Source organism: Glycomyces sp. NPDC047010 (assembly GCF_040644205.1).
Taxonomy (GTDB): Bacteria; Actinomycetota; Actinomycetes; order Mycobacteriales; family Micromonosporaceae; genus Glycomyces.
The window spans coordinates 224702-279451 of record NZ_JBEYVY010000002.1 but is presented as its reverse complement, the minus strand read 5'-3'; the positions used below and the strand labels follow the sequence as shown (position 1 = coordinate 279451).

57 protein-coding genes, 1 tRNA gene and 1 pseudogene (2 of these 59 only partly in view) are annotated in these 54750 nt (G+C 70.9%); 35 read left to right on the top strand and 24 right to left on the bottom strand.

What is annotated here, in order from left to right; genetic code table 11:
- From AB0A65_RS04835 to AB0A65_RS04820, 4 genes are all read right to left on the bottom strand, one after another.
- Nucleotides 1-333, bottom strand: partial view of a 4-(cytidine 5'-diphospho)-2-C-methyl-D-erythritol kinase gene (locus AB0A65_RS04835; RefSeq protein WP_359946333.1) — the start only. The gene continues 600 nt to the left of window position 1, outside the view; the window shows 333 of its 933 coding nt (coding positions 1-333); it begins with the start codon at nt 331-333; the stop codon falls past the left edge of the window.
- A gap of 12 nt (nt 334-345) precedes the next feature.
- Nucleotides 346-1203, bottom strand: coding sequence for a 16S rRNA (adenine(1518)-N(6)/adenine(1519)-N(6))-dimethyltransferase RsmA (gene rsmA, locus AB0A65_RS04830; RefSeq protein ID WP_359946330.1), 858 nt, complete (start codon nt 1201-1203; stop codon nt 346-348).
- Complete coding sequence (locus AB0A65_RS04825; protein WP_359946327.1) at nt 1203-2834, bottom strand: peptide chain release factor 3; 1632 nt, start codon at nt 2832-2834, stop codon at nt 1203-1205. The genes rsmA and AB0A65_RS04825 overlap by 1 nt, the downstream gene beginning before the upstream one ends.
- 78 nt (nt 2835-2912) lie before the next feature.
- The gene (locus AB0A65_RS04820) at nt 2913-3368 is read right to left on the bottom strand and encodes a GatB/YqeY domain-containing protein (RefSeq protein WP_359946324.1); all 456 of its coding nucleotides are present in this window, start codon (nt 3366-3368) and stop codon (nt 2913-2915) included.
- Nucleotides 3369-3446: 78 nt separating this feature from the next.
- Between AB0A65_RS04820 and AB0A65_RS04815 the strand changes: the two genes are divergently transcribed.
- The 6 genes and pseudogenes from AB0A65_RS04815 to AB0A65_RS04790 all read left to right on the top strand — a co-directional run.
- On the top strand, nt 3447-4598 hold the full coding sequence (locus AB0A65_RS04815; RefSeq protein WP_359946321.1) for an RNA-guided endonuclease TnpB family protein: 1152 nt from the start codon (nt 3447-3449) through the stop codon (nt 4596-4598).
- 106 nt (nt 4599-4704) lie between these two features.
- Nucleotides 4705-5601 (top strand): metallophosphoesterase, encoded by an 897-nt coding sequence (locus tag AB0A65_RS04810; protein WP_359946318.1) that lies wholly within the window; start codon nt 4705-4707, stop codon nt 5599-5601.
- Between the two features lie 125 nt (nt 5602-5726).
- Nucleotides 5727-5803 (top strand) — tRNA-Pro (locus tag AB0A65_RS04805).
- A 221-nt stretch (nt 5804-6024) separates the two neighbouring features.
- Nucleotides 6025-6642 carry a hypothetical protein gene (locus AB0A65_RS04800; protein ID WP_359946316.1) on the top strand — a complete coding sequence of 206 codons (618 nt, stop codon included), beginning with the start codon at nt 6025-6027 and terminating at the stop codon, nt 6640-6642.
- 161 nt (nt 6643-6803) lie between these two features.
- Entirely contained in the window at nt 6804-7679 is an 876-nt protein-coding gene (locus AB0A65_RS04795; RefSeq protein ID WP_359947177.1) for an intradiol ring-cleavage dioxygenase, read from the top strand.
- 637 nt (nt 7680-8316) lie between these two features.
- Nucleotides 8317-8436: pseudogene (locus AB0A65_RS04790) on the top strand (excalibur calcium-binding domain-containing protein); the annotation flags it as partial.
- 15 nt (nt 8437-8451) lie between these two features.
- Here AB0A65_RS04790 and AB0A65_RS04785 read toward each other — a convergent pair.
- Both AB0A65_RS04785 and AB0A65_RS04780 read right to left on the bottom strand, forming a co-directional pair.
- Nucleotides 8452-9183: a cytochrome P450 gene (locus tag AB0A65_RS04785; protein ID WP_359947174.1), complete on the bottom strand. Its 732-nt coding sequence runs from the start codon at nt 9181-9183 to the stop codon at nt 8452-8454.
- A 243-nt stretch (nt 9184-9426) separates the two neighbouring features.
- On the bottom strand, nt 9427-9720 hold the full coding sequence (locus AB0A65_RS04780; protein ID WP_359946313.1) for a hypothetical protein: 294 nt from the start codon (nt 9718-9720) through the stop codon (nt 9427-9429).
- A 309-nt stretch (nt 9721-10029) separates the two neighbouring features.
- Between AB0A65_RS04780 and AB0A65_RS04775 the strand changes: the two genes are divergently transcribed.
- Genes AB0A65_RS04775 through AB0A65_RS04765 form a run of 3 tightly spaced genes read left to right on the top strand, consistent with a single transcriptional unit; the run spans nt 10030 to nt 12739 of the window.
- Nucleotides 10030-11289: a sensor histidine kinase gene (locus tag AB0A65_RS04775; protein ID WP_359946310.1), complete on the top strand. Its 1260-nt coding sequence runs from the start codon at nt 10030-10032 to the stop codon at nt 11287-11289.
- Complete coding sequence (locus tag AB0A65_RS04770) at nt 11277-11936, top strand: response regulator transcription factor (protein WP_359946307.1); 660 nt, start codon at nt 11277-11279, stop codon at nt 11934-11936. The genes AB0A65_RS04775 and AB0A65_RS04770 overlap by 13 nt, the downstream gene beginning before the upstream one ends.
- Entirely contained in the window at nt 11933-12739 is an 807-nt protein-coding gene (locus AB0A65_RS04765) for a hypothetical protein (protein WP_359946304.1), read from the top strand. The genes AB0A65_RS04770 and AB0A65_RS04765 overlap by 4 nt, the downstream gene beginning before the upstream one ends.
- Nucleotides 12740-12878: 139 nt before the next feature.
- On the opposite strand, the gene AB0A65_RS04760 is transcribed toward AB0A65_RS04765, so the two are convergent.
- Nucleotides 12879-15926 carry a BTAD domain-containing putative transcriptional regulator gene (locus tag AB0A65_RS04760; protein WP_359946301.1) on the bottom strand — a complete coding sequence of 1016 codons (3048 nt, stop codon included), beginning with the start codon at nt 15924-15926 and terminating at the stop codon, nt 12879-12881.
- A 220-nt stretch (nt 15927-16146) separates the two neighbouring features.
- On the opposite strand from AB0A65_RS04760, the gene AB0A65_RS04755 reads away from it, so the two are divergent.
- From AB0A65_RS04755 to AB0A65_RS04740, 4 genes are all read left to right on the top strand, one after another.
- Nucleotides 16147-16845, top strand: a complete 699-nt coding sequence (locus tag AB0A65_RS04755; protein ID WP_359946298.1) for a hypothetical protein — start codon at nt 16147-16149, stop codon at nt 16843-16845.
- Nucleotides 16846-16966: 121 nt separating this feature from the next.
- Nucleotides 16967-17116: a hypothetical protein gene (locus tag AB0A65_RS04750; RefSeq protein WP_359946295.1), complete on the top strand. Its 150-nt coding sequence runs from the start codon at nt 16967-16969 to the stop codon at nt 17114-17116.
- Between the two features lie 63 nt (nt 17117-17179).
- On the top strand, nt 17180-17599 hold the full coding sequence (locus AB0A65_RS04745) for a MoaF N-terminal domain-containing protein (RefSeq protein WP_359946292.1): 420 nt from the start codon (nt 17180-17182) through the stop codon (nt 17597-17599).
- A gap of 49 nt (nt 17600-17648) precedes the next feature.
- A complete protein-coding gene (locus AB0A65_RS04740) occupies nt 17649-17987 on the top strand; it encodes a hypothetical protein (protein ID WP_359946289.1) in 339 nt (112 codons plus the stop codon).
- Between the two features lie 14 nt (nt 17988-18001).
- On the opposite strand, the gene AB0A65_RS04735 is transcribed toward AB0A65_RS04740, so the two are convergent.
- Nucleotides 18002-18832, bottom strand: a complete 831-nt coding sequence (locus AB0A65_RS04735; RefSeq protein ID WP_359946286.1) for a hypothetical protein — start codon at nt 18830-18832, stop codon at nt 18002-18004.
- A gap of 142 nt (nt 18833-18974) precedes the next feature.
- Nucleotides 18975-19637, bottom strand: coding sequence for a pentapeptide repeat-containing protein (locus tag AB0A65_RS04730; protein ID WP_359946283.1), 663 nt, complete (start codon nt 19635-19637; stop codon nt 18975-18977).
- Between the two features lie 216 nt (nt 19638-19853).
- On the opposite strand from AB0A65_RS04730, the gene AB0A65_RS04725 reads away from it, so the two are divergent.
- Nucleotides 19854-23939: an NACHT and WD repeat domain-containing protein gene (locus tag AB0A65_RS04725; protein ID WP_359946280.1), complete on the top strand. Its 4086-nt coding sequence runs from the start codon at nt 19854-19856 to the stop codon at nt 23937-23939.
- A 507-nt stretch (nt 23940-24446) separates the two neighbouring features.
- Here the strand turns inward: AB0A65_RS04725 and AB0A65_RS04720 are convergent.
- Together AB0A65_RS04720 and AB0A65_RS04715 are read right to left on the bottom strand one after the other, a co-directional pair.
- Nucleotides 24447-24698 (bottom strand): DUF397 domain-containing protein, encoded by a 252-nt coding sequence (locus AB0A65_RS04720; protein WP_359946277.1) that lies wholly within the window; start codon nt 24696-24698, stop codon nt 24447-24449.
- On the bottom strand, nt 24661-25500 hold the full coding sequence (locus tag AB0A65_RS04715) for a Scr1 family TA system antitoxin-like transcriptional regulator (RefSeq protein ID WP_359946274.1): 840 nt from the start codon (nt 25498-25500) through the stop codon (nt 24661-24663). Before AB0A65_RS04715 ends, AB0A65_RS04720 begins: the two co-directional genes overlap by 38 nt.
- Before the next feature lie 359 nt (nt 25501-25859).
- Between AB0A65_RS04715 and AB0A65_RS04710 the strand changes: the two genes are divergently transcribed.
- The gene (locus AB0A65_RS04710) at nt 25860-26009 is read left to right on the top strand and encodes a hypothetical protein (protein WP_359946271.1); all 150 of its coding nucleotides are present in this window, start codon (nt 25860-25862) and stop codon (nt 26007-26009) included.
- Nucleotides 25999-26289 (top strand): hypothetical protein, encoded by a 291-nt coding sequence (locus AB0A65_RS04705; protein ID WP_359946268.1) that lies wholly within the window; start codon nt 25999-26001, stop codon nt 26287-26289. The genes AB0A65_RS04710 and AB0A65_RS04705 overlap by 11 nt, the downstream gene beginning before the upstream one ends.
- Nucleotides 26290-26442: 153 nt before the next feature.
- Here AB0A65_RS04705 and AB0A65_RS04700 read toward each other — a convergent pair whose 3' ends face one another.
- Nucleotides 26443-27198 carry a hypothetical protein gene (locus AB0A65_RS04700; protein WP_359946266.1) on the bottom strand — a complete coding sequence of 252 codons (756 nt, stop codon included), beginning with the start codon at nt 27196-27198 and terminating at the stop codon, nt 26443-26445.
- Between the two features lie 161 nt (nt 27199-27359).
- Nucleotides 27360-28265, bottom strand: coding sequence for a transglycosylase SLT domain-containing protein (locus AB0A65_RS04695; protein ID WP_359946263.1), 906 nt, complete (start codon nt 28263-28265; stop codon nt 27360-27362).
- Between the two features lie 158 nt (nt 28266-28423).
- On the opposite strand from AB0A65_RS04695, the gene AB0A65_RS04690 reads away from it, so the two are divergent.
- Together AB0A65_RS04690 and AB0A65_RS04685 are read left to right on the top strand one after the other, a co-directional pair.
- Entirely contained in the window at nt 28424-29383 is a 960-nt protein-coding gene (locus AB0A65_RS04690) for a DUF1731 domain-containing protein (RefSeq protein WP_359946260.1), read from the top strand.
- A gap of 78 nt (nt 29384-29461) precedes the next feature.
- Nucleotides 29462-29950: a VOC family protein gene (locus AB0A65_RS04685; RefSeq protein ID WP_359946257.1), complete on the top strand. Its 489-nt coding sequence runs from the start codon at nt 29462-29464 to the stop codon at nt 29948-29950.
- Nucleotides 29951-29975: 25 nt separating this feature from the next.
- Here the strand turns inward: AB0A65_RS04685 and AB0A65_RS04680 are convergent, their stop codons facing one another.
- From AB0A65_RS04680 to AB0A65_RS04670, 3 genes are all read right to left on the bottom strand, one after another.
- Nucleotides 29976-30647: a YoaK family protein gene (locus tag AB0A65_RS04680; protein WP_359946254.1), complete on the bottom strand. Its 672-nt coding sequence runs from the start codon at nt 30645-30647 to the stop codon at nt 29976-29978.
- On the bottom strand, nt 30647-32020 hold the full coding sequence (locus tag AB0A65_RS04675) for a choice-of-anchor A family protein (protein ID WP_359946251.1): 1374 nt from the start codon (nt 32018-32020) through the stop codon (nt 30647-30649). Before AB0A65_RS04675 ends, AB0A65_RS04680 begins: the two co-directional genes overlap by 1 nt.
- Nucleotides 32021-32132: 112 nt before the next feature.
- Nucleotides 32133-32939, bottom strand: coding sequence for a TetR family transcriptional regulator (locus tag AB0A65_RS04670; protein ID WP_359946248.1), 807 nt, complete (start codon nt 32937-32939; stop codon nt 32133-32135).
- Between the two features lie 74 nt (nt 32940-33013).
- Here AB0A65_RS04670 and AB0A65_RS04665 point away from each other — a divergent pair, with 74 nt between their 5' ends.
- Together AB0A65_RS04665 and AB0A65_RS04660 are read left to right on the top strand one after the other, a co-directional pair.
- Nucleotides 33014-34237, top strand: a complete 1224-nt coding sequence (locus AB0A65_RS04665) for an MFS transporter (RefSeq protein WP_359946245.1) — start codon at nt 33014-33016, stop codon at nt 34235-34237.
- Between the two features lie 28 nt (nt 34238-34265).
- Nucleotides 34266-34658 carry a carboxymuconolactone decarboxylase family protein gene (locus AB0A65_RS04660; protein ID WP_359946242.1) on the top strand — a complete coding sequence of 131 codons (393 nt, stop codon included), beginning with the start codon at nt 34266-34268 and terminating at the stop codon, nt 34656-34658.
- A gap of 73 nt (nt 34659-34731) precedes the next feature.
- Here AB0A65_RS04660 and AB0A65_RS04655 read toward each other — a convergent pair whose 3' ends face one another.
- Nucleotides 34732-35247, bottom strand: coding sequence for a hypothetical protein (locus tag AB0A65_RS04655; protein WP_359946239.1), 516 nt, complete (start codon nt 35245-35247; stop codon nt 34732-34734).
- 86 nt (nt 35248-35333) lie between these two features.
- On the opposite strand from AB0A65_RS04655, the gene AB0A65_RS04650 reads away from it, so the two are divergent.
- Entirely contained in the window at nt 35334-36833 is a 1500-nt protein-coding gene (locus AB0A65_RS04650) for a hypothetical protein (RefSeq protein WP_359946236.1), read from the top strand.
- Here AB0A65_RS04650 and AB0A65_RS04645 read toward each other — a convergent pair.
- Nucleotides 36830-37987: a DUF5925 domain-containing protein gene (locus AB0A65_RS04645; protein ID WP_359946233.1), complete on the bottom strand. Its 1158-nt coding sequence runs from the start codon at nt 37985-37987 to the stop codon at nt 36830-36832. The genes AB0A65_RS04650 and AB0A65_RS04645 overlap by 4 nt on opposite strands.
- A 196-nt stretch (nt 37988-38183) precedes the next feature.
- Between AB0A65_RS04645 and AB0A65_RS04640 the strand changes: the two genes are divergently transcribed.
- The 4 genes from AB0A65_RS04640 (at nt 38184) to AB0A65_RS04625 (ending at nt 43245) form a co-directional block, all read left to right on the top strand.
- On the top strand, nt 38184-40241 hold the full coding sequence (locus tag AB0A65_RS04640) for a cytochrome c oxidase assembly protein (protein ID WP_359946230.1): 2058 nt from the start codon (nt 38184-38186) through the stop codon (nt 40239-40241).
- 102 nt (nt 40242-40343) lie between these two features.
- Nucleotides 40344-41507, top strand: a complete 1164-nt coding sequence (locus AB0A65_RS04635) for an aminotransferase class I/II-fold pyridoxal phosphate-dependent enzyme (protein WP_359946227.1) — start codon at nt 40344-40346, stop codon at nt 41505-41507.
- A gap of 103 nt (nt 41508-41610) precedes the next feature.
- A complete protein-coding gene (locus AB0A65_RS04630; protein ID WP_359946224.1) occupies nt 41611-42402 on the top strand; it encodes a class I SAM-dependent methyltransferase in 792 nt (263 codons plus the stop codon).
- Between the two features lie 78 nt (nt 42403-42480).
- The gene (locus tag AB0A65_RS04625; protein ID WP_359946222.1) at nt 42481-43245 is read left to right on the top strand and encodes an SDR family oxidoreductase; all 765 of its coding nucleotides are present in this window, start codon (nt 42481-42483) and stop codon (nt 43243-43245) included.
- A 34-nt stretch (nt 43246-43279) separates the two neighbouring features.
- Here the strand turns inward: AB0A65_RS04625 and AB0A65_RS04620 are convergent, their stop codons facing one another.
- From AB0A65_RS04620 to AB0A65_RS04610, 3 genes are read right to left on the bottom strand one after another with little or no spacing between them, the layout of a single operon-like run.
- Nucleotides 43280-44170: a biotin-dependent carboxyltransferase family protein gene (locus tag AB0A65_RS04620; protein WP_359946220.1), complete on the bottom strand. Its 891-nt coding sequence runs from the start codon at nt 44168-44170 to the stop codon at nt 43280-43282.
- Nucleotides 44167-44814, bottom strand: a complete 648-nt coding sequence (locus AB0A65_RS04615) for an allophanate hydrolase subunit 1 (RefSeq protein ID WP_359946217.1) — start codon at nt 44812-44814, stop codon at nt 44167-44169. The genes AB0A65_RS04620 and AB0A65_RS04615 overlap by 4 nt, the downstream gene beginning before the upstream one ends.
- A complete protein-coding gene (locus tag AB0A65_RS04610) occupies nt 44811-45554 on the bottom strand; it encodes a 5-oxoprolinase subunit PxpA (RefSeq protein WP_359946214.1) in 744 nt (247 codons plus the stop codon). Before AB0A65_RS04610 ends, AB0A65_RS04615 begins: the two co-directional genes overlap by 4 nt.
- Before the next feature lie 274 nt (nt 45555-45828).
- Between AB0A65_RS04610 and AB0A65_RS04605 the strand changes: the two genes are divergently transcribed.
- The 6 genes from AB0A65_RS04605 (at nt 45829) to AB0A65_RS04580 (ending at nt 49277) form a co-directional block, all read left to right on the top strand.
- Nucleotides 45829-46800 (top strand): glycosyl hydrolase, encoded by a 972-nt coding sequence (locus AB0A65_RS04605; RefSeq protein WP_359946211.1) that lies wholly within the window; start codon nt 45829-45831, stop codon nt 46798-46800.
- Between the two features lie 164 nt (nt 46801-46964).
- On the top strand, nt 46965-47366 hold the full coding sequence (locus tag AB0A65_RS04600; RefSeq protein WP_359946208.1) for a YbaB/EbfC family nucleoid-associated protein: 402 nt from the start codon (nt 46965-46967) through the stop codon (nt 47364-47366).
- A gap of 1 nt (nt 47367) precedes the next feature.
- Nucleotides 47368-47694: a hypothetical protein gene (locus AB0A65_RS04595; RefSeq protein ID WP_359946205.1), complete on the top strand. Its 327-nt coding sequence runs from the start codon at nt 47368-47370 to the stop codon at nt 47692-47694.
- A 152-nt stretch (nt 47695-47846) separates the two neighbouring features.
- Entirely contained in the window at nt 47847-48341 is a 495-nt protein-coding gene (locus AB0A65_RS04590; RefSeq protein WP_359946202.1) for a hypothetical protein, read from the top strand.
- Nucleotides 48334-48840, top strand: coding sequence for a hypothetical protein (locus tag AB0A65_RS04585; RefSeq protein WP_359946199.1), 507 nt, complete (start codon nt 48334-48336; stop codon nt 48838-48840). The genes AB0A65_RS04590 and AB0A65_RS04585 overlap by 8 nt, the downstream gene beginning before the upstream one ends.
- 14 nt (nt 48841-48854) lie before the next feature.
- Nucleotides 48855-49277 carry a hypothetical protein gene (locus AB0A65_RS04580; protein WP_359946196.1) on the top strand — a complete coding sequence of 141 codons (423 nt, stop codon included), beginning with the start codon at nt 48855-48857 and terminating at the stop codon, nt 49275-49277.
- Nucleotides 49278-49346: 69 nt separating this feature from the next.
- Here AB0A65_RS04580 and AB0A65_RS04575 read toward each other — a convergent pair whose 3' ends face one another.
- A complete protein-coding gene (locus AB0A65_RS04575; protein WP_359946193.1) occupies nt 49347-49790 on the bottom strand; it encodes a DUF1707 domain-containing protein in 444 nt (147 codons plus the stop codon).
- Nucleotides 49791-49944: 154 nt separating this feature from the next.
- Here AB0A65_RS04575 and AB0A65_RS04570 point away from each other — a divergent pair, with 154 nt between their 5' ends.
- Nucleotides 49945-51030, top strand: coding sequence for an NADH-quinone oxidoreductase subunit D (locus AB0A65_RS04570; RefSeq protein ID WP_359947171.1), 1086 nt, complete (start codon nt 49945-49947; stop codon nt 51028-51030).
- A gap of 4 nt (nt 51031-51034) precedes the next feature.
- Here AB0A65_RS04570 and AB0A65_RS04565 read toward each other — a convergent pair whose 3' ends face one another.
- Nucleotides 51035-51682: a hypothetical protein gene (locus AB0A65_RS04565; RefSeq protein WP_359946190.1), complete on the bottom strand. Its 648-nt coding sequence runs from the start codon at nt 51680-51682 to the stop codon at nt 51035-51037.
- Between the two features lie 91 nt (nt 51683-51773).
- On the opposite strand from AB0A65_RS04565, the gene AB0A65_RS04560 reads away from it, so the two are divergent.
- The 3 genes from AB0A65_RS04560 (at nt 51774) to AB0A65_RS04550 (ending at nt 54229) form a co-directional block, all read left to right on the top strand.
- Nucleotides 51774-52655, top strand: a complete 882-nt coding sequence (locus AB0A65_RS04560) for a sigma-70 family RNA polymerase sigma factor (protein WP_359946187.1) — start codon at nt 51774-51776, stop codon at nt 52653-52655.
- Between the two features lie 78 nt (nt 52656-52733).
- Entirely contained in the window at nt 52734-53183 is a 450-nt protein-coding gene (locus tag AB0A65_RS04555; RefSeq protein ID WP_359947168.1) for a carboxymuconolactone decarboxylase family protein, read from the top strand.
- A 125-nt stretch (nt 53184-53308) separates the two neighbouring features.
- Nucleotides 53309-54229, top strand: a complete 921-nt coding sequence (locus tag AB0A65_RS04550; protein WP_359946184.1) for a phosphotransferase — start codon at nt 53309-53311, stop codon at nt 54227-54229.
- A gap of 58 nt (nt 54230-54287) precedes the next feature.
- Here the strand turns inward: AB0A65_RS04550 and AB0A65_RS04545 are convergent, their stop codons facing one another.
- Nucleotides 54288-54750: the 3' portion of an AfsR/SARP family transcriptional regulator gene (locus AB0A65_RS04545; protein WP_359946181.1), read on the bottom strand. The gene runs 290 nt beyond the window's last position; the window shows 463 of its 753 coding nt (coding positions 291-753); its start codon lies beyond the right edge, outside the window; the stop codon is at nt 54288-54290.

Genomic DNA, 54750 nt, shown 5'->3' with positions numbered 1-54750 from the left:
CCCGGCGACGGGGATGCGCTTGTTCAAGTGCAGCTTGACGTCCGGTTCGATCCCGGCGTACAGGGCGATGAGCTTCGCGGCCTTGTACGCGAGGTTCCCCTCGTCCGTGGGCAGCTCCCCGGCGCCCTCGCCGGAGATCGTGATCTCGATGCCCGGCTCGCCGCGCAGCTCCGCGGTCACGGTGTCGTGCAGCGAGATCGCCTGATACACCGTGGACAGCGCGTGGTAGCCGTCGGCGCGGGCGTCGCCCACGCCCAGGTGCGGGTTGATCTTGGCGGGGACGTCGACGGAAACGCCGACCGGCGGTGCGGCCGGCGCGGTCTGTCCGGTCATACAGGGGCCTCCTCAGGTCCGACTGGTCCCGCCCAGCGCCTCCTTGGCGTCGGCGAGGGCGATGAACTCCGCTATGTCCAACGATTCACCCCGCCTGGTGGGTTCGATCCCGGACCGCTCCAGCACCGCGTCCACGTCCTCGCCCGCCCACGTCTTCAACGACTGGCGCAGCATCTTGCGCCGCTGCCCGAACGCGGCGTCCACGGCCCCGAACACCTCGACGCGGTTCGCGTCGGGGCTCTGGATGCGCTCGAACGCCACGAGCGCGCTCGCGACGTTGGGCACCGGCCAGAACACGTTCGCAGAGACCGAGCCGGCGCGCTTCGCCTTGGCGTACCAGGCCATCTTCACGCTCGGGGACCCGTAGATCTTCGACCCGGGCGAGGCGGTGAGCCGGTCGCCGACCTCCGCCTGGACCATGACGAGGCCCTTGCGCAAGGTAGGGAAGTGCTCCAGGGCGTGGAGCACGACGGGCACGGCCACGTTGTACGGCAGGTTCGCGACCAGCGCCGTCGGCGGCTCGGGCAGCTGCGCGGGGTCGATGCGGGCGGCGTCGGTCTCGACGACGACGAGCCGCTGGTGCTCCTCGGGCGCCCGGTGCGCCACCGTGGTGGGCAGCGCGAGCGCCAGCTTCGGGTCGATCTCGACGGCGATCACCTTGCGGGCGATCTCGATGAGCGCCAGGGTGAGCGAGCCCAGGCCCGGGCCGACCTCCATGACGACGTCCTCGGCGTCGAGCTTCGCGGCGGCGGCGATGCGGCGCACCGTGTTCGCGTCCACGACGAAGTTCTGGCCCCACTTCTTGGTGGGGGTGATGCCGAGGCCGCGCGAGAGGGTGCGGATGTCGCCCGAGGTGAGCAGGCGCGCCATCAGCCCTGGCCCCCGGCCAGCAGCGGCTCCAGTTTGATGCCCGGGTAGTCGTTCTGGATGGTCTGGATGCGGTACTTGTTCGGCAGCGCCACGAGGAACGCGCCGTCACGGGGCCGCGAGAACACCTCGACGCCCGGGGCGGTGCGCAGCCGGGCCGCGCCTTCGGCGTCGGTGAGCCGCGCGAGCTGGTACGGCAGGTTGCTGATCGTCGCGGGGACGTCGAACTCGGCCTGGAGCCGGGCCGTGGTCACCTCGAACTGGAGGGGCCCGACGGCGGCGAGCACGGGCGTGGCCTCGCCGCGCCGCTCGGAGTACAGGACCTGCACGACCCCTTCGGCGTCGAGCTGCGCGATGCCGCGCCGGAACCGCTTGGCCTTCGACGTGTCGTGCATCTGGAGCGCCCCGAAGTGCTCGGGCGCGAACGCCGGCAGCGGCGGGTACTCGACGGCCTTGCCCTGGTAGATCGTGTCGCCCACCGAGAGGCCGGTGGCGTTGACGAGGCCCACGATGTCGCCGGGCCACGCCTCGTCCACGGTGTCGCGCGCCGACCCGAACAGGGTCTGCGCGTACTTCGTGGACATGGTGCGCCCGCCCTGCGCCTGCACCACCTGCATGCCGCGCTCGAACCGGCCCGAGCAGACGCGGATGAACGCGAGCTGGTCGCGGTGCGAGGCGTTCATGTTCGCCTGCGACTTGAACACGAACCCGGAGAACCCGGTCTCCAGCTCGCGCGGCTCGCCCTTCGCGTCGTCGCGCGAGAACGGCGAGGGCGCGATGTCCACGAGCAGGTCGAGGAGCTGCCCGACCCCGAAGTGGACGAGCGCGGCGCCGAACAGCGTCGGCGTGGTCTGCCCGGCCTCGAACGTCTTCTGGTCGAAGTCCGCCTCGACCTCGCTCAGCAGCTCCGACTCCTCCTGGGCGCGTTCGTAGTCGGCCCCGAACTGCGCGGCCGCCTCGGCGGCGCCGAGCTGCTCGGCGATCGCCGACCGCTCCCCGCCCGGGGACCGCTCGTACCGGACCATGCCCGGGACCTGCGGCCCGACCTCGCGGCGGCCGTCCCGCCACTCGCCGAACCCGATCCGCTCGATGACGCCGCGGAACTCGCCGCCGACGCCCACGGGCCACGTCACGGGCGTGGGCTTGATGCCGATGCGCGTCTCGATCTCCTCGATGAGTTCGAGCGCGTCCTTCGCGGGCCGGTCCCACTTGTTGACGAACGTGATCACGGGGATGCGCCGCGCCCGGCACACCTCGAACAGCTTCAGCGTCTGCGGCTCCAGGCCCTTCGCGGCGTCCAGGAGCATCACCGCGGCGTCGACGGCGGTGAGCACGCGGTAGGTGTCCTCGGAGAAGTCGGCGTGGCCGGGGGTGTCGAGGAGGTTGACGACGCAGTCGCGGTACTCGAACTGGAGGGCCGCCGAGGTGATGGAGATGCCGCGGTCCTGCTCCATGGACATCCAGTCGGACACCACGCCCTTGCGGTCGCCCTTGCCGTGGACGGCGCCCGCGGTCGAGATGGCGCGGCCGTGCAGCGCCAGGGCCTCGGTGATCGTCGACTTGCCGGCGTCGGGGTGGGAGATCACCGCGAACGTGCGGCGGCGCGCGGCCTCCGCCGAGATGTGGCTGGACATGGATTCCTCAAGGTGTTGAAAAGTGCTTCGGGCCCGACCCTCAACGATAGCCGTGCGCAGCGACACGGCCCGGCCGCGTCACTGCGCGAGCGCGTCCTTGACGATGCCCGCGACGAGCTTCCCGTCGGCCCGCCCGGCGGTCTTCGGGCCGATCGCCTTCATGACCTTGCCCATGTCCTTCGGCCCCGAGAACCCGCCCTCGGCGATCGCGGCCCGCACCAGTTCAGTGACTTCCGCCTCAGTGAGCTCCGTCGGCAGGTACCGCTTGATGACGGCCTCCTCGGCGAGCTCGTTCGCCGCGGACTCCTCCCGGCCGCCCTCACGGAACGCATCGGCCGCCTCGCGCCGCTGCTTCGCCTGCTTGACCAGCACTTTCACGACTTCCGCATCGTCGAGTTCGCGCTTGCTCTTCCCGGCGACCTCTTCGTTCCGAATTGCCGTGATGATCATGCGGAGCGTGCCCAGTGTCACCTTGTCCTTGGCCTTGAGGGCGGCTCGCATATCCGTTTCCAACTGGGTCTTTAGCTCGCTCATCTGCACTCCTTCGTGGGCGCCTTCGGACGCAAACCATCCTTATGCGGATCTTACATTCTTCTCCGTATCATGTGAGATATGACAGTGGCGGTGAGGCATCGGGCGTACCGGTACCGGTGCTACCCGTCTCCGTCGCAGGCCGAGAACCTGATCCGGACGTTCGGTTGCGTCCGTCTGGTGTACAACAAGGCCCTCGACGCACGCACCAAGGCTTGGTACCGGCGCAGGGAGCGCATCAGCTACGCCGAGACCTCGGCGCTGCTGACTAAATGGAAGCGCCGCAGCGACCTCGCGTTCCTCAACGAGGTCTCCTCGGTCCCGATGCAGCAGGCGCTCCGGCATCTGCAGAAGGGCTTCGCGCACTTCTTCGAGGGTCGGACCGGCTATCCGCGCTTCAAGCAGAAAAGGGTCCTGGCCGGATCGGCCGAGTACACCAGGTCGGCGTTCACGTTCCGATCCGGCGAGCTGAGACTCGCCAAGCAGGACTCGCCGCTGCGGATCAAGTGGTCCAGGCACCTTCCCGCCGCCGCAGACCCGTCGATGGCGACCGTGTCCCGTGACCGCGCGGGCCGCTGGTTCGTCTCCCTCCTCGTCGAAGAGGACATCGCGGAACTTCCGAAGCAGTCCGGGGAGATCGGTGTCGACGCCGGGATCACCAGCCTGTTCACGTTCTCTACCGGCGAACACGTCACCAACCCGCGGCATGAGCGCCGCGGCCGGGAGAGGGTCAGGCAGCGCCAGCGGGACCTGTCCCGCAAGCAGCAGGGCTCGGCGAACTACCGCAAGGCCCAGGTCCGTCTGGCCCGTGCCCACGCGCGCGTGTCGGATCGGCGGCATGATTTTCTGCACAAGCTCACCACTCGACTCGTTCGCGAGAACCAAACGATCGTGATCGAGGATCTGAGCGTGCGCGGGATGCTGTCGAACCACACCCTCGCCCGCGCGATCTCCGACGCCTCTTGGAGCACGTTTCGCCGCATGCTCGGGTACAAGGCCGACTGGTATGGCCGCGAACTGGTCGTGGTCGACCGGTTCCTTCCGTCCTCCAAGACCTGCTCCGAGTGCGGGACCATGCGGCAGACCATGCCGCTCAACGTGCGGACCTTCAAGTGCCCGAACCAGCGGTGCGGGCACGCCGAGGACCGCGACGTGAACGCGGCCAAGAACATTCTGGCGGCCGGGCTGGCCGTTGCAGCCTGCGGAGACGGTGTAAGACCAAAGCGCTCCTAGCGCCGCGGCGACCGTCGATGAAACAGGAAACACCCTCCAGTGATGGGCGGGTGCCTTCTCCAAGGGAGGGGGTGCGAGCCAAATCTCGACAATCTACCGTTGGGGTATGAAGATCAGCCGTGGACTTGCCGCAGCAGCCGGGATCGGGGTCGGCGCGGGGGCGCTGGCGCTCGCCTACGCGTCGCTATACGAACGCGTCCAGTACACGCTCAGGCACTTCGCGGTGCCCGCGCTTCCCGAAGGTGCCGAGCCTATCCGGGTCCTGCACATCTCCGACCTCCACATGACGCCCGGCCAGGTGCGCAAGGCCCACTGGGTCGCGTCCCTGTCGGCGCTCGACCCGGACCTGGTGCTCCTCACCGGCGACAACCTGTCGCACCCGGACGCGGTCGACCTGGTCGCCAAGACCCTCCGGCCGCTGTTCAAGGCGCCGGGCGCGTTCGTGTTCGGCTCGAACGACTACTACGCGCCGGTGTTCAAGAACCCGCTCCAGTACTTCAACCGCAACCACGAGCACCGGTACGGCGAGCCGCTGCCCACCGAGGAGCTGCGGAAGATCCTCGTCGACGGCGGGTGGCTCGACCTGAACAACGCCGCCGCCGACAAGGTCGTCTCAGGCATGAACGTCCACTTCGCGGGCGTCGACGACCCGCACTTCGACCTCGACGACTACGAGCTGGTGGCCGGGCCCGTCCCCTCCAGCGCCGACCTCTCGATCGGCCTCACCCACTCGCCCGAGCCGCGCGTCCTCGACTCCTTCGAGGCCGACGGCTACGACTTCGTCGCCGCGGGCCACACCCACGGCGGACAGGTCTGCGTGCCCGGCTACGGCGCGCTCGTCACCAACTGCGGCATCGACCGCGAGCGCGTGAAGGGCCTGCACCCGTGGGAGGACATGTGGCTCCACGTCTCGGCGGGCCTGGGCACCAGCCCGTACGCGCCCGTGCGCTTCGCGTGCGCCCCGGAGGCCAGCCTCCTGACGTTCGTCCCGAAGGTCTTCTAGCCGCGGCGCCGGGGCCCGGATGTGACCGGGCCCCGCGCCCCCGACCCCGTTCGACGCCCCTCCCCGGGTTCGGGTAGCATTTCCAAACGACGCATCCGCCCAGCGTGTGCGCCAAAACAGAACATCGGGTTGTGGCGCAGCTTGGTAGCGCACCTCGTTCGGGACGAGGGGGTCGCAGGTTCAAATCCTGTCAACCCGACCATCTGATCTCTCCGGAGATCGGAAACAGGTCGAACCTTTGCTGGTTCGGCCTGTTTCGCTGTGCGGGTCCGGCGGGTCGGCCGGGGCGGGCGGACCGTTTGTGGATACCCGAGAAAAATCGGGGGCGTCGCGGACCGGTCGCGGTGATCCGTTGTAGGAGCGCTACAACCGGGGCGCGATTTCGGTAGCGGGGTGCTTGCGCATGGTCGCGACACTGGCCTCATGAACACGACATCGCAGACCACCGCCGCAAAGGGCATCGCGCCCCCCGTCCTCTGGGGGCTCGCCCCGTTCGCATGGCTCTTCCTCCTCCTGGGCTGGCTCGCCCTGGACGGGGACCTGTCCGGCCCGGTGCAGACCGCGCTCGGCGTCGCGGTCCTGTCCCTGCCCGCGCCCTGGCTGCTGTGGGCCGCATGGCGGATGCCGCGCCCGAGCGCGAAGACCTACTTCGTCGAAGGAAGCGCCCTGGTCGCGATGCTGCTCTCGCTCTTCGTCACCGCCGTGCACTACCTCGCCACCGGCGACCCGACCGAGACGGCATCACCGGGCTTCACCGCTGCGTTCGCCGCCGCCGCGGTAGTGCTCGCCGCGGCCGCCTGGCCGCTGCCGGGCCGCCGCCTCGCCTACGGCCTGCCCGCCCTGGGCTGCGCGGCCTTCGCGATCAGCGTGCAGATACCGCAATGGCGGACCGGCGCACACCCGGCATCGTCGATCGCCATCGCGGACGAAGTGCTGCTGTACGCCCTCACGGCGTCGATCGCCCTGGGCGTCCTCCTCCAGACCGCCTGGTGGCTGCTGCACCGCACCCGGGCGGGCCGCGGCGTCGGGCGGCCGCAGTAGATGCGTGAACGCTCATTACATTGATTGATATCAATGAATATTGAGGTTCCTTTGAGCTTGCTCTGAGCTGATCCGGACGTTCATTTCGGGATACTCCCTGACAGCTCACTCGAAAGGAGCAAAAGGTGAGAACTCCCAAGCAGGCGAACGGGAACGCGCCGATGTACGAAGGCCGCCCCTACGCCCAACCCGACGAACCGCTCGTCGACCAGGGCCTCCAGTTCGACATCGGCACGCTGCTCAGCAGGCGCGGCATCCTCCTCGGCGGCGCGGGCCTCGCCGCGGGCGGACTCGCGGCCTACGGCGCGCTCGGCACCGCCGGGGCCGCCGACCTCGATGCGCAGGCGCTCAGCGAGATCCCCGAGGAGACCGCCGGGCCCTACCCCGGCGACGGCACCAACGGGCCCGACGTCCTGGAGCAGTCCGGCGTCGTCCGCAGCGACATCCGGTCGAGCTTCGGCACCGGGTCCGCCACCGCGCCCGGCGTCCTGATGCACCTCGAACTCGAAGTCATCGACATGGCGAACGGCAACGCGCCCTTCACCGGCGCCGCCGTGTACGTCTGGCACTGCGACCGGGCCGGCGGGTACTCCATGTACTCCTCGGGCCTGACCGGCCAGAACTACCTCCGCGGCGTCCAGATCGCCGACGACGACGGCTACGTGCGCTTCACCAGCATCTTCCCCGGCTGCTACACCGGGCGCTGGCCGCACGTCCACTTCGAGGTCTACCCGGACGAGTCCTCGATCATCAACGCCGCGAACAAGATCGCCACTTCCCAGGTGGCGCTGCCGGAGGACGTCTGCGACACGGTCTATGCGCAGAGCGGCTACGAGGCGTCGGCGACCGCGCTCTCGAGGGTATCCCTGGAGTCCGACATGGTCTTCTCCGACGACGGCGCCGTCAGCCAGCTCGCGACCATCTCCGGCTCCGTGGGCTCGGGCATCACCGCCTACCTCGCCGTCGGCGTCGACACGACCACCGCCGCAGGCGGCGGCGGTGGCGGCACCCCGGGCGGCCCCGGAGGAGGCCGCTGACCGAGGCGGGAACCACGACCGGGCCGGGAGCGCACCACTCCCGGCCCGGTTCGCTGCCCTCCCCGTTCACACGAACGAGGGAGTCCTTACGGCTGGTAGCCACTCGACCGCACAGCGGATTCTGTTGAAGCGTCAACAGGCATAGCGTGTTCCTACCCCGGCGCACCCTCCGATCCCCTGGGAGGCAGCAGCTCCTACGCCCTCGCGCGATCGGCTCGGCGGCGCTCTGATCGGGTTCGAGGCCGGGACCGTTGACGGGTATCGCGGCCGGGGTGCCCATCGGCCGGGATGCGTTGTGGGCGGACGACCTCGTCAGGTCGGCCGCCCACGTGCTCCGCGGAGCGGTGTTATCGGCGGGGACCCGGCGCGGGCGGCTTCCCGCGCGGGCTTTGGTATGGCGACGTTCGCGAATCCCCTATGTCGCCGCCATCCCGCCGATAGCGGATGACGTTTTTGCTATCTACTACAACAGGTGGGGTGTCGGACTGTCGAACACGAAGAAGCTACTTGTGGATAACTCTGTGAAACCGCAGGTAGATGCCGATCTGCGGATCGGGTGGGCTGGGGCGGTATAGGCGCAGTCCGCGCCACCAGCGGCGACTCCGGCGGTGGCAGCGACGACGACGACGATTCCGAGAGCGTCTACTACGAGAACTGCGACGCCGCCCGCGCCGCGGGCGCCGCGCCCGTCCACCGCGGCGATCCGGGGTACGGGTCGCACCTCGACCGGGACGGCGACGGCGTCGGCTGCGAGTGAAGGGAAGAGGAGACGTCACCCGGCCGAGGCGACGCTGATGCGGAGGCGCCTCGGCTGGGTGACCGAGCCCCAGCGGCGGGCGGGGAGGCCCGAGGAGCCGGTGGTCCTCCGGTCGGCGAGGAGGTCGGCGGCGGACTCCAGGACGGCGTTCGCGAGGCGGTCGCCGGTGCAGCGGCGCGGGCCCGCGCCGTAAGGCAGGTACGCGTGGGGGTCGTGGACCTCCGCGGCGAGCCACCGCGCCGGGTCGAAGCGGCCCGGGTCCGCGCGCCACCAGCGCGGATCGGTATGGAGCAGCAGGGGGCTGAGGTAGACCGATGTGCCCGCCGGGACGATGACGTCGCCGAAGGCCGCGTCGTCGGCGAGGGTGCGGCTGGTGAGGGTGACGGCGGGGTAGACCCGCAGGACCTCCTTGACGACTGCCCCGGTCCAGTCCTCGCGGGCGATGCCGTCCGGGCGGGCGGTGTCGTGCGCCGCGTGCGCCGCGAGCAGCCACGCGAGGCCGGTGCCGCCGACCCGGTAGAGGTTGCCGAGGTTGATCGAGATCGACTGCGCCGCTTCGAGGTCGGTGAACGCCAAGGCGTCGTCCTCGCGGGCGTCCACGAGGAGGTCGAGCAGGTCGGCGGGCGGGTCGTCGGGGCCGCGGGAGGCCCGGCGCGTCCGCGCGTGGGCGGTGAGCGCCTCGATCCACGCGGTGTTGGCGTGCAGGCGGCGGCGCGTGCGGATCGAGACGGCGTAGGGAAGCGTCATGGCGGCCGATCCGGCCCGCTGGAGGTGTCTCGCGGAGGCGAGGAACGCCTCCCGAAGCGGGCCGCGGAGGTCGTGGACGAGCACGCTCCCGGCGGCGTCGAGCGCGGCGGTCTGGCAGTGCTCCAGGCCGATCGGCTCCCCGGCGTCCATGAACGCCTGGAGGTGCCGCCGCATGAGGGGGGCGGTCCGCTCGGCGATGCCGCGGCCGAGGCGGTGCCATTGGGCGGTGCGGCGTGCGGACATTCAGGTGTCGGGGTCGTCGTGGAGGAGCGAGCGGCGGCCGCTGCGGCGGTCGGGGGCCGCGAGTTCGACGCGGGTCTCCCTGCCGGTGCGGGTCAGCGCCCAGTTGACCCACTCGGGGCGGGCGACCGCGACCCGGCCGCGCGCGAAGGCGAACACGTCCCCGTACTCGCCGCGCAGCCGCGAGAGGCAGGCGACGGGGTCGCGGTCGAAGTCGTCGGGGGGCAGGCCCAGGGGCCGCGGCGCCGGCCCTGGGGGGCGATGTTCGGCGCTACGGCCCCTGGAGTCGACGATCACGTCGTGTAGTGCTCCTTGTAGGAGTTGGTGCTGACCGATCCGCCCGTGGCGAACGCGAAGATCGCCTTGATGAAACTCGCCATGCCACCTCCAAACATGTCGTGCGGCGCGGGGCCGCTGCCGTGTTGCGAGTCAAGTTCACCAAAGAGGACTCCCACTATCCAGGCAGTGCACCGGCGGGACTGCGGCAAGAATGCGAACGGGGGCGTCTGCGCGACCGACCGCCGGTGAGGGGTAGAGGAAACTTCACCACGGAGTCGGGCGCCTGCGGCAATGGCGGGAGCTGCGGATCTGCCTAGGGTTCTAGGTATGGACATCGCAATGCCGCAGGCGCTCCCGTGGCGCCGAGCGCCCCGCGTGATCGTACGGGGGCTGTGGGACGGCCGGACCTGGCTCGCCCTCGTACACCTGGTGACCGGGTCGGTGATCGGCACGCTCGGCGGGATCGTCATCGGCGTCCTGTTCGCCACCGCCGCAGCAGGTTTCGTCACTCTCATCGTTCCGGCGATCGCGCTCGCCGCGACCCTCCTCTTCAGCGCCGCGCTCACCGTGGTCCAGCGCGCCCGCCACACCGCCTACCTGGGGATGGTCTGGCCCAAGGACCAGTCGCCGCCCGTGACGTTCACGCCGCGCTCCCTCATCGGCGTGGTCGGCTCCGCCAAGACCTGGCGCCAGTTCTCGTACCACGTCATCGCGGGCGTGTACGGGTTCATCGCGGGCATGATCGCCTTGACCGCGTGGACGATCGCGCCGGCCATGATCGCCTCGCCGATCTTCGGCCTCGACTCGGGCCTTGAGGTCCGGCACTTCGGGATGTTCCTCGGCGGCGTGATCCTGCTGCTCGCGGCCCCGTGGATCACGCGCGGCCTGTCGGAGCTCGACGCGCTCTTCGCCCGCCAGCTCCTCGTGGGCACCACCCGCGCCCAGCAGCTCGAACAGCGCGTCACGAACCTGACGGAGAGCCGCCACTCCACAGTCGACGCCGCGGACGCCGAGCGCCGCCGCATCGAGCGGAACCTCCATGACGGTGCGCAGCAGCGCCTCACGTCCCTCGCCATGAACCTCGGCATCGCCCGCGCCACCCTCACGGACCTCCCCGAGGACGGCAAGCGCGCGCTCGCCGACGCCCACGAGGAGGCCAAGCAGGTCCTCACCGACCTGCGCGACCTGGTGCGCGGCCTGCACCCCGCGGTCCTGGAGGACCGGGGCCTGGACGCCGCGCTGTCGGCGGTCGCCGCGAGGTCCCCGATCCCGGTGCGGCTCAAGGTGGACATGGAGCGGCGCGTGGCACGCGACGTGGAGGCCGTGGCGTACTTCGTGATCTCCGAGGCGCTCACCAACACCGCCCGCCACTCGGGCGCCGAGCACGCCGCCGTCGAGGTGACCCTCGAAGGGGACGTCCTGCGGCTCAAAGTGGTCGACGACGGCCGCGGCGGCGCCGACGCCGAGAACGGCACCGGCCTCAGGGGACTGTCCGATCGCGTCAAGTCGATCGACGGGACGTTCAAGCTGACCAGCCCGCTCGGCGGGCCCACCACCATCGAAGCGGAGCTGCCATGCGCGTCGTGATCGCCGAAGACTCGGTCCTCCTCCGGGAGGGCCTCGCCAGGCTCATGGAGATCGGCGGGATCGAGGTCATCGACACCGTCGGGGACGCCGAGATGCTGCTCCGCTCGGTCGAGCGCGACTGCCCCGACCTGGTCGTGGTCGACGTGCGGATGCCGCCCGACCAGAGCGACGAGGGCGTGCGGGCCGCGCTGGTCCTGCGCCGCCGCTACCCGGACCTGGCGGTGCTCATGCTCTCCCAGTACGTGGAGGAGCGGTACGCGGTCGAGCTGCTCACCGGGCAGATGCGCGGCATCGGCTACCTGCTGAAGGACCGTGTGGCGGACGTCGAGGAGTTCCTGGACTCGCTGCGCCGGGTCGCCGACGGCGGCACCGCGCTCGACCCGGAGGTGATCTCGCAGCTGCTGGTCCGCCGCGAGGGCGACGAGCTCGACAGGTTGACGCCGCGCGAGCGGGAAGTGCTGTCGCACATGGCGGAAGGCCGCTCGAACGCCGGGATCGCGGGGGTCCTGTTCCTCTCCGAGGGGGCCGTCAGCAAGCACATCAACTCGATCTTCTCGAAGCTCGGGCTCCCGCCCACCGACAGCGGCAACCGCCGCGTGCTCGCCATTCTCAAGTTCCTGCAAGGCAACACGAAGGACCGGTCATGATCGACACCCCGACCAAGCCCGCCACCGGCTCGCCCGGCAACCCCGACCAGCCCGCCTACCCTGCCCGCAAGGTGTGGTGGATCGTCGGCGGCTCCATCACCGGCGCCGCCCTCGTCACCGGGTTCGCCATCTTCGGCGCCTGGTCCTGGGTCGTCTCCGCGGAGGACGAGAACGACTCGCGCACAGAGCAGTTCGACCAGGCGGTGAGCGCCGTCGACGTCACCACCGACGTCGGGGACGTGCAGCTCGACGCCGCCGACGGCACCGTCCTCGACTTCCGCCTGGACGCCGCCTGGCGCGGCGACGAGCCCGACGCGACCGAGGAGTGGAGCGGCACCAAGCTCCTCGTCCGCGGCGAGTGCACGGACGGCAACGTCCTCGGCCTCGACGTCGACCAGTGCCAGACGAACTACACGCTCGCCCTGCCCGCGGGCACCGACGCCACGGCCGAGACCGGCGTGGGCGACATCCGCCTGGACGGCCTCGACGGCGACATCGACGTGGTCGCGGGCGTCGGCTCGATCGACGGCGCCGACCTGCGGTCCACCGGGGTCACCGTGTCGAACGGCGTCGGCGACGTGGACCTGGAGTTCGACGAGGTCCTCGGCGACATCACCGTCGACGCGGGCGCCGGGGACGTGACCATCACCGTGCCCGACGACGGCACCACCTTCGACGTCCAGATCGACGGCGGCGTCGGCGACCGCGACATCCGCGTCGCGACCGACCCGAGCGTCGAGGCCGACTACGTCATCAACGTGACCAGCGGCGTCGGCACTGTCACCGTGAAATACGGGGTCTGAACCGGCCCGGAGGGAAGCGATGGCGCGGACTGCGTCCCGCACCTCGCACATCATTGACCCGCAGAGGAAACCAGGACGGCCCCGCGCACTGCGCGGGGCCGTCCCGTTGCTGCCGAGCGGCGCACTCGCGCCGCGTCCGCTAGTCCTCGGCGCCGGTCAGCTCCGCGACGGCGTCGTCCCGCCCGAGGGCCGCGCCCTGGTCGTACGCCTCACGGAACGCCTTGTCGCCCAGCGCCTCACGCGCCCGCACCTCGGTGCGCAGCACCGCGTCGTAGCCGCGACCGTCGTCGATGCCCAGGAGCGCGCGGCCCAAGCCGAGCATCCGGGCCGCCCGGGCCGCGTCGTCCTCGGTGAGCGCGATGGCGGCGGCGACGCGGCAGGCCATCGCCAGGTCCGCGACGGCGGCGCCCTCGACCTGCGAGCGCGGCAGTCTCGCGATCGCGTGCGGCGACGGCGCGTCCTGAAGCAGCGCAATGAGGTCGTTCATGGAGGCGCTCATGACGCGCATCCGCTCGCCGAGGCTCGGGGCCCCGTCGAGGGCGCGTTCGGCGGCGGGGAGTTCGGCGACGGCCTCGTCGTACCGGCCCTCGGCGACGAGCACCGGGAGGCGGAACCACCGCACGTACGCCTGGCTGAGCGGTTCGCGGGCGGCGTCGGCGAGGGCGGTGGCGCGGCCGATGGACTCCCAGGCGCGCGCGATCTCGCCGTTGCGGGCGAGGCAGTAGGCGAGTTCGGCGTACGCCTCGCTCGCGTCGCCGCGGGTGCCGAGCTCGTCGAGGAGGCGCGCGGCCTCCACAAGGGCCAGTTCGGCGCCGGCCATGTCGCCCTGCCAGCCGAGGCGTTCGCCCTTGACGCGCAAGGCGGAGGCGAGGCCCCAGCGCTCGCCGAGTTCGGCGAAGATCGCCTCGGAGCGGTCGATGGGCGCGGCGCCTTCGAGGCCCGCGACGACGCTGCCGGTGGCGGCGGCGATGAGCAGGGCGGTGGCGAGTTCCCAGCCGTGGAGGTTGCGGCCCTCGATCTCGGGTGCGTCGGGGAGGTAGGCGCTGCCCATGTGCACGAGGAACCGTCCCGGTGCGTTTTCGGGGAGGTCGGCGCCGAGTTCGACGCCCTTGCGCACGGCCTCTTCGCCTGCGGCGTAACCGCCGGTCTCGACGGCGGCGATGCCCTCGATGACGTAGGCGGCGGGCCGGAGCGGCTCGGGGATGTCGGCGGGGACGGCCAGCACGAGGTCGGCCCAGGTGCGGAACTCGGTGTGGCTGCCGAGGAGGTGCCAGTACCAGAACATGGCGGCGACCATGCGCACGCCGGTCTCGATGTCGGCGGTCGCGGAGGCGCGGCCGATGACGGTGACGAGGTTGCCGTGCTCGGCGGTCATGCGCGCCATGGCGTCGAGTTGCGCGGCGGTGCGCAATTCGCCGTCGGAGCGCTCGACCAGTTCGAGGCAGTACTCGGCCATCTCGTCCGCGATGCGCTCGGCGTCGCCGCTCTCCTCCAGGCGCGCAACGGCGTAGGAGCGGATCGTCTCCAGCATCCGGTACCGCTCGCCGTCGCGGTCCACGAGGGACTTCTCGACGAGCCCGGCGAGCGCGTCGAGGTCGTCGACCCGTTCGAGGGCGACTCCGGCGGGGTAGACGCACAGGCGTATGGCAAGGGCGCGTTCGGGATCGGAGAGGAGGTCCCAGCTCCAGGCGATGACGGCGCTGAGGGTGCGGTGCCTGGCGGGCGCGGTCCGGTCGGAGCCGGCGAGGAGCGCGAACCGGTCGTCCAGTCTGGACGCGATCTGGGCGGCGTCGAGTGCCCTCATGCGGGCGGCGGCGAGTTCGACGGCGAGCGGGAGGCCGTCGAGGCGGCGGCAGATCTCCACGACCGCTTCGATGTTGGCGGCGTCGAGTTTGAAGTCGGGCCTGACGGCCGCGGCCCGCTCGACGAACAGCCGCACGGCCGGGCTCGACGCGGGGTCCTCAGTGGAGAGCGGTAGCGGCGGGATGGGGAACAGCCGCTCCCCGCCGATCGCGACCGCTTCGCGGCTGGTGGCGAGGATGCGCAGCCCCGGGCATGCGCCGAGGAGGCGCGAGGCGAGGTCGGCGACGGCGTCGAGCTGGTGTTCGCAGTTGTCGAGGACGATCAGGGCGTCCTGCCCGCCGAAGTACTCCTCCAGGCGCGAGGCGGCGTCGTGCGCGGACGGCTCCAGCAGGCCGGCCTCGCGGGCGCCGATGGCGCGGAGCACGGCGGGGGCGACGTCGTTCCCGTCGGTGGTCGAGGCGAGCTCCACGAGCCACACCCCGTCGGGCGCACCGCCTTTCGCGGCGATCGTCGCGGCGGTCTCGACCGCGAGGCGGGTCTTCCCGGCGCCGCCGGGCCCGGTGACGGTGACGAGGCGGGCGCCCGCGACGGCGTCGGCGAGGGCGGCGAGGTCGTCTTCGCGTCCGACGAAGCTCGTGAGCAGCGACTTCAGGTTGGAGCGCCGCGCGGGCTTCTGCACGGGCGCGGAGGACTGGCGCAGGATCTGGAGGTGCAGTTCGGCGAGTTCGGAGGAGGGGTCGGCGCCGAGTTCGTCGGCGAGGCGCTCGCGGGTCTGCTCGAACACGTCGAGGGCCTCGGCGGGGCGGCCGGTCGCGTAGAGGGCGCGCATGTGGAGGGCCTGCCAGCGCTCGTCGAGGGCGTGGGCGGCGGCGAGGGGTTCGAGTTCGGCGAGGACGTCGGTGCCGGTGGCGATTTCGAGGGCGAGGCGCTCGCGGGTGGTCTCGGTGCGGAGGCGTTCGAGTCTGACGGCCTCGTTCTGGGCGAATCGGTAGTCGAGGAGGTCGGCGAGGGCGGGGCCGCGCCAGAGCCCTTCGGCCTCCTTGAGCGCGTTGAGGTCGCCGCTGCGCCTGCCGGTCTCGGCGAGGCGCTCGAAGCGGACGAGGTCGACGTCCCCGGGTTCGACGTCGAGCTTGTACCCGGCGGCGCCGCGCACGACCTTGTCGGCGCCGATGGCGCGGCGCACGCGTGAGACGAGGGCCTGGAGGGCGTTGGCGGAGGTCGCGTCGTCTTCCCAGATCGCGTCGATGAGAGTGTCGGCGGAGACCTCCCGCCCGGCCTCGAACGCGAGCCGCGCGACGAGCGCGCGGAGCCGCGCCCCGGCGAGGTCGAGGGGCTGGTCCTTGTCGTCGCGGAGGTCGAAAGGACCGAGAAGGAGTACGCGCATACGGGTAGTGTGCCTTGCCCGCCTTGTCGCTGCCGGAGTCGGCCCGGGCCGTCTTGACGTTCTCTTGACGCCCCGGCCCGTGAACGCCATCACATATCACCCGTTCGTGTACTGCGGGTCGGAAAACTGTCGGACCCCGTCCATAGCTTCGAGTGAGCAAGTGAATACAGTGCCGGACCTCCGGGTCCGACGCGACAGACGATCGGACGGTGCGATGACCATGACGACCTCATCCAGCAGCCCCCAGATCCACACGACCCTCGACACCGACCCGCCGGCGCCCGCGACGGCGTCGCCCGGCCGCGAGGCGCTCGCGCAGGCGCTCCAGTTCGAGACGATCCCCATCGACCTCCTCCGCGAGCACTTCACGAGATGGCTGGTCGAGACCCTCGCCCAATCGGGCATCCAACCGGCCGACCTGGTCCCACTGCCGCCGCGCCCGCCCGAGCCGGCCTCGGCGTCGCGGCCGGAACCGGCGGGTCCCGCGGCGGTCACGGCCGAGGTCGCGGCGACCGGGTCGGACGAGACGCCGGAAGCGCCGGTGAGTCGGCCGCAGTACGTGCGTATGGGCGACAAGTCGGTCTGGCTGACCAAGCCGATGCTCCGCTCCCGCGGCTGGACCGAGGCGGCGATCCGCGACTTCCTCCCGAAACCCGAAGCGCTGAAACCGAACCCGCGGTTCGCGGTCTCGGGGGCGCCGATGCCGGTCTGGCGGCCCGCCACGGTCGCCAAGGCCGAGTCCGACCCGAAATGGCGGGCCTGGCTCGAACGCTCCCTCAACCGCAGGCAGACCACCCTCGCCGACCTGGCCGACACCCCCGACCTGGAGTTCCGCACCCGCATCGAACTCGCCGACCAGGCCATCAAGGAGAGCCTGACCCCACCGACCCTCCTCGAATCCCTGGAGCCCGCCATGTGACCGACCCCGCCGCTGTCCGGGACGGTCCGGGACAGGCGGCGCTGCATCGGAGCTACGGCGGGCCGCGTTCAGGTGGGTAGAGGGCGCTGATTGCAGCGCTCCCGATCGGAACGGAGAACTCATGGCCAAGCGAATCGCCGCCGTGATCGTCGGCCTTGCCGCCGCCGCGGTGCTCACCCTCGCGGCCGCCGCTCCCGCGGCGGCCGGGAACACCTGGCCGGGCGCCGGGCAGCACGGATACGCCACCAACCAAGACAGCCTTTGCTGCTGACACCGCCGAACGGCAGGAGGCCCTCCGTTCCGGCGGGGGGCCTTCCGCCGTAGCGGGGCGCGATTGGAGGGAGGGGAATCGGGAAACCGGGGATGGAAGGGCGGGCCGGATCTTAGGTTGGAGGTCGGTTCGCAGGGGATCGACAGGGGGATTGCAATGAGTGATTTCGCGTTCGCGGGCAAGACGTTCGTGGTCCGGCTCGACAACGGGGTCGTGCTGCACAACATCTATGCGGCAGAGGGCAACCGGCTCCAGTACGCGGAGATCGACGGCGCCTCCGAGAGCGCCTCGGGGACCGTGGACCTGCACGTAGCGGAGGTCTCGCCCAAGGTCTACCTGCTCGGATGGAACGAGGTCACCGGCACCGCGGTCACCCACGTCATGAACTTCCACGACCGCACGGTCACCGGCTTCTGGTCCTTCGACCAGGACGGCGGCCGCACCGGCGAGGTCCACTCCGGGACCTTCGAGGAACTGGATTGAAAGCGGCTGCAAGTGGGAGGATGAGCGGGCCCGAACCGAGGAGGACGCCATGAACGTCAACGTGGACCGGTCGAGCGTCGCGATGGGTGACGACGTCTACCCTCACGCCGAGACCGTCGACCTGCCTGAGGGGAGCACCCTCGCCGAGGCCGTCGCCTACTTCCGCCAGCGCAGGTACCTCCCGCTCATCATCGGCGGGCGCGCCACCTGGCTCCTCGAAGTCAACGGCAGGCCCGCGGCCGTGGTCGCGGAGCAGTGGGCCGAGCCGAAGTTCGCCGTCGACCCGTCCGACACCCTCGGCTCCTTCGGCGAGCCGCTCTCCCTCATGTTCAAGTACCGCGCCCAGATCGACCCCGACGACCTCTACGACACCCTCCCCGGGGACTGAACGGCCCGCGCGGTTCACCAGTCGATCAGCCCGCCCGGCAATACCGTTTCGACCGCGTCGAAGTCGACGAGTATGAGCGCGGCCGAGGTCCACAGGAGGAAGCTGGAGGTTTTCATGTGCCCGGACGCCCACCACATGCCCTTGACCAGCACACGGACCACGATGAGCACTCCTGCCACGAGCAGCGACGCGCCGATGTCGAACTGCGGTTCGGGCGTCTTGAACGTGTACGAGAGGCAGAGTCCGATCAGCGGCGCCAGTACCCGCGCGCCGACGTCCTCGTCGATCCCCTGGTTGAAGACGAAGACGCCGAGGGGCACGAGGACGAGCAGCGCCAGGAAGAGCTTCGCGACCAGGCCGCTCGGGTAGCCCAAGGTGAACGCGATCTGCGGGACGACGAACCCCAGGACCAGCATGATCAGCGTGTCGGCGAATCCGACCACCGAGGTCACCTCGTTCGCGACGACGGCGGCCGCCACCAGCGCTATCGCGGTGTGCAGTGGGTTCAGGGCGAGTTCGGGGAAGCGCGAGGCGAAGACCGCCCGGCCGATCATGGCCAGGAGGATGAGCATCGGCACCACCGCCGAGGCGAGTTCGAGCAGCGGGTACGGGGGCTTGAACCGGTGGCCCGCCCACCAGGTCAGGGCCCAAGCGGCGACGGCCAGCACGAACACCGTCGACACCGGGTACTGGTCCTGCCAGTTCCCCGTGACCCAGAGGCCGCCCATGAACAGCGCGGGAACCGCGGCCTCCAGTGCAATGTGGAGCAGTCCTACACGAGGCGGGTCCGCATCGGTCTGATCGGGCTCGCCGTCGGGCTCGGGGGTTTCCGGGTCGTCTTCCACCAGCGGCTCCAAAGCAGGACGTGCGGAGGGGGCACCCCATGGTGGCGCCGCGAGCCCGGGACCGGTCCCGGGTCCGGATCGTGGAAATCGGGCGCGTGGTCCGCCGAGTGGGCCGAGACCAAAGAGCGCCTGGAGGCGCGGGTCAGGCGAGTTTGAAGCCCGCCGCCGTCGCGAGTTCTCCGGCGATCTCCACGGCCTGGTCGGCGGTGATGAGGGCGCCCTTGAGACTCATCAGGCCCGTGATCCTGCCGAGGTCGGAGCGGCGGAGGTCGCAGCCTTTGGCGTTGGCGACGCGGGAGAAGTCGGCGCCAGGGAACACGCAGTCGATGAACACCGCTCTGGAGAGGTCGCCGAGGAACGTCGCGTTCGTGAACCGGCAGCGCTCGAACACCACCGGGCCCTTCGCAGTGCCGATGGAGATGCCCGCGAAGTCCGCCCGCGAGTCGGCGACGTAGAGGTCCTGCACGAGCGCGAACTGGGCCTGCCAGCCCACGAGCTGGCTCTCGATGATCTCGACCCGGCGGGCGGTCGCCTGCTCCCAGCGGGCGTTGGAGAGGACCGCGTGGTCGACGGCCACGTCGACCACCTCGAACGGCGAGAGCACCGCCCCGGACAGGTCGCTGTTCCTGATCACCGAGCTCTCCAGGCTCCCGTCGCCGTGCGCGCCGGTCCAGTCCGCGCCCTCGATCAGCCGCTCGCTCCACTCGAAGTCGTAGTCGGGCCCTTCATCGAGCGGCCGCAACCGCTCGGCCTCGACCAGCGGCTTGCGCATCACCAGCTCGTCGTCGAACTTCCTGAACTTCACCCGGCGCCTCCTCGATTGACCCCGGCAGGCTACGCCATCCCACCGACATTTCCGCCCCGACGACGCCTGCCGAAGTGACCCCGCCGCCAATCGCCGGGCCACCCCGGACTCCCGGTATCCGCTATGGTCGGCCACATGTCTTCATCCACCCCCGATGAAAACGCCCAAAACAATCATGATGAGAACGCCCCGGACCGAGCCGCCTTCCTCGCTTCAATGCGCGAAGGCGTCCGGGATTCGATGGCCCGCCTGCGCGCCTCCCTGGGCAAGGCCGCCCGCCCGACCCTGACCGCGCTGATCTGCGCCGGCGCCTGCGCGCCCGTGATCGCCGCGGCAGCAGGGGCCGGTCTCACCCTCACCGCCGCCCTCGGGCTGCTGGGCTCCGTGGGCGGCAACGCCATCAGCGAGTTCATCGCCGACCGCCTCGCCCGGCTCAAGGGCCGGGACGCTTCCGCCGCGGAGGCCGCGCTGGCCGAGGCGTTCAGCGAAGCGCTGCAATCGGACTCGGCCGACACAGCTGAGGTGCGGCGAGCCCTGACGGCCCTGCTGGAGCAGACCGGCGCCTTCACCATCGTGATCCGGGAGGCGGCCAGGGACGACGACAGCGAGCTCCTCGAAGCCGTGCGCTCCGAGTTCGAGCACCTCGCCGGGCTGAGCGAGGAGAACCACCGGCTGCTCCTGGAGCAGGGCGCCCGCATCCTGGAGCTGTGCCGCGACCAGGCCGCGAGCCTCAGCCTCCAGACCACGGTCCGCGACACCGCCCAGGAGACCCTGGGCGTGCTCGTCCAGCTGTTCCAGTTCGTGCAGTACGTCGCCGCGACCCCGGGCGCCGAGCACGGCACGACCCACTGGGACGGCAACCCATACCTTGGGCTGCAACCGTTCACGACCAGCGATGCCCCCATATTCTTCGGCCGCACGGTCACCCTCGCCCAGCTCGTGGCCGCCGCCGAAGCCTTCGTGCCCGGCGGCTCCATGATCGTCACGGGCCCATCGGGTGTCGGCAAGTCCTCGCTGCTGCGGGCGGGATTCGCGCCCGCGGTCGAACACGGCCTCTTCCACGAGGACCCGAGGCAGGGCCCCTGGCGCACGGTGCTCCTCGAACGCCCCGGCGAACGGCCCATCACCGCGCTCGCCACAGAATTCGCCAAGCACGGCGGCCCCGACTCGAAGACCACAGAGCGGTCCCTCCGCGACGACCCCGAGGACGCCGCCGCCCGGGTCGAGGAGCGCCGCAACGGACCTGACGGCGCACGCCCCGAGCGCCTGCTCATCCTCATCGACCAGGCCGAAGAACTCTTCACCCTCGCGAACGAGAAGGAGCGTAATCTGTTCCTGCGGGCCCTTGAGTCGATCGCGAGGAGCCCCAACGCGTTCACGGTCCTCGGCATCCGCAGCGACCACATCGACGACTGCATGGCGGTCCCCTCGCTCCGCGAGGCCGCCCAGCACCGCCTGTTCAGGGTCGGGCCCATGACCCGCGACCAGATGCGCCAGGCCATCACCCTCCCCGCGGCCGCCGCCGGAGTCCGCATCGAGGAGCGGGTGGTCGCCACCCTGCTCGAAGACCTCTTCGGTGCCAAGGACACCCCGAGGTCACCGGGCGCGGCACTCCCGCTCATGTCCCAGACCATGCTGCTGCTCTGGAACGAGGGCCGCCAGGACCGCCACCTCACCGAAGCCGAGTACCTCGCCATCGGCGGCGTCCACCGCGCGGTCACCACCGCAGCGGAGGCGGTCTACAACGGTCTCGACGAATCCGAACGCATCACCTCCCGGCACCTCTTCCGTCGCCTGGTCGGCGCCGAATCGGCGGATCGGCTCGTCCGCACCGAAGTCGCGGCCGACTCCCTCACGGATGCGGAGCGAGCGGTCGCCACCCACTTCCTCGACGCCCGCCTGCTGGTCGCAGACGCCGCAACCGTACAGATAGCCCACGACATTCTCCTGGAGCAGTGGGAACGCCTCCAGAAGTGGATGGAACCCGACCTCACCGCCCGCATCCTCCTCACCCGCCTCGAAGCCGCCGCGGACCAGCGGAAGCAGGGCGCCGGCGACCTCTACTCGGCGGCGAGCCTCGCCGCGATCACGACAGACGGCGAACCGCGCTGGGAGACATTGGGACTCGCGCCGACGGAAGACGCCACGGAGTTCCTCCAGCAGTCGCGGGCCAACGCCCGACGCGCCGACCGAGACCGCCGCATCCGCCTCGCAACCCTGTCAGCGCTCACCATCATCGCCATGCTCATCGGCCTCTACACGATCTACCAGAACGGCGAACTCACCGACCAGCGCAACAGCGCCGTCTCCCAACGCCTCGCCGCCGAGAGCATCGCCCTCCTCGGCACCGACGGCGAACAGGCCCGCCTCCTCGCCGCAGCCGCATGGAACCTCAGCGAGACCGACGAGGCATACGAGGCCCTCATCCGCTCCGCGAACGATCCTTCGACGCGACTCACTACCACCGAGACCCTCGACACCATCAGCGACCTCGCCACCAGCCCCGACGGCGCCTACGCGGCGAGCACCGGGGCGAGCGGCCGGGTCACCCTGTGGCGTACCGAGGGCTGGGCCGAACTCGAAACCCTCGCAACCGACGGCTATTTCGGCACCTACACAACGGGGCTCGAATTCAGCCGCGATGGCGCCCTGCTCGCCTCCCTCACCGATTCCGGTGTCACGGTCTGGGATGTCGCGAGCATGGAGGCGGTGGCCCGACTCGACACGACCGGCCGCGGCAGCCTCTCCTTGAGCCCCGACGCGACCACCCTCGCGATCGCAAACGACGCGACCGTCGAAATCTGGGACGTGGCAACGGAATCGCAGACCGCCGAGTACCCGGTCCCCGAGTACGCCACCACGATCGAGTTCTCCCCCGACGGCGCGACGCTGCTCATCAGCGACCTGGAGGGCGGGTTCACCGAATGGAACCCGGCCACCGGTGAGACCGCCGAGCAGGAGGCGCCCGTGGGGGATTCGCTCCAGACGATCTGGGCCAGCACCGAGGAGCCGGGACGCATGCTCGCCTGCGGCTCGGGCTGCTACGAGCAAGGCCCGCAGGGCGAATGGACCGCGCTCGATTTCGGCACCTGGGACTCCAAGTTCGCGATCGCCACCGACGGGAGCATGATCGCCAGCTACGACATCGGCACCCTCCGGATCTGGGACGCCGAAACCGACACCTGGGCCGCGATCCTGCTTCCCGACACCATTGTCAGCCGCCTGGAGCTGTTCAAGGGCGGCACGGCCGTCGCGGCGGCCACCGCCGAAGGCATCCAGACCTGGGACATCTCCAGCGTGGCGACGATGAGGGCGCTGAACGAGGAGGCGACCAGCATCGCGGTCGCCGCCGACGCCGCGCGTGTCGCCGTGGTGGGGAACACCGGCTTCTCGGTGTACGCGGTCCCGGACGCCCCGCTGACCTCCATCGTCGGCGAGGGCCTCTACCTGTACTCCGCAGCCATCAGCCACGACGGCAATGTCGCCGGAGGGTCCGGCGTACTGGACGACGAGGCGAGCCTCTACCTGTGGGATGCGGACACCGGCGAGCCGTTGGCGCCCTTGCCCTCCGATGGCGGGTTCATCGAGCAAGTGGCGTTCAGCCCCGAAGAGGACCAGGTGGCGTTGGTGGTCGACCCCGACAACTGGGCGGTGACCCCGGAGGACGAGATCTGGATCTGGGACTTCGCCGCGAACGAGGTCATCGCCCGCGTCGACGGGCCCGCCGATTCGCCCATCACCTCACTGGCGTACAGCCCGGACGGCGAGCACCTGGTCACCACCGATGGAGACGGGATGGTGCGGTTCAGGAACAGTGGCGACGCCCGCGAGACCGACGCGATCGAACCCATCTCCACCGGCGACAGAAGCCTGTACAACCTCACCTACAGCCAGGACGGGCGGTACCTCGCTCTGGACGGGCTCGCGGATGTTCGGTTGTGGGACTTGGAGACCGGCGAAATGCAGTCCACTGAGGCGACATCGACCGGAGGCATGCTCTTCACGCCCGACAGCAGGTTCCTCCTCGTCACCGACAGCGAGAACACCAACGTCTGGGACATCGAGCGGGGCCAACTGGTCTCGGAGGTCTTCCTGGACGAGGATGTGCAACTCGGCGGCTTCCTCCCCGACACCTGGACCCTGGCGGGCGCGAGCGGGACATGGCTGGTGACGCCCGACATGTCCTTCCTGACCGATCCGTATGGGGCCGTTTGTGAGCGGACTGATCGGGACCTCACCCCCGAGGAGTGGGACGAGCACCTGTCGGAGTTCGATTTCGGTGAGGTCACGACCTGCCCCTGAGGCGGTCGGCGAGGCGGCGGATTGCGGCGGTGATTGGGCCTCGTTTGGTGGGGCGGGGGCGGTGGTGGGCTTCTGCGAGGGGTTTTGAGGCTTGGAGGAAGCGGTCCCAGGCGAGTTCGCGGAAGTGGGGGAAGGAGTCGGGGGCTTCGTAGCGGCGGTGGCGGCCGGTTCGGGTGTCGCGGCGGAAGGTGTTGGTGGGGTGCCAGGGCCAGGGGCCGGGGTCGAAGGCGTCGTAAGGGGCGGTGCGGAGGATGTACCCGGATGGGTGGGTTGTGAGCTGTGTCGGACGGTTTTTGGGTGCGGTCGGCTGCGGTATCGTCGAACACGACATGGAAGGCTCGCCTTTCGTTGTTGCAAGCCGCCCGGTGGTCAAAAGTTGGTAGCTAGAAGCCACTGGGCGGCGTTTTTTGTGGACGGAATAAAGAATGAACACCGCCCACGGGATTGTCAACCCCATGTGACGGTGTGTCGCGAAGTCTTATATGGATTTTGTTGGGGGCGGCCCTATCAGCGCGCGGCCCGCAGGAGGCTCTTGAAGTCCGAGACTGCGAGGTCGAAGACCGGGGACTCGTTGCCCAGCTTGGAATCCCGGATGTGCATGGCGTCTGAGTCGTTGCAGGCCATCAGTTCCACGCAGTTGGTGTTGTTGTCGCTGCCGCTGCGGGTGCTCTTCCGCCAGGCCCGACGAAGCTCGACGCAGTTGGAGTCGTTGCCCGGTCCGCTACGAGTGCTCTTCCGCCACGCCGTCACGTCGGCCATCAAGGTGCTCCTTCAGACTGATCGATTTCCCTAGGAGGATCTTCCAGAGACCATCGTAACGCTCGATTCGAAGGGCCTCCTCGATGCAGTAGCTGTCGTCCCACACCTCCGTGTACACGAACGCCGGGCCGCCGAACTCGGCATCGGCGGGTCGGTAGAGGTCGAATGCGGTGGCGCTTCTCGGATACAGGTCCGTGATGATCCTAATTTCCCAGTTCGGAAGAGAGTCGAGGTAGTCAAGCCGTTCAAGCTGCTCGCGCCGGTCGGCTTCGCTGAGGAATCGCAGATTTTGCAAAGCTTCAGCGCTGATGAGGATCACGATCTTCGGTCCGTCTTTTCGGGCGAGCAGGGCCTCGTACCGCTCGACCTTGAACTTCCACCCGCCGTCGAGTCGCTCGTCGCTGGACTGCTGTGACATCGCAACGATGTTGAAGTGGTAGGCGCGGGTCTGCACGATCCCTGGAAGCAGGTAAGGCTCCCACTTCCGGATCTCGCCCATGAACCTCTCGGCCATCTGGAGGCACAGGGCATTGAATCGTCGGTCCGACCGGAAGTTGCTCTGCGCTTCGTTGCGGGCGATGTCGATCATGTAGTCGCGCAACTCATCGCTGAGTTCGAGCAGGTCCGCGAGCGCGTAGCAGTCGCCGACCGAGGGGCAGGATTTGCCCTGCTCCATCTTCGCGATCGTTTGGTAGTTCTTGCCGAGGAAGTTCGCGACATCAGTCTGAGTCAGGCGCTTCGTCTTCCGCCCGAGCGAGACGACTCTGCCCGGGAACCACTTGGCGAGCTTGGACTCAGGCACGGCGGTGCCCCCTTCATGGGAGTGACGACCATTCGACGTCTCATGATGACACTCCGTTGTCGATCGGCAAACATCTGTCAGTTTTCGTCATTCAGGAATCGTCATTGTTCCGTCGTCATTCAGAACTCGGGAGGTGAAGCTACTGGTCAGGGGCTTGCTAGCGGCCTACATTCAGTGCATCGCGGGAATGGAGGATGGCGATGGACAGACCGAAGCCGGGCGAGTCGGGGCGAGGGGCGTTGGAGCGAGGGGGGTTCAGTGACGGGCGGAGCGAGTTCACGGTCCGGGCGTCGAGTTCCGTTGCGCCGGAATCGTTCCAGGTGTACGCGGGGGAGGGCCACGAGGACATCGTGTTGATCGTGTCCGGGCTGAACACGGGGCACCTGCATGCGACCTGGGGCGCGAAGTGGCGGGCCGCCACACCGGAGTGGAAGGTGTGGCTGGAGGACGCCGCGTTCAAGGTGTTCTACACCGGGCACGGGATCGGAGTGCGGTTCTGTGACGGCTGAGGAGGAGGGCGTCCACCCCGACGAGGACGGGTGGCTCGGCGACTTCACCAGGGGGCCAGCGGTGTTCGCGGTCTACCGGAAGATGAAGGGGGCGCATCCGCTGGCGCCGCCGGAGTACCGGATCGAATGCGACGACGGGGCTGGGCCGCGAGTGATCTGCCGGATCCTCGACGCGTCCGACCCGGTGCCGGAGTGGTACGGCGCCTGGGAGGGCGACGAGTGGTGCGAGTGGATCTTGCAGCGGGCCTTCGCGCTCATCAAGCGGCCCCGGAACCGGTAAAGGGCCGCTCGGCCCACAAGCAGCCCGCGGCTCGGGGGGAACCCCCAGGCTCCCCGGCCCGGGCATGAGAAGGGCCGGCCGATGCTTGGTGGAGCATCGGCCGGCCCGTTCGCTTTCCTACATCCTATTTCCTATAGGAAATAGGATCTCCGGTCAGAAGTCGGCCGGGGCGAGGATCGGGCTGCCGACCTTGCCCATCAGGTCGTTCGCCGGGTGGTTGCGCTCGCTGCCGAGGAAGAAACTGAAGATCGTCCGGCGCCACTCGTCGGGCGAGATGCGGTTGTCGTGGTCGGCGTCGAGGAACTCGAAAAGTCGGTGGCTCTCTATATAGTCGACCCCGTTCCAATTGCGGAGGAGGTGAACGAACTCGCCGGAGCTGATGAGGCCGTCGCCGTCCTCGTCGGCGATCGTGAAGTAGGCGTCGGCGATCGAGGCGAGCTTGGCGGCAGCCGAGATGCGGTCCGCGAGCATGTGCTCGGCGAGCGCATTGCGCAGCTCGCGACGGGTGACGCGGGCTTCGTCGTCCACCGCGGCCGGGGCGATGAACTCCGTCCACAGGCGCTGCGTGGCCTCGCGCAGTTCCAGGCCCATCGGGCTGTCCACCGGGACGCCGCGCGCACCGAGCACGCGGTCGGCGGCCTGGCGCAGGTTCTCCTCGGCGATGTAGTCGTTGCCGTCGATGTCGAGCGTGTCGAACCAGCGGTCGAACTTGTTCCGGCTCACGCTGCCCACGGGCGGGCGGCGGCGGCTCCTGACCGTGGCGACGATCGCGACCCCGGCCGCGATCGTGGTGGCGGCGATGGCGCCGGTGACCAGCGCCTTCGTGGCCCGGTTCGACTTGCGGGCCCTGCGGGCCCCGGCGTTCCGGTTGCGCGACTTCGTGCTCTGCGAGGTCGTGTTCCGCGGCATGGATTGCACCTTCCCGTTGGAGTTCCCTTACGCGTTCCCTGTCCAGGTCGGATCGTGCCATGGCGGGAGGGGCCGGGGACTGAAACGGCCGATCCGGCGGAGGCGGCCGGGTGCCGCGGAATCGTAGATCCTATAGGATGCACGATTCCGCCCGGGCGGACTCACTCCCAGGGGCGCAGTTCGAGCAGCGCGCGCACGGTCTCGATGTACTGGAGGTTCGTGTACCCGCCGCCGGAGTCGAGCGCGGACTCGACCGTCCCGAACCCGGCCTGGTACGCCGAGATGACCGTGTTGAGCAGGCAGGTCTCCTGATGGTCAGGGACGGCGTCGTCGCGGGAGCAGTCGTCGTCCAGCGAGTAGGCGCCGGGATCGGAGGCGCCGAAGTAGTTGACGGCGAAGTACTTCGCGAGCCACTGGATCTGGGCGCTGCCGAGCATCGCGTTGTCGGCGGTGTCCGTGCGGTCGAAGTCGGTCTCGAAGCGGGTGTTCACGAACTCCTCGGTCTCGGGCTGGATCTGCATGAGGCCGGTGCCGCCGTCACAGGCGACGATGTCGGACTGCCACCCGGACTCCATCCAGGCGATGGCCTTCACCAGGTCGGCGGAGAGGTCGACGCTGGAGCTCGTCCAGAACTGGGTGCCCGCGGCGTCGTCGAGGGCCGCTTCGACCTGCGACGCGGAGTCGGCGCCGCCGTCGAGGTAGGTGGTGCAGGCCGGGTGCTCGGAGGGCGGGACGGTCGGGAGGGCGTGCTCGGTGGTCTCGTCGGCCTCCGCGGCCTCCGTGCCGATCGGGGGGTCCGGTTCGGGCTCGGTGGTGGGGGCGGGTGCGGTCGTGCGGGGTTCCCATGCGGGCGTGGGGGAATCGGTGACGACGGCTTCGGTCGTGGTCGCCGCGACCGGTTCGCCCTCGGTGGAGGTGGGGATGAGGAGGAAGACGCCGACCGCCACGGCGCCGAGGAGCAGCACGAAGACGACCAGCCAGGTGCCCGCGGTGCCGTCGGGGTCCGGGCCCGGGTCGGGTTCGAGGTCGAGGCCGATTTCCTCGGGTTCAGGGGAGGGGTCGCTCATCGAGGGGGGTCCTATCTGTACTTGTCACCACTCAGTGCAGCGTACCGACCACGGGCGTGCGGCAGGGTACTCCGAACGGGACGATCACGCTAGCGCCAAGATCATAATTGAACGTGTTCAAGTATCAGGGTATCGTTGGTGGACAAGGAGGTACCCCCATGAAGATCGTCATCCCCGGAGGCACCGGCAACCTCGGCGCCGTCCTTGAACGCGGCCTCCTCGCGGCAGGCCACCGCATCACCGTCCTCACCCGGAACCCGATGCGGCCCAATCACCTCCACTGGGACGGGCGCACGCTCGGGCCCTGGGCGGACGCGATCGACGGCGCCGACGCCGTGATCAACCTCGCCGGACGCAGCGTCAGCTGCCGGTACACGCGGGAGCACCTCGACGAGATGGCCGCCTCGCGCGTCGACTCCACTCGGATCGTGGGGCAGGCGATCGCGGCCGCGGCGCGCCCGCCCGCGGTGTGGCTCCAGGCCGGGACCGCCACGATCTACGCCCACACCCAGGGGCGGCCCAACGACGAGGCGACCGGCGTCATCGGCGGCGGCGAGCCCGGCGCGCCCGCGTACTGGGCCGAGAGCATCGCGATCGCGCGGGCCTGGGAGGCGGCGCTCGACGAGGCGCCCACTCCTGCGACGCGGAAGGTCTCGATGCGGACGGCGATGGTGATGAGCCAGGAGCGCGGGTCGGCGTTCGACGTGCTGTCGCGGATGGTGCGGTGCGGGCTCGGCGGGCCCGTCGCGGGCGGGCGGCAGTTCGTGTCGTGGATCCACGAGGCCGACTTCGTGCGGGCCGTGGCGTTCCTGCTGGAGTGCCGGGACCTCGACGGGGCGGTGAACGTGTGCGCGCCGCATCCCCTGCGGCACAGGGACTTCATGAGGATTCTGCGGCGGGCCCGGGGCGTGCGGTTCGGGCTCCCGGCGACGCGGTGGATGGCCGAGGCCGGGGCGCTGCTGCTCCGGACGGACACGGAGCTGCTGCTCAAGAGCCGCCGGGTCGTGCCGGCGCGGCTGGAGGCGGCCGGGTTCCAGTTCGAGTTCCCGGCGTGGGAGGCCGCGGCGGGGGACCTGGCGGGCGTGGTCAGGGAGACGGAGCGGACGCTCGCAGCCTAGGCCCCGGAATTAGTGGAACATATGATTCCGTTCTGATATGCTGAGGGCGAGACTTCAGCGACGCAGAGAGGGAATCCCATGAACTCCAGGCCCGACACCGTCCCCGCCGGATACGGCACGGTCACCCCGTGGATCGTCACCAGCGACACCGTCGCGCTCCTCGAATTCCTCACGGCCGCATTCGATGCCGAGGAGCTGGGGCGGGTCGAGGGCCCGCCCGGGAAGATCGGGCACGCCGAGGTGCGGATCGGCGACTCGGTCGTGATGATGTTCGATACGCCGTTCAAGGTCGCCACCCCTGCGTTGCTGCGCTTCTACGTCGAGGACGCCGCCGCCACGATCCGGCGGGTGGTCGACGCGGGCGGGTCCGTGGCGACGCCGCTGACCGACGTGCAGGCGTGGGGCGACCGGGTGGCGCGCGTGCTCGACCCGCTCGGGAACCTGTACTGGCTCCAGGAGCGCGTCGAGGAGGTCGACCCCGAGGACGTGCCGCAGCGGATGCAGGAGGACAAGTATCTCAAGGCGATGGAGCAGACGCAGGTCATCGACGCGCCCGGCCTGACGTGACGGCCGCGCCGGGTCGGGCTGCGGCTCAAGCCTTCTGGAAGCGGTCCTCGACGAAGCCCGCCACCGCCATGAGGGCCGCGACCGCGGCGGCCGACCAGCAGACGGCGCTGAACGAGACCTCGTGGGCGAGCACCGAACCGAGGCCCGCGCCGAGGAGGTAGACCGCCCAGACGCCCGCCTGGAGGCGGGCCGAGCGGAGGTCGTCGCGGTTGCCGGACAGGTTGACGGACAAGGCGATCAGGGTGCCGGTGAGGACCGTGGTCGTCACCCCGGCGAGGCCGATGCGGGCCGCGTGGATGCTCTGGACGCCCATCGCGAACGCCGCCAGGGCGATCGCCACCTCGAAGCGTCCCGCGAGCCCGGCCAGGGCCAGGAAGACCACCTCGGTGACGAGGAGGGCGGGGACGCCGAAGCTGGTGAGGACATGCCTTCGCGTGGCGAGCGACGCGAGGATCGCGCCGGCCGCGAACCCGCCCAGCGAGCACAGTGGACCGACCGCGGAGAGGTAGTCGCTGCGGCCGGTCAGCTCCCCGGACAGGGAGACCGCCAGGAGCACGGCGTTCCCGGTCTGGTTGGCGACGAACTGCTGCCCGAGGCTGAGGAACCCCGCCCCGTCGACCGCACCGGCCAGCGCGGTCAGCACGAGGGCCGTCCACGCGTGCGCTCCGGCGCGGTCGATCGGGGCGGGGTCCGTCATCAGCTCTGCCTGCTCCTGCGCCGGATCGAGGCCGCGGCGACCACTCCGGCGCCGACGACGACGAGCGCTACCGCGCCGAACACGATCGGGCCGAGCGAGGAGCCGGTGGTGGCGAGGGGGACGCAGTCGCCCGTCGTGGTCTCCTCGCCGGGTGAGTCCGTGTTCTCTCCCGGGCTCGGGGGAGTGCAGGAAGAGGACTCGTCGCCGGTGGGGCCGTTCGTGGTCGGGCCCTCCGTGGTGGCGCTCGGCGACGGCTCGTCGTCCTCGCAGGACAGTTCGGCCGCGAACGGGAACTGGTGGATCTCGCCGCCGCTGAAGCCGACGTCGCCGTGGAGGGCGTTCTTCGCGATGATCTGGCCCTCGACGTTCGAGGCGCTCAGGTCCGTGTAGTCGGCGTCGGGGGCGAGGATGCTGCCCTCGACCGTGTCGCCGCCGGTGAGCGTCAGGCGGGTGGTGTCCTTGAAGTTCCACAGGATGTACGGGGCGCCGTTCCCGCCGCCCGCGCCCGCCTGGTTCGGGACGTCCCAGTCCATCTCGCCGCCCGTGCCCGAGGTGTCCACATTGATCAGCAGGGGCATGGTCGCCGTCGGCTGGTTCTGGAACGAGAGCTCGGACATGTTGTTGAGATCATCGCCGGTCACATTGAGGATGTTGGTGACGCCGGGTTCGAGTGTGATGCGGATCTGCATGCCGGTGTCCACGCGGCCCTTCGGGACCACCGTCCCGTCCACGGCCCGCATCTCGACCTCGTGCGCCTCGCACACGAACAGGTCCTGCGAGTTGGCGCGGAGCTGCGCGAACGCCGCGTCGAAGTCGATCGGCGAGGACGGGCCCACCGACGAGAGCGGCTGCTGCGTGTTGAGTTCGAGGCGCGGCGTGGAGTCGTACCCGGCGCCCGCCGCGACCAGGTGCGTGTTCACCGAGGCGTTGTTGATGTCGGTGTTCAGGGCCTCGGAGCCGGTGAGGTCGCCGATCTTCATGTAGTTGTGGACCTGCACGACCGAGGTCGCCGGGTCCTGCGTCCAGTCGACCTGGCCGCCCACGACCAGGCCCGCCTGCTGGGAGTCGCCGGGCGCGACGAAGGTGCCCGACTCGTGGATGTTCACGTTGTACGAGCCCTTGACGACCAGGTTGCCGCCTGTGGCGACCGGGCCCTCCGACTCGGTCGAGACGAGGACCGTCTCGTTCTCCACGAACGAGTTGAAGTCCAGGGCGGGCGCCAGCGGGTCGTAGGTCACGGTCGCGGCCATGGCGGCCGGGCCGGTGCCCGCGGCGTTGAACGCGATGGCCGTCGCGGCGGCGGCCGCGGTCAGCGTCACCGCGCCCGCCAGCGAGAGGCGGCGGGCCCTGCGGCCCGGAGTCCTGAGATGCACTTGTCCCCCTGGGGTGCTCGATGGTCAGGATCGGCGGGGGAACCGGGCCTGAGCCTATCGGCGGGGACGGGTCCGGGCGGCGAATGAAACGCCTCCGGGGCCGGGCGGATCTTCACTCGTTCAGGAGACGGAGGACGACCGGGCGGGAGACGGTCCCGGCGACCTGCTTCGCGAGGTGGTTGGCGCTCGCACCTGCGGTGTTGGCGCGGCGGAGGGCGGCGCCGAGGTGCTCGCGGGCGGCGTCGGCCTCGGCCTGGGCGCGGCGGAGGCGCTCGGCTGCGGCGGCGACCTCGTCCTCCGGGTCCTCGGGGGCCCGGTCCTCTGCAGCGGGCGGGTCGGCGAAGGCGAGGGCGGCGTGCTCGGCGAACGGGACGAGGAGGTCCTTGATCGCGTCGGCGTCGTTCGAGCGGTCGCCGAGCATGAGGCGGCGCAGCTGCGGGACCAGGTTGAGCCAGTTGGGGACCCCGCAGATGAGGAGGGTGATCAGGCCCGCGCGGAAGGCGTCGTCGGTGCCGAACTGGGCCATCGCGGCGTCGAGCTTCCGCTCGTAGTGGGCCGCGCGCCAGCCGTCGATGTCGTGCGCGTCCTCGCCGCGGTCGAGGCCCTCCCAGGTGAGCAGGCGCAGGAGCTGGGGGTGCTCGCGGTGGTAGTCGTAGAGGCGGACGACGAAGGGGCCGACGCGGCCGTCCTTCCAGAGGGGGTCCACGACGTCGGTGAACTCCTGGAGGGCGTCGATGAGGACGGCGTCGAAGAGCTTGTCCTTCGAGCCGAAGATCCCGTAGATGCGCTCCTTGTTGACACCCGCGGCCTCGGCGATGCGGTCGACGCGGGCGCCCGCCAGGCCGCGCTCGGCGAACTCCTCGCGGGCGGCGCAGAGGAGGGCGGCGCGGGTGGCGTCGGAGCGCCTGGGCTCATGCATGAGGGCCAGATTACCAGAAGATAAACCAACTATTTGGTTGACATGGGGTCGAGAGCGGGCCTACATTTGCCCGCATGACAGCAACCACCACCGCGTCATCCGCCCCGTACGTGCCCGCCGGCCCGCCCGGACGCCCCCGGACCGGCTACACCCCGGCGCGCACCGCCGTCCCGGTCTTCGCCTTCGCCGCCCTCCTCGCCACCGGCCAGATGTACACCCCCATCCCGATGTTCGCGCAGATGGAGGCGTCCTGGGACGCCGGGATCGGCGCGATGACCTGGATCATCAGCGCCTTCGCGTTCGGCTACGCCGCCGGATTCGTGCTCTTCGGGCCCATGGCCGACCGGTTCGGGCAGCGCCGCGTCCTGGTCACCGGATTGATCGCCGCCGGAGTGGTCACACTCTTGACCGGACTGGCGCCCTCGCTGGCCGTCGCGATCCCCCTCCGGGTCCTCCAGGGCCTCGCCGTCGGCGCCATCCCGCCCGCGATGACCGCCTACGCCACCACCCGCATCGACCCCGCCCGGCGCGCGATCGCCGTCACCGCGATCATCACCGCGTTCCTGTCCGCCACCGTCATCGGGCAGCTCGCCGCCCAGGCCGTCGTGCGCAGCGCCGACTGGCGGTGGGTGTTCGCCGGGTCCGCGGTGCTCTTCGCCGTCGCCGCACTCGCCGCCCACCGGATCATGACGCCCGACGACGTGCGCCCCGGCGCGAGCCTCGCCCGCAGCTACGCGGCCATCCCGCGGGTGCTGCGCATCGGACGGCTCCTGCCCATGTTCGGTGCCGCCGCACTCGCCATGGGCGCCATGGTCGCCGTGTACACCGGGATCGAACTGACCGGCGTCGTCTCCGGCAACGCCGAACTGCTCGCCCTGCGCGCCAGCGCCCTGCCGGTGATGATCGCGCTGCCGTTCATCGCCGTGCCGCTCGCGCGCCTGGAGCGGACGACCCACCCGGTGCTCGGGACCGCCCTCGCCGGACTCGCGATGGTCGGGGCGGCGCTCGCGGGCGGCCAGGTCGTGGCCCTCGCGTTCCTGCTCGCGCTCCTGGTGCTCGGCATCGGGATCGTCGGCCCGGCCATGAACCAGACCGCGGCCGAGGCGGGCGGGGAGCACCGGGCCGCCGCGACCTCCGTGGCGATGTTCAGCTTCTACGTCGGCGCGACCGCGGGGCCGCTGGCGGCGCGCGCCGTCGCGCCGCACGGGTTCTCCGCGCTGGCCTGGACGCTTGCGGCCATGCTGGTCATTGCAGCAGGATTGGCCTTGTGGGGCAAGAGGAAAGCCTCACGCGTCTGAGCAGTAACAGGACAATGGAGGCTCCTTGATGGACAAATCCGGAGAACGCCATGAGCGCGGACTGAAGGCACTCCAGTTCGTGTCGGGCCAGGCCGAGCCGGCGGTCGTCGACACCGAGACCGCGCCCGACCTGGGCCGGTACGTCATCGAGTTCGGGTACGGCGACGTCTACAGCGGCCCCGGCCTCGAACCGCGCGACCGCCAGCTCGTGATCCTCGGCGCCCTTGCGGCGCTGGGCAACGCGGCGCCGCAGCTGCGGTTCCACATCAACGGCGCCCTCAACGCCGGGTGCACCCGCGCGGAGGTCGTCGAGGCGCTCACGCAGATCGCCGTCTACGCCGGGTTCCCCGCGGCGATCAACGCGGTGACCGCCGCGCGGGAAGTGTTCGACGCGCGCGACGCCGAGGACGAGCGGCACTGAGCAGGACCGGCCGGACGGCGGGCGCGGGCGACCCCACACCGCCCGCGCCCGCCGTCCGCCCCCGTGCGGGCGCTCACCCCAGGGTGAAGCGCAGGACCGCGGCGCCGTCGGCGTCCATGCCGAGGAGCTGCACGAGCAGTTCGCCGTCAGCGGGTGCCGGGGCGAGCGCTTCGAGCTCGGCGGCGTCCTCGAAGCAGCGCGACTGGAACGAGGTGCCGAGGGCGGTGATCTCGCAGACGCCGTTGACGGAGCCGCCGACGGACGAGCCGCCGCTGGAGATCGAGAACTCGATGCCCTCGCCGGTCACGGCCGTGACCGAGAACGGCAGGGCCTCGCCGGCCGTGATGTCGACCGGTTCGGCCACGGCCACTTCGCAGGCGCCGTCCGCGCAGGCGGCGTAGTCCGCGCCGTCGGCGGCGGTGAGTGCGGTGGGTTCGGCCCCGGTCGGCTCGGCGGTGGTGGTCTCGGCCCCGGTCGTGGCGTCCGCGGCTGAGTCATCGGAGGCCGTGTCGTCGGCGGGCTGCCCGCCGCAGGCGGACAGGGCCGCGGCGGCGAGCAGGGCGATTGCGGTGCGGGCAGTGGATCGCATGCGCCGAGGGTAGGCGCGCGCGGGCGGGACCGGTCCCGGGGCTCCCGTGCTGCACTGGGGCTCCCGAGGGCCCGAGGAGCGCCGCCATGTATCCCTTCCCGATCGGCCCGCAGGCCGCCCCGCCACCGCCGCCCCCGCAGCCGCCGCGCTCCGCGGCCGATCCGGTCGCGGCCGTCGCCGGGAACGCGACGATGCTGGGGATCGGGTACATGCTCATGCGGCGGCCCGTCCTGGCCGCGGCGGCGCTGTGCGGCACCGGGTTCCTGGTGTGGTCGGCCGCGGTGCAGGTCGAGAATCCCCTGTGGAGGTTCATGCTTCCGGCGTGGGGGCTCGCGGCGATCCTGCACGCGTGGTGGCTGACGCGGCGAACCGTCCCGTCCCCGCTGGTGGACCCGTCGGGTGCGGTGCGGCGCCTGCGGTACTTCGCGGTCACCGCCGCGGCGCTCGTGCTGCTCTCCTTGGGCTGGTTCAGGATCGACGCGTGGTGGACCGTCCACGATGCCGAGGCCGCCCAGGCCGCGGGGGACTGCGCCGACGCGGTCGCGGCACTCGACACCCTCGACGCGGTACACCGGGTCGCGTTCGGACCGGTCACGGTCCGCGCGGACGAGGAGCGGGAGGCGTGCGAAATCCTCCTTGCGGCCCTTGAGGAAGCGCCGTCCGAGGCCGCCGCGGGCCTCGCCGAGTACCTGGAGCATCCGGGCGCGCTGTGGGACGGCGCCGGGCCCGAGCGGGCCGCGCGGCTGCTCGAAGCGGCCGCCGCAGGCGGCGCGCTCGACCTGACCGACGTGGGGAACGCGTTCGCGCAGTTGGAGACCGTGCTCGACGAGACGCCGGGGCAGGCCGGGGCGGTGCGCGGCGTCGTGGAGGCGTTCATGGCGGACCTCGCGGACATGCCGCCCTGCCACGGATACGCGGCCGACCACTGGCTCGCCGAACAGGACTGGGACGCAACGGAACTCACCGAACCCGTCGCCGCCGCGGCGGCGGACGCGCCCGTGCGGACGCTCCGCTGCGGCCAGGAGTGGGCCGACGGCGGCGACCTGGAGGAGGCCGCGGTCCTCTACCGCGAGTTCCTCGCCGAGTACCCCGGGCACGAGCTGGCCGCGGAGGCCGCAGACGGGGTGCTCGACACCGGCTCGTACTGCGCCGACCCCGTCGCGTACACCGGGGCGCCCGCGTACAGCGGCCGCGGACCGCACCCGATGCGGTTGCAGGGCACCACGTCAGAGGACCGCGGCTTCCCCGCCGGATGGCTCGGCGCGGACGCCGCCGGGACCGAGCTCGTCGTGTGCGTCACCGCCGAGGTCGGCGACTTCCAGGACTCGTGCCGGTACCAGCGGTCCGACGGGAGCCTCCTGTGGGCCACGTTCTACGCGCACCGGTTCAATATCACCGCGTACGAACTGCGCACCGGCGAAGCGGTCGCGGATTACTCCCGGCAGATCGGCGAGCCCTGCCCGGACACGATGGACGGCACGTACTCGACCGTGTACTTCTCGTACTACGGCGACTTCATGTCCCTCGCGTCCGAGTACACGGACGCGGAGTTCCGCGGCATGTTCTCCGGGATCGTCGGTGCCTAGAGGTACTGTCCGACCTGCTGCTGCGGGACCTGGTGCTCGGTGCGGTTCGGGCTCGTGCCGCCGCGGCGCGCGTACAGCTCCGCGAGGGTCATCGGCTCGCGGACCTGGGCGCCGCCGAGCCAGTCGCTCGATTCGAGCGTCGACAGCTCGCCGACCTCGATCTGCGCGAGGCAGCGGCCGGGCCTGACCACGGCCGGATGGAGGCGGTCGAGGCGCTCGTTCGTGGTGATCGCCACCATGATCTCGCGGCCCTGGCCGAGCAGGCCGTCCGTCAGGTTCAGCAGGCGCGCGAGCGACTGGCCCGACGCCTCCTTCGCCTCGCCGCGGATCAGCTCGTCGCAGTCCTCCAGGACCATCAGCCGCCAGTGCTCGCGGCGCGGCTCGCCCGGGGCGAGGTCCGTCTCGATCGCGAGGTCCATCTCCGACCCGATGATGACCTCCATCAGGTAGGACGGGTCCGCGAAGAACGCCTCCGGGTCCAGGACCGTGTCCACCTGGCACCACGGCGCCCACTCGCGGGCCAGCGCCCGCAGCGCCGTCGTCTTGCCCGTGCCGGGCGGGCCGTGGAACAGCACCAGGCGGCCCGTCACGTCAGAGGACTGCGTCGCCATCAGCTTCCCCAGCGCCGAACCGGCACTGGAGGAGTAGTTGCGCTCGATCTCCGGCCAGCGCGGGGCGCTGATCGACCGGGTCGAACGGAACGGGCCGCGCGCCGACCGGTACCAGAAGCCCATGTCGACCTTGTCCTCGCCGACCTCCTCGACCGAACCGGTCCGGTCGGTGACGTACGCGGCGATCTCCTCGGCGCGCTCGCGGGTCACGGCCGTGACCACCGCCTGGCCCGAGCCGTCGCGCCAGCGCTGCGTGCGCAGCGTCCACCCGTCCCCGGTCACGAGCTGGAGGAACGACGTCCCCGAGATCGACCGGATGAGCGCCCCGCCCTCGGGGATCAGGTCGACGTCGTCCGCGACCATGTCGAGCGCCCGGACCACCGCGTGCGGCTGATCGCCGCGCACATAGGCGTCCAGCGCCATGAGGTTCAGCACGTTGGACGGGTCGTCCGAGCCGTCCAACGTGAAGTGCATGTTGCCCAGCACGCCGCCGCCTCCCTGGAGCAGGTTCATGATCTCACCGCGTCTTTCGATGATTCCCATCGCGATCCACCATAGAAAATACGGCTCCGCCCCCGTCGCTGCGACTGGCAAGGCTACTTGGACGGCGCCCCGTGATCGTGCCTTATGACCCCGACATGGCGGGTCGGCGCCCGCAGGGCTCGCCGGGGGAGTTGCCGGAGATATCTGACCCCACCCGGTGGGGCGTGAGCTGGAACAATCAGCCATGCTGGGCTACGTGACCGCATCGACCGAGACCAGCCAAAACACCGCCGACACCATACCTGTTGGCGGCGGCGGTCCCCGAAGCGGGCTGCGCACGGCCCACCGCGGCCGGGGACTGCGGGCCCTCGCGGTCGCCGCCGCGGCCCTGGCCGGACTGCTCGCCGCGGTGATCGCGCTCGACCTCGGCGGCGCCGTCGACATCGAGGAGATCCCCGGGCTCTCGGCCGCCGACCCCGCCGTCACCTGGGCCGCCGGACTCCTGAAATACGCGTACGACCTGGCGATGCTCGCCGCCGTCGGCTGCACCGTCGCCGCCGCGTGCTTCCTGCCCGGACGCCCCGGCGCGCGGCGGCGGCTCGCCGCCCAGCCGTGGCGGTGGCTGCGCGTCGGCGCCGTCGCCTCCGGGCTGTGGGCGGCCGTGTCGCTCGCCAGCCTCCCCGTGGACTTCGCGAACACGTTCGCGCGGCCCCTCTCGGAAGTCACCCTCCCGGGTCTGTGGTCCTACATCGCCCAGTACGAGCAGGGGCGGGCCCTCGGACTGACCGTGCTCCTCGCGGGCGCCGCCGCCGTCGCCGCGGCGCGCGCGTTCACCATCCCGGGCGCGGCCCTCGCCGCGGCCCTCGCGCTCGCGGCCGCCGTGCCGCCGGTGTTCACCGGGCACTCCGCGTCCAACGGCAACCACCAGATCGCCGTCGACGGGCTCCTCATCCACATCGTCGCCGCCGCGTTCTGGGCCGGGGGCCTGTTCGCGCTGTTCATCGCCCGCAAGGACCCCGCCGTCGCCGCCCGCCGGTACTCGTTCGCCGCGGCCTTCGCGTACCCGGCGGTCGCCGCCTCCGGGCTCATCGTGTTCGTCGCGAACGTCGCGCTCACCGACCTGTGGGAGTCCGCGTACGGGCGCATCGCGCTCGCGAAGCTCGCGGTCCTCGCCGTCGGCGGCGTCCTCGGATGGGCGCACCGGCGCCGGACCCTCCCCGCCGTCGAAGCGGGCAGCCGCCGCGCGTTCAACCGGCTCGCCGCCGTCGAACTGGCGCTCATGGCGATCGCGTTCGGCCTCGCCTCCTCCCTGTCGGTCACGCCGCCCCCGGCCGAGGAGCTCCCCGACCCGAACACGGCCCTCCTCGGCTTCCCCACGCCCGAGCCGCTCACGCTCGCGCGCATCCTCACCGACTGGTACCCGTCGGTCCTGTTCTGCACCGCCGCGCTCGCCGCGACCGGGTTCTACATCGCCGGGGTCGTGCGCCTGCGCCGCCGCGGCGACTCGTGGGCCTGGTACCGGACCGCCCTGTGGGTCGGCGGCTGGGCGGTCATCGTCCTCACCACCTCCACCGGCCTCGGCAAGTACGGCATGGTCCTCTTCAGCGCGCACATGGTGCAGCACATGGCGCTCAACATGCTCGCGCCGATCCTGCTCGTGCTCGCCGCGCCCGTGACCCTCGCGCTGCGCGCCCTCAAGCCCGACCGCGCCGGCGGGCCCCGCGAATGGCTCCTCGCCGCGCTCCACAGCCGCTGGTCCAGCTTCATCTCCCGCCCGCTCATCGCCCTCCTCGTCTACCTCACGAGCCTGTACCTCATGTACTTCACCGGGATGTTCGAGTGGGCCATGCGGTCCCACTTCGGGCACCTGTTCATGACCGCGCACTTCCTCGCCGCCGGGAGCCTCTTCTTCTGGGTCGTCATCGGCCCCGACCCCAAGCCCCGGCCGCTCTCCTACCCCGCCAAGGTCCTCCTCTACTTCGTGTCCATCGTCTTCCACGCCATCTTCGGCGTGACCCTGATGATGGGGACGACGCTCATCGCCGACGGCTGGTACACCCAGATCGCCGTCCCCTGGGTCACCGACCTCCTCGCCGACCAGCGCGCCGGAGGCGGGATCGCCTGGGGCTTCGGGGAGATCCCCAGCCTCATCATCATCGTGGTCCTCATCGGACAGTGGGCCCGCTCCGAGGAGCGGGAAGGGCGCCGGCTCGACCGGATGGCCGAACGCGCCGCCGCCAGCGGCCACCCGGAGGACGACCCCCACGAGGTGTACAACGCCTACCTTGCCAGCCTCGACCAGGAACGCCGCTAGACGAACGTCCGAAACCACCCCTGACGAAAGTCAGGGATTCCCGGCCCCGATTCCGGTCGAAAGACAGATGCGGCCCGCCCCCACCCGCCATACCGTTGCGGCATGAGCGAACACGACGCAGCAGCAGCCATCGACACCCTCGCCGTCCACGCCGCCGAACCCCGGCCCGCCCACGGCGGGTCCGTCGTCCACCCCATCTACCAGGGCACCGTCTTCGAGACCGTCCCCGGCCAGGCGTACGACGAACTCCAGTACATCCGCCTCAACACCAACCCCTCCCAGGAGTACCTCCACCGCAAGCTCGCCGCCCTCGAAGGCGCCGAGACCGCGCTCGCCACCGCCTCCGGCATGGCCGCCATCACCACCACCCTCCTCGCCACCCTCGGCGCCGGAGACCACCTCATCGCCGCCGGCGCCTTCTACGGCGGCACCCACCACTTCCTCACCGAGCAGGCCCCGCGCCTCGGCTGGACCGTGGACTTCGTCGACCCCGAGGACCGCGACGCCTGGACCGAGGCACTCCAGCCCCGCACCAAGGCGTTCCTCGTCGAGACCATCAGCAACCCGCTCGCCCGCGTCGCCGACCTCGAAGGCATCGCCGCGTTCAGCCGCGAGCACCGCCTCACCAGCATCATCGACAACACCTTCGCCACACCCGTCGTCTTCCGGCCCCACAGCATCGGATTCGACCTCGTCTGCCACTCCGCGACCAAAGCCCTCAACGGCCACTCCGACCTCGTCGCGGGCGTCGTCACCGGCAGCGCCGAACACGTCGGCGCCGTCCGCCACGTCCTCAACCTCTACGGCGGCAGCCTCGACCCCCACGCCGGATTCCTCCTCGCCCGCGGCCTCAAGACCCTCGCCCTCCGCGTCCGCCAGCAAGGCGCCAACGCCCTCGCACTCGCCCGGTTCCTGGAGGGCCACAACGCCATCGCCCAGGTCAACCACCCCGGCCTCGACACCCACCCCGACCACGCCCGCGCCACCGCCCTCTTCGACGGCTACGGCTCCGTGTTCTCCTTCCGGCCCGCGGGCGGCGTCCCCGCCGCCGAAGCGCTCCTCAAAGCGCTCAGCCTCCCCTACGTCGCCCCCAGCCTCGGCGGCGTCGAATCCCTCATCACCCGGCCCGCCATCACCAGCCACGCCGGCATGAGCCCCGAAGAACGCGCCGCCGAAGGCATCCACGACGACCTCATCCGCTTCTCCACCGGCATCGAAGCCGCCGACGACCTCATCGCCGACTTCCGCCGCGCACTCGGCGACTGACGCCCCGGACCACTGCAACCGGAGGAGGGAGCCGCTGGCGCAAGGGACAGAACTTCATTAGGGTGGGGCCAATGCGCCGAATGCCCGCGAAAGGGGCCGTGCCATGGGACCGTCCGACCGGATGCTGCTCGTCGAGATCACCGAACGGCTCAAACGCCTCGGCGACGCCGTCGACGGCGTCCGCGAAACCCAAGCGGGCATAGAGCGGCGCCTCGACGCCATCGAAGCCGAGGCGAAAGCGAACCGCAAGGCCCTCAAGACGAGCGCACGCACCACGTACGCCCAGTTCGAGGACCTCATGGCGCTCTACCGCCTCACCGGGCCCGCCGGACCGCTCCCGCGCATGCGCGACTGGGCCGCCGGACCCGAACTGACCCGGTACCTCGCCGAAGAGGTCGCCGCCCGCGGCGGCGCCCGCGTCCTCGAATGCGGCTCCGGCACCAGCACCGTCGTGCTCGCCCTCGTCGCCCGCTCGCTCGGCGCCGGGCAGGTCACCGCCCTCGAACACGACCCCCACTACGCCGCGCAGACCCGCGCCGAACTCGAAGCCCGCAACCTCGGCGGCTGGGGCAAAGTCGTCGACGCTCCATTGACTGACGTGGATCTCGGCGGCGAGCGCTGGCGCTGGTACGACCCGGGCCTGCTGCCCCACAACGAGATCGACATCCTCCTGGTCGACGGGCCGCCCGGCCCGACCGGGCCCCAGGCCCGCTACCCGGCCCTCCCGGTCCTCGCCGAACGCCTCGCCAAGGACGCCCTCGTCGTCCTCGACGACGCCGACCGCCCCGACGAACGCGCCATCGCCGCCCGCTGGACCGACGCCTACCCCGACCTCGTTCCCGAGCACCTCCCCCACGACCGGGGGACCCTGCTGCTGCGGCGCACCGCGCCCTGACCCGAGTGCCCGGCGGTCACATGTCCCGGTGCCGGTACGTCATGAGTACCGAGCACCGGAACATCGAGAGGACCGAACATGGGCACCGACAACGCATCGCAGCAGATCGCACTGGTCACCGGCGCGAACAAGGGCATCGGCCGGGCGACCGCCGAGCGGCTCGCCGCCCGGGGCGCGACCGTGCTCGTCGGCTCGCGCGACCTCGGCCGCGGCGAGCGCGTGGCGGCCGCGATCCGGGCCGACGGCGGGGACGCCCGCGCCGTCGCGCTCGACGTCACCGACCAGACCGCGATCGACCGGGCTGCCAAGGAGATCGAGGAGCGGTACGGCCGCCTCGACGCCCTCGTGAACAACGCCGGGATCTCCGGGTCGGGGAACGCGGCGCCACAGGACGCCGCCGACCGCGTCCCCAGCGCCGTCGACCTGGCGGTGGTGCGGGAGGTGTTCGAGGTCAACGTCTTCGGGGTCATCGCCGTCACCAACGCGATGCTCCCGCTGCTGCGCCGCTCCGCTCGGGCGCGCATCGTGAACCTCACCAGCCACGCCGCCTCGCTGACGCTCTACGCCGACCCCGACGGGCCGTTCACGGACCTGCCCTCGGCGGCGTACTCGCCGTCCAAGACCGCGCTCAACGCGGTCACCGTGCAGTACGCCAACGAGCTGCGGGCCGAGGGCATCCTGGTGAACGCCGCCGCACCGGGCTATGTGGACACCGAGATCAACGGCAACACCGGCGTGCTCACCCCGGCGCAGGCCGCCGAGCACATCGCGGACCTGGCGGTGCTCGGCGCGGACGGGCCGACCGGCGCCTTCAGCAGCGCCGACGGCCCGCTGCCCTGGTAGCGGCCGCCGCCCAGCGGCGCCCGCTCCCGGTCGTTCAGACCCGCTTGCTCCAGTGGGGCATGGGGATCGGGACGAAGCGGATGCGCGAGCCCGGACGGGCCTGGGCGGCCGCGGCCTGGGCTTCGGGGCCGACGACGCCGACGACCGGGTAGCCGCCGGTCGTGGGGTGGTCGGCGCCGAAGAGGATCGGCTGGCCGTTCGGCGGGACCTGGAGCGCGCCCGCGGCGATGCCCTCGCTCGGGAGCTCCAGGGACGCGTCGGTGCGCTTGAGGACCGGGCCCTCCAGGCGCAGGCCGATGCGGTTGGAGTGCTCCGAGACCGTCCAGACGCCGCGGGTCAGCTCCGCGACCGCCTCCGGGCGGAACCACTCCAGCCGCGGTCCCAAGTGGAGCTTCATGACGAACTCGTCGCCGATGCCCGCCCACGGTGCGGGCCACTGGGTCGGCAGCGGCGGGTGGGCCGGGGCCGGGCCGAGGGGGATCGTGTCGCCGTCCTTCAGCGGGGCCGGGCCGAGCCCGGAGAGCAGGCACGTCGAGTGCGAGCCGAGGCTCGACTTCGGGTGCAGGCCACCGGAGAACGCGAGGTAGGAGCGCACGCCGACCTCGGCGGGCCCGGCGTCGAGGACCGACCCGGCCTGGAGCTTCACGGGCTGGCCCCACGCCTCGGGGCGCCCGTCCACGGTCACCGCGCAGGGCGCGCCGCCGACGACGACGGTGACGGCGCGGTGGGCCTTCACCGTGGCGCCGTTCAGGGTCGTCTCCAGGGCGCAGGCCCCGGTCGGGTTGCCCGCCAGCTGGTTCGCGAGCCTCCAGGAAGGACGGTCGGCGGCACCGGAGGGCGGGACCGCGAGGTGGCCCCAGCCGGGCCTGCCCGCGTCCTGGCAGGTCGTGAGCACGCCCGCGCGCAGGATCTCGATGTGGCTCATACCCGCACCGCCGCGAATCGCACGCGCGTGCCGGGGACCAGGAGCGCCGCCGGTTCGCGGTGCTCGTTCCACAGGCGGCCCGGGTTCGTCATCGTCGCGATGAGCTGCCAGCCGCCGGGGCTGGTGCGCGGGTACACGCCCGTGTAGGGCCCGGCGATGCCGAGCGAGCCCGCCGGGACCCGCGTGCGCGGGCTCTCGCGGCGCGGCACGCGGTAGCGCTCGGGGAGCCCTTCGAGGTACGCGAAGCCGGGGGAGAAGCCGCAGAACGCCGCCTCGTACTCGATCCCGGAGTGGATGTCGGCGACGTCGTCGGGGCGCACGCCCCACAGGGCCGCAACGGCTTCGAGGTCCGGGCCGTCGTAGCAGACGGGGATCTCGACGGCCTCGCCCGCGGCCTCGGGCTCGTCGCCGAGCGGCCAGCCCGGCAGCTCGGCGGCGAGGAGCTCGGGCTCGTCGACGCCGTCGACGAGGACGGTGGTCGCCCCCGGGACGAGGTCCTCGGCCTCCAGGAGGCCCGACATGCGGCGGCTCTGGAGCGACCGGTAGCAGGCGCGGGCGGCGGCCGTTGTGCCGCAGTCGATCAGGATGCCCCTCGGTCCGGCCGGGAGGGGCCTGAGCCGGTGGGCGGCGGGCGGTGTGCTCACGAGAATGCCTCCACGTCGATGCCTCGTTCGTCCAGTGCGGCCCTGATCGCGGCGGCGACAGCGACCGCGTCGGGACCGTCGCCGTGCACGCAGATCGATTCGGCGGCAACGGTAGTGCGGGTGCCGTCGGCGGCGGTGACCTCGCCGTTCGCGGCGAGGTCGATCGCCTGCGCGACGGCGGCGTCGGGCGCGAGGAGCGCCCCGGGTCGACCGCGCGGGACCAGGCGGCCGTCCCGCAGGTAGCCGCGGTCGGCGAACGCCTCGCCCGCGACCCGCAGCCCCGCCCCCGCTGCGGCGCGGTCGAGTTCGCTCCCCCGCTGCGTCAGCACCAGGCCCACCCCCGCGAGGCGCGCGCCCTCGGCGACGGCCGCGGCCTGGACCGGGTCGCGCCCGGCCCGGTGGTACAGGGCCCCATGGGGTTTGACGTAGGCGACGTGCGAGCCGGCGGCCTCGGCGAAGACCCGCAGCGCCCCGATCTGGTAGGCGACCTCGGCGGCGAGTTCGTCCGGCGGGACGTCCATCTCGCGGCGGCCGAACCCGGCGAGGTCGCGGTAGGACACCTGCGCCCCGATCCGCACCCCGGCCGCGGCGGCCAGCTCGCACACCCGCCGGAGCGTGGCCGGGTCCCCGGCGTGGAAACCGCATGCGACATTCGCGCTCGTGACGATCCGCAGCAGTGCGTCGTCGTCGGTGAGCTCCCAGCGGCCGAAACCTTCCCCCAGGTCCGCGTTGAGGTCCATGCGATCAACGGTACCGGATCACTCTTTCGGGCGCATTTTGCGCACACAGGTGGTTCCGGGGCCGATTTCTGTCGGACCCCTCGGCAATGATCGGCCGCAGACTGGCGTTCCCCTCTGGGTGGGTGGGGGCTAGGGATGGACTACGGCCCTAAGCCCTCAATGAGGCCATTGCGGAACCCCGTCGAATGCAGGTTGCGGCAAACGCTTTCTTTCGCTATGTTTCTAGCAGTCAGCCAGGTCCGGCCGAGCGGCCGCCGACACCCCCGGAGGAACCATGACGACCGGTCCTGCCTCGAACCCCCACGACCTCCGCGCCCCCGCGCCCCTGTTCACCGACCCGGTCTACGACGGGCCCACCGACCCCACCGTCGTCCACGACCCCGACGGCGGGCTCTGGCACCTCTTCTACACCCAGCGCCGCGCCAACCAGTCCGACGCGATCGGCAACGACAGCGGCGTCGCCTGGGTCCACGGCACCGACATCGGACACGCCACCAGCCCCGACGGTCGCCAGTGGACCTACGCGGGCACCGCCGCCGGGCCCGACTGCGACAACCACGACACCTGGTGGGCCCCCGAGGTCCTGCGCCACGACGGGCGCTGGCACATGTACGTCACCTACCTCGAAGGCATCCGCGAGGACTGGTCCGGGCCCGCCGAGATCCGCCACTACACCTCCGGCGACCTCGACACCTGGGCGTACGAGTCCACGCTCGACCTCGACTCCGAGCGCGTCATCGACGCGACGGTCCACCGGCTCCCCGACGGCCGGTGGCGCATGTGGTTCAAGGACGAGCGGCGCGAGAGCCACGTCTACACCGCCGACTCCGACGACCTCTTCACCTGGGCCCCAGCGGGCCCCGCCGTCACGGGCCAGGGCCAGGAGGGGCCGACGGTGTTCGCGCTCGGCGGCGTCTACTGGATGGTCACCGACGGCTGGTCGGGCCTGCTCGTCCACCGCTCCACCGACCTGGAGCACTGGCACCGCCAGCCCGTGCCGCTCCTCGCCGGGCCGGGGCGCCGCGCGTTCGACGAGGCGCTCGGGCACCACGCGATGGCGCTGACGCAGGGCCCCGACGAGGCGTTCCTCTACTACTTCACGCACCCCGGCGGCGGGCGCCGCTCCGCCGTCCAGGTCGCGCGGCTCCACGTGCGCGACGGGTGGCTGCGCTGCGTCCGCGACGACCACTTCGACTACCTCCCCGACCCCGCGAGGACCGCCGCGCTCCGGGGCGGCACCGCCTGAAGCGCGCCGGAACCGGTCCCAAAGCGGGCGAAGCGAACTCCTGACACTCTGTAAACAAGCTTGTCGAATCCCCTGGTGAGGCGGCACTTTCAGGGGACCCGTTTGTGGCGGGCCCGGTCTATGCTGAATCCCACACCGAGTCCACTGAGACCCCCGGAGGCGGCATGTTCGGTGAGGACGCGATCGCCCAGCAGCTGGCGGAAGCCCGCTCGGCGCTCGACGAAGTCAGACAGCAGCAGGGCCAACCGGTCCAGCCCGTCACCGCCGAGGCGGCGGACGGGCGCATCCAAGTGACACTAGGCGCGAACGGCCGCGTCGAGAGATTCCGCTTCCTGGAGGAACGGGTCCTCAAGGAGGGCACCGAGTTCCTCGAAGCGGAGATCGCCAAGGTCGTCAACGCCGCACTCGACGCCCGCACGGAGGCGCTCACGGCAGACGTCCCGACCCCGGACCTGGAGGCGATCGGCGAGGCCGTCGCCCAGATCCAGGAGCAGGGCGTGCGCCAGATGCGCGACATGACCGCGCAGATCAGCGCCGTCATGCAGAAACTCCAGGGGGGGAGCTGACATGGTCGTCAAGCTCGACCTCGAATCGATCCGCGAAGGCGCGCAGCAGCTCGACGCCGCGACCGAGACCGTGCAGGGACTCTTCGACCAGTTCAAGTCCTCAGTAGAGGGACTGGCGGACTCGTTCGGCGGGGACATGATCGGCAGCCTGCTCGACCTGGCCCACCAGGTCTGCATGGAGGCCATCACCGAGTGCATCTCGACCAACATCGAGGACCTGGGCGACTACGCCAAGAACCTCCGCGAGATGGCCGACACCCACGAGGACAACGACGCCGAGGTCGAACGGCTCTTCAAGGAGCTGCTCGCGGCACTGGGCAGGGACTGACCCCAGGGCCCCGCCCGATCCCCGACCCCTGACTTCTTCCACCCTCCACTCTCCCTCTTCCCCAACGGCCGCCGGCACCGGCCCGCATCAACTCCTTCATAACGCTCCGTACCACGGGCACTGCGCAGTGTCCCCTCTCTAAGGAGCCCTCTGTGGGTTTGCAACTGCCCTCCGAGCTGAGAAGCCTCCTCAGCATGCTCGGCTACGACTGGCCCGAGCCAGACGAGGAGAAGCTCTTCAACCTCGGCGACACCTGGACCGGCCTGGCCGACCAGATAGGCGGCGCCATCGACAAGCTCGAAGCCGCCGCGAAGACCGTCATCGACAACAACATCAGCGAGGACATCGCCGCGTTCAAGTCCGAATGGGAGGACGGCGAATCGGCGGTCCGCAACATCGCGGACATCGGCGAGCCGTCCAACATCATCAGCATCGGGCTCATGATCGCCGCCGGCGTCGTGCTCGCCCTGAAGATGCAGATGATCGTCCAGCTCGTGACGCTCGCGATCCAGATCGCGCAGGCCATCGCCACCGCCGTGGTGACGTTCGGGGCGTCCCTGCTGGAGATCCCCATCTTCAAGATGATCACCTCCAAGCTCATCGACATGCTGCTGGACATGGCCATCGAGTCGGTGCTCAATGGTTAGGGCCCGCACCCGCGCCGCGCGGAAGACCACCGCCAAAGGCGCGAAGATCATCTCCGGACTCATCAGCAACACGCATTTCTTCCGCACTGGGAAAGGCGGCGGCAGCTGGGTCAAGAAAACGGTCAAGAGCACCGCGCAGAAGTCGACCCGCTCCAAATGGCGCGCGAAGGTCGGCCGCTCGCTCAGCAACGACTACAAGGGCACGTTCTTCAAGAAGCACCCGAAGCTCAAAGGCAAAGTGGTCGTCCACCACGCCGTCGAGCAGCAGGTCATGCGCAGGTACAAGGGCCGCTTCTCCGCCGCAGAGCTGCACTCGCTCGAAAACCTCCGCGGCATTCCCAAGGGCCAGGTGAACAGCCGCGTCCACCTCAGCCAGATCCGCAAGGAATGGAACCAGTTCTACAAGGACTACCCGAACGCCACCCGCCAGCAGATCCTCGACCACGCGACGAAGGTCGACCTCAAGCTCGGCACGAACTTCAATCCGTCCGTTCCCTAAGTTAGGATGCGCCAATGAGCTACTTCCATCTGGAGCCCGAGGTCGCCGGGGAACTCGGCGAGGACACGGTCATGGACACCGACGTGCACCCGCCCGTCGTGACCAGGCTCCAGTACGTGATCCAGGACTGGCTCGGCGACGAGATCCTGGAGTCGACCCCCTGCTTCGTCGTCACGGAGCACCTGGCCGGTCTCATCGGCGCGGCGGGCCTGTCCGGGTACCGCCTCGCCAGCGCCGAGGTCGTCCTCGGCGAGGACGCCGAGGAGCTCGCGGGCGGCCCCGTCGACCTGCCCAAGTGGCAGTGGCTCCAGCTCACCGGCACCGCCGGGAGCGACGACTTCGGGGCCTCCGCCAACGGCAGCCTCGTCGTCTCCCAACGGGCCCTCGACGTCCTGCGCCAGGGCGCCCTCAACAACTGCGACATCGAACCGCTCTAGCAGGCGGCGAGACGAGGGGCGGCCGGTTCACCGGCCGCCCCTTTCGCTTGCGCGCCTTACGGGTCAGGGTCAGAACATGCCGGAGAAGGCCGCTACGACGAAGAGGACCAGGACGACCAGGACGCCGATCGCGATGTAGAGGAACAGCTGGGGGGAGAGGATGAAGATGACGAGGCAGGCGACGGCGGCGATGGCGACGGCCACGCCCGCGATCTTCCACTTGCTGGAGCGCTCGTCGGCGCCGTCGCGCAGCTGCTGGTTCGCCTTCGACAGGGAGTCGGGGCGCATCTCGCGGGTCGGCTCCATCGACGCCTCCGCGAAGCCGGGCGGGGGGAGCTGGCGGAGGTCGGAGATGAGCACGTCCAGCTCGGAGTAGACGCGGGCGCGCATCGCCGCGTCCACCCGGTCCTGGTACTCCGGTACGTCCAGGCGGCCCTCTTCCACCGCCTGACGCAGGCGCTCCATGACGACCTGGCGGTCGCTCTCCGAGGCGCGCATCTGATCGCGGTCCATTCGGCCACACCTCCAATGTCGGATGCTCCGTCTAGGATGCCAGGGCCCGGCAACACGGTGCCAGACTCTTCCCGAACCGGCGGGAAACTGGAACGATGAGGAGGTGAGCGAACAGCTGATCGTCGGCGTCGGTGCGGCCACCGAAACGACCGACATGGTGCTCAACATCGGCCCGCAGCACCCCTCCACGCACGGGGTGCTCCGGCTCAAGCTGCGGGTGGACGGCGAGCGCGTCACCGAATGCGAGCCGATCGTCGGGTACATGCACCGCGGCGCCGAGAAGCTCTACGAGGTGCGCGACTTCCGGCAGATCATGCTGCTCGCCAACCGGCACGACTGGCTGTCCGCGTTCTCCTCCGAACTCGGCGTCGCCCTCGCCGCCGAACGCCTCGCCGGGATCGAGGTGCCCGAGCGCGCCGTGTGGCTGCGCATGGCGCTCGCCGAGATGAACCGCATCCTCAACCACCTCATGTTCCTCGGCTCCTACCCGCTGGAGATCGGCGCGATCACCCCGATGTTCTACGCGTTCACCGAACGCGAGCGCATCCAGGCGGTCATGGAGGAGGCCAGCGGCGGCCGCGTCCACTACATGTACAACTGCGTGGGCGGCCTCAAGCAGGACGTGCCCGACGGCTGGGAGGACCGCGCCCGCCGCGCCGTCGACGACGTCGAGACCGGCATGGCCCGCCTCGACAATCTCCTGCGGCACAACGAGATCTTCGCCGCCCGCACCAAGGGCGTGGGCGTCCTCGACGCCGCCACCGCCGCCGCGTTCGGCGTCACCGGGCCCGTCGCCCGCGCCTCCGGCCTCGACTTCGACCTGCGCCGCGACGAGCCCTACCTCGCGTACGGCGAACTCGACCTGCCCGTCGTCACCCGCACCGAAGGCGACTGCTACGCGCGGTTCATCTGCCTCATGGACCAGGTCGCCGCCTCGATCGAACTCGCCCGCTTCTGCCTCGGCCGCGCCGCCACCACCGCCGGCCCCGTCAACACGAAGCTCCCGAAGATCTTCAAGCCCCCGGCCGGCGAGACCTACGTCTGGACTGAGAACCCCCTGGGCGCCAACGGCTACTACCTCGTCAGCCGCGGCGAGAAGACCCCCTACCGGCTCAAGCTCCGCACCGCGTCCTACGCGAACGTGCAGGCCCTCGCCACCCTCATGACCGGCTGCCTCATCCCCGACATGATCGCCATCCTCGGCTCCATGTTCTTCGTCGTCGGCGACATCGACAAATAGCGCGTCAGGTGCAGCCGCCCGTGGTCTCGTGGACCCGGAGCGGCTCGGCCTCGACCGCCTCCGTCCACGACGACAGCTCCTCGCCGCCCGGGCAGGGGACCGCGCCGTAGGACCAGTCCGGGGTCGCGCTCGCGGGCGGGTCCGGGGCGAAGGACGCCACACCGGTGCTGTCGAGCGGGCGGCAGCCCGTGACCGCCTGGACCGTCACCGGGTCCGACCAGCGGCCGCCCGGGGGATCGGGGACCTCGGCGGTCACCCGGAGGCTGATGTAGCCCGCCGACTCGCCCGACCACACGGCCGCGTTCGAGTTCGAGGACCGCTCCAGGCCGAACCGGTCCGCGAGCGCCTCGACCTGGTCGACCGTCGCCCCCGACACCTGGAGCGTCCGCGACAGCGACAGGCCCGGCCGCACCGGCGTCACGTCGCACTCCTCCACCCCCAACGGGCCCGCCGCGAGGACCGCCGCGCCCGTCACCGCCGCGGCCGCCTCACCGAGGGCCGCGTCCATGACCGCGCGCGCTTCAGCGGCGTCCACCTGCTCGCGGACCGTCGCGCGCGTCCCCGCGAACGCGGCCGCGAGCAGCAGCAGCGCCCACACCACGACCGCGGCGCGCAGGCGGCGGCGCCAGCGCGCCGAGACGTTCGAGAACACGGGACACAGTCTGCCCTACCCGATCGGCGAGACAACCGTCACAATCAGCGATCCGGTGTCACACTCTTGAACCATGCCTCGTCCTCCCCGCATGAACCGACCGGAATCCGTCACCGCGCTCTTCGAAGAGCTGCGCCCGCGCCTCGTCGGCGTCGCGTACGGACTCCTCGGCTCCGTCAGCGAAGCCGAGGACGTCGTCCAGGACGCCTGGATGCGATTGCAGCGCACCGACACCGACGCCATCGACGACCTCACCGGCTGGCTCGTCACCACCACCTCCCGCCTCGCCCTCGACGTCCTGCGCTCCGCACGCGTCCGCCGCGAAGCCTATGTGGGGCCCTGGCTCCCCGAACCCGTCGAGACCGCCCCCGACCCCGCCGACAGCGTCAGCCTCGCCGACTCCCTGTCCTGGGCCATGCTCGTCGTCCTCGAAACCCTCAGCCCCGCCGAACGCGCCGCCTTCGTCCTCCACGACGTCTTCGGCCTCACCTTCGAGGAGGTCGCCGACGCCCTCGGCCGCAGCGCCGCCGCCTGCCGCAAACTCGCCAGCCGCGCCCGCGACCACGTCGAGGCCCGCAAACCCCGCTTCGACGTCGACCCCGACGAGCACCGCCACGTCGTCGAGGCGTTCTCCCGCGCCGTCACCTCCGGCGACATCGACGGCCTCACCGCCCTCCTCGACCCCGACGCCGTCCTCACCTCCGACGGCGGCGGTGTCGTCCGCGCCGCCCGCAAACCCGTCCACGGCGCCGAGAAGGTCGCCCGCTTCCTCACCGGCGTCACCATCCGCTACGAGGACTTCCACCACCAGGTCACCAGCGTCAACGGCGCCCCCGCCCTCATCTCCGTCATCGGCGGCGAGATCGGCGGCATCACCCTCCTCGGCATCGCCGACGGCCGCATCGTCGCCGTCGACATGGTCCGCAACCCCGACAAGCTCACCGGAATCCACGAAGTCCACCGGCCCCGATAGGCCGCGCAGAAAGGAACCACCATGGAAGCCCGACTCGCCTTCACCGACACCCAGTTCGCCAAGTCCTACTACAAGAACATGCTCGCCAACGAGATGCTCTTCCACACCGCCACCACCGTCCCGTTCCGCACCATGGAGCTCATGAAGCTGCGCGCCAGCCAGATCAACGGCTGCGGGTACTGCACCGACATGCACTTCAAGGACGCCGTCCACGCCGGGGAGAAGCCCGAGGACTTCAACCTCGTCGCCGTCTGGCGCGAAGCCCCCGTGTTCACCGACGCCGAACGGGCCGCGCTGGCCCTCGCCGAGGATTCGGCGCGCATCGCCGACAACCCGCACGGCGTGAGCGACGAGACCTGGGAGGCGGTCCGCAAGCACTACGACGACGAGCAGATCGCCGCCCTCGTCGCGATGTGCGCCCAGATCAACGCCTGGAACCGCGTCAACGTCATCCTCCGCACCCCGGCCGGGTTCTACGACCCGGAGACGAAGACCGCCCGCTACAAGGACCTCCAGAAGCAGCAGTAGGGGAAGCGGGGCCGGGTCCCCGGGTCCGGCCGGACCCGGCCGGGCAGAGCTCGGCGGGGCGGACCCGCGGGGCCGAAATCGGCGGGGCCGGGCCGCGGCCCGGCCCGTCTGGAACATTGGAGGTGATGTCGCTGGAGGAACTGCCGGTCTGGCTGCCGGACTGGTGCCGGGAACACCTTGGGAGCGAGCCGGTCTCGGTGCTGTTCGGGATGCGGCGGATCTCGACCGTGGCGGGCCTGCGGCTGGCCGACGGCCGGGAGGTCGTGGTCAAGACCCGCGCCGACGAAGGCCGCGCCGCCTCCTGCGTTGCGGCGCAAGCGCGGTTGGCCGAGCGCGGGTTCCCCTGCCCTCGGCCCCTCACGCCGGTCGTCCGTGTCGAGGGGCTCGCCGTCCACGCCGAGGCGTGCCTCCCCGGAGGCGAGATGCTGCACGGGGACACCCCCGAGGTGGCCGCGGACTACGCGGTCGTATTCGCCCGCTTGATGAGCGGGCTGGCCCAGGTGCGGGTCGCGCCGCCGCTGCCGAACCCGCGCTGGGTGCGGTGGGACCACGCCGGTCCGGGGCTGTGGCCGCCGATCGGGTTCCTCGACGACCGCGACCAGGGCCCGGTTCTCGCAGAGGTCATGGATGCGGCCCGGCGGGCCCGCGCCCGGCTGCTGGCTGCCGGTCTGCCGAACGTACTCGGCCACGCCGACTACGAGGCCCAGAACCTGCGCTGGCACGGCAGAGAGCTACGGGTGGTGCACGACTGGGACAGTCTGGCCTGGCAGCCCGAGGCGGCATTGGTCGGTGCGGCGAGCGGGACCTTCGCCAACACCGGACCGCCGACCCTCGCGCCGGTCGAGAGTTCCGCGGCGTTCCTCGACGCCTACCAGGAGGCCCGGGGCCGCTCGTTCACCACCGCGGAGCACGAGATCGCCTGGGCCGCCAGCATCTGGCCCGCGGCGCACAATGCCCGATGGGAGGCCCTGCACCAGCAGGACCCGCTCTGCGGCAACGCACTCCGAGCGCAGGCCGAGGAGCGCCTCCGCCGCGCCGACGCCTGACGGCCCGATGGCACCCCGGTTCCGGTCCGCACCGGGCCGTCGCCGCCCCGAGCGGGAACTACCGGCCGGGCTCGTCGTCTTCGAGGATGCGGCGGTGCGTCCGCTGAAGCTCGGCACCAGGGGCGAGGCCGAGCGTGGCCGCCATGCGGTCGCGGGCCTCGGCGTAGACTTGGAGGGCCTCCCAGCGGCGGTGGTCCTTGTGGAGGGCCAGCATCAGGAGCTCCACCAGGCGCTCGTTGAACGGGTTCGCGAGAACACCCGCGCGCAGCTCCGCGACCGCCGCACCGTAGTCGCCGATCTCCACCAGCATCGCCCAGCGACGCGACTCCACGGCGAGGCGGCGCTCCGCGAGCTCGACCGCGGTCGCGTACAGCGGACTGTCGATGTCGATGCCCTCCAACGGACTCCCGCGCCACAGACGCAGCGCCCGCTGGTACAGCCCGACCGCACCCGCCCTGTCGCCCGCCTCGCCCGCACGCGCCGCCCGGCGGCACCAGTCGTCGAAGACCTCCAGGTCCAGC

Excerpts from the sequence above, each read along its gene's own strand:
- AB0A65_RS04625 (WP_359946222.1), top strand. The coding sequence starts at position 42,481 with ATGGGCACCGACAACGCATCGCAGCAGATCGCACTGGTCACCGGCGCG.
- AB0A65_RS04670 (WP_359946248.1), bottom strand. The coding sequence starts at position 32,939 with ATGCATGAGCCCAGGCGCTCCGACGCCACCCGCGCCGCCCTCCTCTGC.
- AB0A65_RS04750 (WP_359946295.1), top strand. The coding sequence starts at position 16,967 with ATGGCCAAGCGAATCGCCGCCGTGATCGTCGGCCTTGCCGCCGCCGCG.
- AB0A65_RS04755 (WP_359946298.1), top strand. The coding sequence starts at position 16,147 with ATGACGACCTCATCCAGCAGCCCCCAGATCCACACGACCCTCGACACC.
- AB0A65_RS04660 (WP_359946242.1), top strand. The coding sequence starts at position 34,266 with ATGGACAAATCCGGAGAACGCCATGAGCGCGGACTGAAGGCACTCCAG.
- AB0A65_RS04765 (WP_359946304.1), top strand. The coding sequence starts at position 11,933 with ATGATCGACACCCCGACCAAGCCCGCCACCGGCTCGCCCGGCAACCCC.
- AB0A65_RS04800 (WP_359946316.1), top strand. The coding sequence starts at position 6,025 with ATGAACACGACATCGCAGACCACCGCCGCAAAGGGCATCGCGCCCCCC.
- AB0A65_RS04630 (WP_359946224.1), top strand. The coding sequence starts at position 41,611 with ATGGGACCGTCCGACCGGATGCTGCTCGTCGAGATCACCGAACGGCTC.
- AB0A65_RS04665 (WP_359946245.1), top strand. The coding sequence starts at position 33,014 with ATGACAGCAACCACCACCGCGTCATCCGCCCCGTACGTGCCCGCCGGC.
- AB0A65_RS04700 (WP_359946266.1), bottom strand. The coding sequence starts at position 27,198 with ATGCCGCGGAACACGACCTCGCAGAGCACGAAGTCGCGCAACCGGAAC.
- AB0A65_RS04725 (WP_359946280.1), top strand. The coding sequence starts at position 19,854 with ATGCGCGAAGGCGTCCGGGATTCGATGGCCCGCCTGCGCGCCTCCCTG.
- AB0A65_RS04655 (WP_359946239.1), bottom strand. The coding sequence starts at position 35,247 with ATGCGATCCACTGCCCGCACCGCAATCGCCCTGCTCGCCGCCGCGGCC.
- AB0A65_RS04795 (WP_359947177.1), top strand. The coding sequence starts at position 6,804 with ATGTACGAAGGCCGCCCCTACGCCCAACCCGACGAACCGCTCGTCGAC.
- AB0A65_RS04610 (WP_359946214.1), bottom strand. The coding sequence starts at position 45,554 with ATGGACCTCAACGCGGACCTGGGGGAAGGTTTCGGCCGCTGGGAGCTC.
- AB0A65_RS04635 (WP_359946227.1), top strand. The coding sequence starts at position 40,344 with ATGAGCGAACACGACGCAGCAGCAGCCATCGACACCCTCGCCGTCCAC.
- AB0A65_RS04600 (WP_359946208.1), top strand. The coding sequence starts at position 46,965 with ATGTTCGGTGAGGACGCGATCGCCCAGCAGCTGGCGGAAGCCCGCTCG.
- AB0A65_RS04680 (WP_359946254.1), bottom strand. The coding sequence starts at position 30,647 with ATGACGGACCCCGCCCCGATCGACCGCGCCGGAGCGCACGCGTGGACG.
- AB0A65_RS04585 (WP_359946199.1), top strand. The coding sequence starts at position 48,334 with ATGGTTAGGGCCCGCACCCGCGCCGCGCGGAAGACCACCGCCAAAGGC.
- AB0A65_RS04720 (WP_359946277.1), bottom strand. The coding sequence starts at position 24,698 with ATGGCCGACGTGACGGCGTGGCGGAAGAGCACTCGTAGCGGACCGGGC.
- AB0A65_RS04810 (WP_359946318.1), top strand. The coding sequence starts at position 4,705 with ATGAAGATCAGCCGTGGACTTGCCGCAGCAGCCGGGATCGGGGTCGGC.
- AB0A65_RS04645 (WP_359946233.1), bottom strand. The coding sequence starts at position 37,987 with ATGGGAATCATCGAAAGACGCGGTGAGATCATGAACCTGCTCCAGGGA.
- AB0A65_RS04555 (WP_359947168.1), top strand. The coding sequence starts at position 52,734 with ATGCTCGCCAACGAGATGCTCTTCCACACCGCCACCACCGTCCCGTTC.
- AB0A65_RS04560 (WP_359946187.1), top strand. The coding sequence starts at position 51,774 with ATGAACCGACCGGAATCCGTCACCGCGCTCTTCGAAGAGCTGCGCCCG.
- AB0A65_RS04570 (WP_359947171.1), top strand. The coding sequence starts at position 49,945 with ATGGTGCTCAACATCGGCCCGCAGCACCCCTCCACGCACGGGGTGCTC.
- AB0A65_RS04620 (WP_359946220.1), bottom strand. The coding sequence starts at position 44,170 with ATGAGCCACATCGAGATCCTGCGCGCGGGCGTGCTCACGACCTGCCAG.
- AB0A65_RS04650 (WP_359946236.1), top strand. The coding sequence starts at position 35,334 with ATGTATCCCTTCCCGATCGGCCCGCAGGCCGCCCCGCCACCGCCGCCC.
- AB0A65_RS04580 (WP_359946196.1), top strand. The coding sequence starts at position 48,855 with ATGAGCTACTTCCATCTGGAGCCCGAGGTCGCCGGGGAACTCGGCGAG.
- AB0A65_RS04690 (WP_359946260.1), top strand. The coding sequence starts at position 28,424 with ATGAAGATCGTCATCCCCGGAGGCACCGGCAACCTCGGCGCCGTCCTT.
- AB0A65_RS04785 (WP_359947174.1), bottom strand. The coding sequence starts at position 9,183 with ATGACGCTTCCCTACGCCGTCTCGATCCGCACGCGCCGCCGCCTGCAC.
- AB0A65_RS04820 (WP_359946324.1), bottom strand. The coding sequence starts at position 3,368 with ATGAGCGAGCTAAAGACCCAGTTGGAAACGGATATGCGAGCCGCCCTC.
- AB0A65_RS04825 (WP_359946327.1), bottom strand. The coding sequence starts at position 2,834 with ATGTCCAGCCACATCTCGGCGGAGGCCGCGCGCCGCCGCACGTTCGCG.
- AB0A65_RS04815 (WP_359946321.1), top strand. The coding sequence starts at position 3,447 with ATGACAGTGGCGGTGAGGCATCGGGCGTACCGGTACCGGTGCTACCCG.
- AB0A65_RS04775 (WP_359946310.1), top strand. The coding sequence starts at position 10,030 with ATGGACATCGCAATGCCGCAGGCGCTCCCGTGGCGCCGAGCGCCCCGC.
- AB0A65_RS04760 (WP_359946301.1), bottom strand. The coding sequence starts at position 15,926 with ATGCGCGTACTCCTTCTCGGTCCTTTCGACCTCCGCGACGACAAGGAC.
- AB0A65_RS04595 (WP_359946205.1), top strand. The coding sequence starts at position 47,368 with ATGGTCGTCAAGCTCGACCTCGAATCGATCCGCGAAGGCGCGCAGCAG.
- AB0A65_RS04575 (WP_359946193.1), bottom strand. The coding sequence starts at position 49,790 with ATGGACCGCGATCAGATGCGCGCCTCGGAGAGCGACCGCCAGGTCGTC.
- AB0A65_RS04695 (WP_359946263.1), bottom strand. The coding sequence starts at position 28,265 with ATGAGCGACCCCTCCCCTGAACCCGAGGAAATCGGCCTCGACCTCGAA.
- AB0A65_RS04685 (WP_359946257.1), top strand. The coding sequence starts at position 29,462 with ATGAACTCCAGGCCCGACACCGTCCCCGCCGGATACGGCACGGTCACC.
- AB0A65_RS04550 (WP_359946184.1), top strand. The coding sequence starts at position 53,309 with ATGTCGCTGGAGGAACTGCCGGTCTGGCTGCCGGACTGGTGCCGGGAA.
- AB0A65_RS04770 (WP_359946307.1), top strand. The coding sequence starts at position 11,277 with ATGCGCGTCGTGATCGCCGAAGACTCGGTCCTCCTCCGGGAGGGCCTC.
- AB0A65_RS04605 (WP_359946211.1), top strand. The coding sequence starts at position 45,829 with ATGACGACCGGTCCTGCCTCGAACCCCCACGACCTCCGCGCCCCCGCG.
- rsmA (WP_359946330.1), bottom strand. The coding sequence starts at position 1,203 with ATGGCGCGCCTGCTCACCTCGGGCGACATCCGCACCCTCTCGCGCGGC.
- AB0A65_RS04740 (WP_359946289.1), top strand. The coding sequence starts at position 17,649 with ATGAACGTCAACGTGGACCGGTCGAGCGTCGCGATGGGTGACGACGTC.